This window comes from Collinsella aerofaciens, assembly GCF_040910265.1.
Lineage (GTDB): Bacteria > Actinomycetota > Coriobacteriia > Coriobacteriales > Coriobacteriaceae > Collinsella > Collinsella aerofaciens_BK.
This window is the reverse complement of sequence record NZ_JBDGAW010000024.1, coordinates 1-40850: the sequence shown is the minus strand read 5'-3', so window position 1 is coordinate 40850 and position 40850 is coordinate 1. Positions and strand designations below refer to the sequence as shown.

34 protein-coding genes are annotated in these 40850 nt (G+C 61.1%); 11 read left to right on the top strand and 23 right to left on the bottom strand.

The genetic code is table 11. From position 1 onward, the window contains the following. Positions 1-536: 536 nt before the first annotated feature. From AB5Z14_RS08995 to AB5Z14_RS08985, 3 genes are all read left to right on the top strand, one after another. Positions 537-902, top strand: a complete 366-nt coding sequence (locus AB5Z14_RS08995) for an ArsR/SmtB family transcription factor (protein WP_117563986.1) — start codon at positions 537-539, stop codon at positions 900-902. 63 nt (positions 903-965) lie between these two features. Next, on the top strand, positions 966-1184 hold the full coding sequence (locus AB5Z14_RS08990; RefSeq protein ID WP_089572082.1) for a cation transporter: 219 nt from the start codon (positions 966-968) through the stop codon (positions 1182-1184). Between the two features lie 99 nt (positions 1185-1283). Beyond that, positions 1284-3236 (top strand): heavy metal translocating P-type ATPase, encoded by a 1953-nt coding sequence (locus AB5Z14_RS08985; protein WP_368131127.1) that lies wholly within the window; start codon positions 1284-1286, stop codon positions 3234-3236. A gap of 223 nt (positions 3237-3459) precedes the next feature. On the opposite strand, the gene AB5Z14_RS08980 is transcribed toward AB5Z14_RS08985, so the two are convergent. From AB5Z14_RS08980 to AB5Z14_RS08940, 9 genes are all read right to left on the bottom strand, one after another. Continuing rightward, entirely contained in the window at positions 3460-3837 is a 378-nt protein-coding gene (locus tag AB5Z14_RS08980; RefSeq protein ID WP_368131126.1) for a metal-dependent transcriptional regulator, read from the bottom strand. 211 nt (positions 3838-4048) lie between these two features. Next, on the bottom strand, positions 4049-4819 hold the full coding sequence (locus AB5Z14_RS08975; RefSeq protein WP_368131125.1) for a Cof-type HAD-IIB family hydrolase: 771 nt from the start codon (positions 4817-4819) through the stop codon (positions 4049-4051). Positions 4820-4825: 6 nt separating this feature from the next. Further along, on the bottom strand, positions 4826-6685 hold the full coding sequence (locus AB5Z14_RS08970; RefSeq protein ID WP_368131124.1) for an ABC-F family ATP-binding cassette domain-containing protein: 1860 nt from the start codon (positions 6683-6685) through the stop codon (positions 4826-4828). Positions 6686-6848: 163 nt separating this feature from the next. Further along, positions 6849-7721, bottom strand: coding sequence for a phosphate ABC transporter ATP-binding protein PstB (gene pstB, locus AB5Z14_RS08965; protein WP_368131123.1), 873 nt, complete (start codon positions 7719-7721; stop codon positions 6849-6851). After that, positions 7718-8644, bottom strand: a complete 927-nt coding sequence (gene pstA / locus AB5Z14_RS08960) for a phosphate ABC transporter permease PstA (RefSeq protein WP_368131122.1) — start codon at positions 8642-8644, stop codon at positions 7718-7720. The genes pstB and pstA overlap by 4 nt, the downstream gene beginning before the upstream one ends. Beyond that, positions 8637-9545: a phosphate ABC transporter permease subunit PstC gene (pstC, locus tag AB5Z14_RS08955; protein WP_368131121.1), complete on the bottom strand. Its 909-nt coding sequence runs from the start codon at positions 9543-9545 to the stop codon at positions 8637-8639. Before pstC ends, pstA begins: the two co-directional genes overlap by 8 nt. A gap of 25 nt (positions 9546-9570) precedes the next feature. Continuing rightward, positions 9571-10512, bottom strand: coding sequence for a phosphate ABC transporter substrate-binding protein (locus tag AB5Z14_RS08950; RefSeq protein ID WP_368131120.1), 942 nt, complete (start codon positions 10510-10512; stop codon positions 9571-9573). Positions 10513-10832: 320 nt separating this feature from the next. Next, positions 10833-12269: a M20 family metallopeptidase gene (locus AB5Z14_RS08945; RefSeq protein ID WP_368131119.1), complete on the bottom strand. Its 1437-nt coding sequence runs from the start codon at positions 12267-12269 to the stop codon at positions 10833-10835. Positions 12270-12323: 54 nt separating this feature from the next. Then, a complete protein-coding gene (locus tag AB5Z14_RS08940; protein ID WP_089572099.1) occupies positions 12324-12986 on the bottom strand; it encodes an HAD hydrolase-like protein in 663 nt (220 codons plus the stop codon). 156 nt (positions 12987-13142) lie between these two features. Here AB5Z14_RS08940 and AB5Z14_RS08935 point away from each other — a divergent pair, with 156 nt between their 5' ends. Further along, positions 13143-14003 carry a DegV family protein gene (locus tag AB5Z14_RS08935; protein ID WP_368131118.1) on the top strand — a complete coding sequence of 287 codons (861 nt, stop codon included), beginning with the start codon at positions 13143-13145 and terminating at the stop codon, positions 14001-14003. Between the two features lie 168 nt (positions 14004-14171). On the opposite strand, the gene AB5Z14_RS08930 is transcribed toward AB5Z14_RS08935, so the two are convergent. From AB5Z14_RS08930 to AB5Z14_RS08920, 3 genes are all read right to left on the bottom strand, one after another. Beyond that, complete coding sequence (locus tag AB5Z14_RS08930) at positions 14172-14930, bottom strand: TIGR00730 family Rossman fold protein (RefSeq protein ID WP_368131117.1); 759 nt, start codon at positions 14928-14930, stop codon at positions 14172-14174. 235 nt (positions 14931-15165) lie between these two features. Beyond that, positions 15166-16305: a tRNA guanosine(34) transglycosylase Tgt gene (gene tgt, locus AB5Z14_RS08925; protein ID WP_253055813.1), complete on the bottom strand. Its 1140-nt coding sequence runs from the start codon at positions 16303-16305 to the stop codon at positions 15166-15168. A gap of 436 nt (positions 16306-16741) precedes the next feature. Continuing rightward, complete coding sequence (locus AB5Z14_RS08920; protein WP_006235414.1) at positions 16742-17542, bottom strand: SDR family NAD(P)-dependent oxidoreductase; 801 nt, start codon at positions 17540-17542, stop codon at positions 16742-16744. Positions 17543-17836: 294 nt separating this feature from the next. Between AB5Z14_RS08920 and AB5Z14_RS08915 the strand changes: the two genes are divergently transcribed. Then, positions 17837-19600, top strand: a complete 1764-nt coding sequence (locus AB5Z14_RS08915) for a coiled-coil domain-containing protein (RefSeq protein ID WP_368131116.1) — start codon at positions 17837-17839, stop codon at positions 19598-19600. A 332-nt stretch (positions 19601-19932) separates the two neighbouring features. On the opposite strand, the gene queA is transcribed toward AB5Z14_RS08915, so the two are convergent. From queA to AB5Z14_RS08900, 3 genes are all read right to left on the bottom strand, one after another. Continuing rightward, positions 19933-21144 carry a tRNA preQ1(34) S-adenosylmethionine ribosyltransferase-isomerase QueA gene (gene queA, locus AB5Z14_RS08910; protein ID WP_368131128.1) on the bottom strand — a complete coding sequence of 404 codons (1212 nt, stop codon included), beginning with the start codon at positions 21142-21144 and terminating at the stop codon, positions 19933-19935. Between the two features lie 70 nt (positions 21145-21214). Then, positions 21215-21790: an epoxyqueuosine reductase QueH gene (locus tag AB5Z14_RS08905; RefSeq protein WP_099431933.1), complete on the bottom strand. Its 576-nt coding sequence runs from the start codon at positions 21788-21790 to the stop codon at positions 21215-21217. A 10-nt stretch (positions 21791-21800) separates the two neighbouring features. Then, complete coding sequence (locus tag AB5Z14_RS08900; protein ID WP_368131115.1) at positions 21801-22367, bottom strand: DUF3267 domain-containing protein; 567 nt, start codon at positions 22365-22367, stop codon at positions 21801-21803. A 132-nt stretch (positions 22368-22499) separates the two neighbouring features. Between AB5Z14_RS08900 and AB5Z14_RS08895 the strand changes: the two genes are divergently transcribed. Then, positions 22500-24650 (top strand): methionine--tRNA ligase, encoded by a 2151-nt coding sequence (locus AB5Z14_RS08895; RefSeq protein WP_368131114.1) that lies wholly within the window; start codon positions 22500-22502, stop codon positions 24648-24650. 36 nt (positions 24651-24686) lie between these two features. Next, positions 24687-25790: an RsmB/NOP family class I SAM-dependent RNA methyltransferase gene (locus AB5Z14_RS08890; RefSeq protein ID WP_368131113.1), complete on the top strand. Its 1104-nt coding sequence runs from the start codon at positions 24687-24689 to the stop codon at positions 25788-25790. A 24-nt stretch (positions 25791-25814) separates the two neighbouring features. Here the strand turns inward: AB5Z14_RS08890 and AB5Z14_RS08885 are convergent, their stop codons facing one another. After that, positions 25815-25985: a hypothetical protein gene (locus tag AB5Z14_RS08885; protein WP_157757989.1), complete on the bottom strand. Its 171-nt coding sequence runs from the start codon at positions 25983-25985 to the stop codon at positions 25815-25817. A 191-nt stretch (positions 25986-26176) separates the two neighbouring features. On the opposite strand from AB5Z14_RS08885, the gene AB5Z14_RS08880 reads away from it, so the two are divergent. Beyond that, entirely contained in the window at positions 26177-27268 is a 1092-nt protein-coding gene (locus AB5Z14_RS08880) for a beta/alpha barrel domain-containing protein (protein ID WP_368131112.1), read from the top strand. A gap of 81 nt (positions 27269-27349) precedes the next feature. On the opposite strand, the gene AB5Z14_RS08875 is transcribed toward AB5Z14_RS08880, so the two are convergent. Next, the gene (locus tag AB5Z14_RS08875; RefSeq protein ID WP_368131111.1) at positions 27350-28240 is read right to left on the bottom strand and encodes a DegV family protein; all 891 of its coding nucleotides are present in this window, start codon (positions 28238-28240) and stop codon (positions 27350-27352) included. 320 nt (positions 28241-28560) lie between these two features. On the opposite strand from AB5Z14_RS08875, the gene AB5Z14_RS08870 reads away from it, so the two are divergent. From AB5Z14_RS08870 to AB5Z14_RS08860, 3 genes are all read left to right on the top strand, one after another. Beyond that, entirely contained in the window at positions 28561-30477 is a 1917-nt protein-coding gene (locus AB5Z14_RS08870) for a fructose-1,6-bisphosphatase (protein ID WP_368131110.1), read from the top strand. Between the two features lie 78 nt (positions 30478-30555). Further along, positions 30556-30951, top strand: a complete 396-nt coding sequence (locus AB5Z14_RS08865; RefSeq protein ID WP_006235398.1) for a GtrA family protein — start codon at positions 30556-30558, stop codon at positions 30949-30951. A gap of 218 nt (positions 30952-31169) precedes the next feature. Then, positions 31170-31577, top strand: coding sequence for a GtrA family protein (locus AB5Z14_RS08860; RefSeq protein WP_022095123.1), 408 nt, complete (start codon positions 31170-31172; stop codon positions 31575-31577). A gap of 159 nt (positions 31578-31736) precedes the next feature. Here AB5Z14_RS08860 and AB5Z14_RS08855 read toward each other — a convergent pair whose 3' ends face one another. The 6 genes from AB5Z14_RS08855 to AB5Z14_RS08830 all read right to left on the bottom strand — a co-directional run. After that, the gene (locus tag AB5Z14_RS08855; RefSeq protein ID WP_368131109.1) at positions 31737-32627 is read right to left on the bottom strand and encodes a DUF4430 domain-containing protein; all 891 of its coding nucleotides are present in this window, start codon (positions 32625-32627) and stop codon (positions 31737-31739) included. A gap of 9 nt (positions 32628-32636) precedes the next feature. Beyond that, positions 32637-36455, bottom strand: coding sequence for a DUF4430 domain-containing protein (locus AB5Z14_RS08850; RefSeq protein ID WP_368131108.1), 3819 nt, complete (start codon positions 36453-36455; stop codon positions 32637-32639). Positions 36456-36883: 428 nt separating this feature from the next. Then, complete coding sequence (locus AB5Z14_RS08845; protein WP_368131107.1) at positions 36884-38647, bottom strand: ABC1 kinase family protein; 1764 nt, start codon at positions 38645-38647, stop codon at positions 36884-36886. Between the two features lie 8 nt (positions 38648-38655). Beyond that, entirely contained in the window at positions 38656-39072 is a 417-nt protein-coding gene (locus AB5Z14_RS08840; RefSeq protein ID WP_117583986.1) for a hypothetical protein, read from the bottom strand. A 99-nt stretch (positions 39073-39171) separates the two neighbouring features. After that, complete coding sequence (locus tag AB5Z14_RS08835) at positions 39172-40695, bottom strand: C69 family dipeptidase (protein ID WP_368131106.1); 1524 nt, start codon at positions 40693-40695, stop codon at positions 39172-39174. Next, the coding region (locus AB5Z14_RS08830; RefSeq protein ID WP_368131105.1) for a hypothetical protein at positions 40667-40850 on the bottom strand (184 nt) is incomplete at its 5' end. The genes AB5Z14_RS08835 and AB5Z14_RS08830, both read right to left, overlap by 29 nt.

Here is a 40850-nt window from a genome sequence, read left to right as displayed (position 1 = left end):
GCGGTGTCCCCTCCCTTTCAAGAAAGGGAAGAGGCGGGGCATGCCCCGCCTCTTACACCACATCTCTGCGCGCTACCAGCCTCGCGCCCGAGGGCAGAATCTTCGGGGCCGGAAGCTAGATCGGCTAACAAGGTGGGTACCCTAGCGATGTGCAAAATTGCGAGTATTCAGCAGGGTCGGCCCTCCAGCACCCACAGTCAATCCAAATGAGAAACAAAAACGCTATCGAACGGGAACGTTAGGCAACATTTGAGGAAGACCTTGACTGTTTACCGCCTTGGATAACTCTTGAGCGGCTTTATTTGGCCTGGAATAGATTAACGGACCCCCTATAGTTGCAGAATACTCCAATTTTTGCACGGCGCGGGGGCACCCACCCTGGTATCGGCTATCAAAACCGCTCAGTCCGGAATCTCGTCCACTATTCCCCATCATTTTGTGCGACGAATTACCTGAACGTCATTGACATATGAACATGCGCTCATATAATCGGAAGTAAGTTATATGAGCGCATGTTCATATGAAAGGATATTGCAATGAGCATCCGCGTTGACGAAACGAAACCCGACATCGAGGCCACCGAGCCGATCGTCCCCACCACCTGCTCGCCCGAGGACCTTCCCGACGAGGAGCTGTTGTACGACCTGGCCGACCTGTTCAAAGTCTTCAGCGACACCACACGCATCAAGATTCTCTACGCCCTCATGGGTCGCGAGCTCTGCGTGGCTGACATCGCCGAAGCGACCGCGACCTCGCAGTCTGCGGTGTCGCACCAGCTGCGCACGCTTAAGCAGTCGCACCTGGTCAAGTTCCGCCGCGACGGCCGCAACATTCTCTACTCGCTTGCCGACGATCACGTCTACACCATGCTCAACCAGGGCATGAGCCATATCTGCGAATAGCAATCAACCACGGTATCAGCGCGGCCGGCACCCAGACCGCTAACACAGGGAAAGGAACCCACCATGAAAAAGCAGTTTAAGCTCGACGAGATCGATTGCGCCAACTGCGCGCGTGAACTTCAGGACGAGCTGGCTAAGCTCGAGGGCGTCAAGTCCGTTTCGGTCAACTTTATGACCCAAAAGCTGACGCTCGAGGCCGACGACGCCAAGTTCGACGAGGTCCTGGACCGCGTCGTTGAGTTCACCGCCGACGCCGAGCCGGACTGCGAGATCATTCTCTAACCCGCGCATACGTTGACCTGCGAGGCCGTGCTTGCCGCGGCCTTTGCTCGCGAAATTATATGAGCGAGTGTTCATACACTCAAATGAGAGGTTTGAATCATGACAGCCGCCGATCCCAAAAAGAAAAAGAAGAAGCGCAAGAAGAAAGAGTCCCTTGAGCATAAGCGCAACCGCATCCTGGTAGCACTGGGCATTTTTGCCGTGGTGTACGCCCTCGATGAGCTCGGCACCCTCACCGCCGCATTCGGCACCCCGGGCGACATCTACGCCAGCTTTGTGCTGTTCCTCGTGCCGTTTTTGATTGCCGGCTACGACGTACTGCAAAAGGCATTCAATAACATCCGCCGCGGCAAGGCCTTCGACGAGAGCTTCCTCATGGCAGTCGCGACCATCGGCGCGTTTGCCATGGTGCTCTTCCCCGATACCGACCCGCACATGGCCGAAGGCGCCGCCGTCATGCTGTTCTACCAGGTCGGCGAGCTGTTCCAAGCATACGCCGTGGGCAAGAGCCGCAAGTCGATCAGTGCCATGATGGACATCGCGCCCGACTACGCTAACGTCGAGCAGCCCGACGGCACGCTCGAACAGGTCTTTCCCGATGACATCGCCGTGGGCACCGTGATCGTGGTCAAGCCCGGCGAGCGCGTGCCTATCGACGGCGTCATCGTCGAGGGCGAAACCCAGCTCGACACCGCCGCACTCACGGGCGAGTCAGTTCCCCGCCCCGCCAAGTCCGGCGACGATATCATCAGCGGCTGCATCAACATGACGGGCCTCATCCACGTGCGCACCACCAAGCCCTTTGGCGAGTCCACCGTTGCGCGCGTCCTGGAACTCGTGGAGAATGCCAGCGAAAAGAAGGCGCGCACCGAGAACTTCATCACGCGCTTTGCCCGCGTCTACACGCCCGCCGTCACCGGCGCGGCCGCGGTGCTCGCACTTGGCGGCGGCCTGATCACCGGTGCCTGGTCCGACTGGATTCTGCGCGGTCTGACCTTCCTGGTCGTCAGCTGCCCGTGCGCCCTCGTGATTAGCGTGCCGTTGAGTTTCTTTGGCGGCATCGGCGGCGCGTCCAAGCTGGGCGTTCTCATCAAGGGCTCCAACTACCTCGAGACGCTCGCCGACGTGGATACCGTCGTCTTCGACAAAACCGGCACGCTCACCAACGGTACGTTCTCGGTCGTCGCGGTGCACCCCGAGGCAGGCTATACCGAGCAGTCGCTACTCGAGGTCGCAGCCCTCGCCGAGTCGTTCTCCGACCATCCCATCGCGCAGTCGGTGCGCACCGCCTTCCAGGGCGAGCTCGATCCCAAGCGCGTAAGCGACTCCGCCAACGACGCGGGCCATGGCGTGACGGCGACTATCGACAGCAAGCATGTCGTCGTCGGCAACGCCAAGATGCTTGCTGCGGCCGGTATCGACGCTCCCAATTGCGAGGTCGTCGGTACGATCCTCCACGTGCTAGTCAATAGCACCTATGCCGGCCACATCGTGATTGCAGACACCGTTAAGGCCGATGCGGAGCAAACGATTCGCGACCTGCATGCCGCCGGTATCAACCGCACCGTCATGCTCACGGGCGACCGCGAGGAGGTTGCAGCGTCTGTGGCCAAGCAACTCGGTCTCGACGAGTTCCACGCGCAGCTCCTGCCGGGCGACAAGGTCGAGCGCGTTGAGGCGCTGCTCGCGGCCGAAAGCGGCAAGGGCAAGCTCGCCTTTGTCGGCGACGGTATCAACGACGCGCCTGTGCTTACGCGCGCTGATGTGGGCATTGCCATGGGCGCCATGGGCTCCGACGCCGCGATCGAGGCCGCCGACGTGGTGCTGATGGACGACAAGCCGTCCAACATCTCCCGCGCTATTCGCGTGGCGCGCAAGACCATGTCGATTGTTTGGCAGAACATCATCTTTGCGCTGGGCATTAAGCTGCTGATCCTTGTGCTGGCAGCGCTGGGCATCGCCAATATGTGGCTTGCCGTGTTCGGCGACGTGGGCGTGGCGATCATCGCTATCCTGAACGCCATGCGCGCGATGGGTGTAAAGAACCTGTAGCGCCTGTGGTCCCTCCGGCCGGGACCGGGCTTGGTTTTGAAAACGTCCTCGACCATTGAAACGCCCCCGTTCTGCTCCTTCGGAGCTACGAACGGGGGCGCTTCTGGTCTGCGGAATGTTTTCAAAACCAAGCCCGGTCCCGGCCTGCGGTAACGTTGCTGGCGGTTCTTGGGCATCGCTTGCTGGCGGGGCTCCTTGTCTGAGTTGGACTTGGTTGGCGGGGTTACTGATCCCGGTCGCCGTCCCGCCCCAGCATCGATTTCAGCTTCTCGAAGCTCTCCTCGCTCAGGCAGTGCTCCATGTGGCAGCCCTCTTGCGACGCGACCTCGGGCGTTACGCCTGCATCCTCTAGCAGCCCCACGAAAAAGCAGTGGCGCTCCCACATTTGACGGGCAACCTCAAGACCGCGTTCCGTCAGATGCACGTCGCGTTTGCCCATCTCCACGTAGCCGGTGCTCTCCAAGGCTGCCATGGCTTTAGAGACGCTTGCTTTGGTTACGCCCAAGTATTCGGCGACGTCGATTGAGCGCACCGTGCCTTGGCGCTGCGACAGAACGTAGATCGATTCGAGATAGTCTTCTCCGGATTCACGTAGGGCCATGGGCCGCCTTTCGCGATGGCTTCTAGTTAGCCTTTGGATACTTTTATTTGATTTACTTTACCGCAAAAGTTGCCCATGTCTTACTACGTTGTTTAAAAAGTTAACCGTGTTTCACAAAACGCACGAGACGAAAACAAAACGGGGACACGCCCCGCAAGGAGTGTCCCCAGCTGCCGGCAGATAAGGAACGTCCCCAAGTGCCGGGTCGCAGCTACACGAGGCCAAAGTGCTTCGCGGCGTTGTAGATGCCGTCATCGTCCACGGCGGTCGTCACGTAGGTCGCCGCGGCCTTCACGGTATCCTGCGCGTTGCCCATGGCCACGCTCGTGCCCACGGCGGAAAACATCGACAGGTCGTTCTCGCCATCGCCAAAGGCGATCGCCTCGCTCGCGTCGACACCCAGGCGCTCCAGCGTCGCCGCGACACCCAGGTCCTTGCCGCCGTTGGCCGGAATAATGTCGCAGAACAGGTCACACCAGCGCGTAGTGAGCGAATGCGACACGGCATCGGTCACGATATGCTCGTCGGCCGGATCCACAAAGGCGCAGAACTGGTAAACCGGCGCATCGAAGGCGTGTTCAAACGGCTCCTCGTGGTAGACGATTCCCGCGTTGCTGCCTGCCGTCACCACGCGCTCGGACAGGCGGTTCACAAACGAGTTCTCGCCCTGCATACACAGCGAGTCATAGCGCCCCTGCGCCACCTGGTCCACAATCACCGCAACGTCGTCCGGGTCAATCGGGCAGCTACGGTAAACGCCCTTGGCATCAAAACAGTGCTGGCCCGAAAGCGTAATGTACGCATCCCAACCCAAGTTGAACAGCCAATCGGGCATCTGGTAGGTCGGGCGACCCGTGGCGATCACGCACACAATCCCCTGCTCATGAAAGCTGTCGAGCACCTGCTGTGCCGACGCCGGAATCCGGTGGGTCTTAAAGCTCAGCAGCGTGCCGTCGATATCGAAAAACGCGGCCTTGATCATCCTCGCCTACTCCTCGCCCTCGAGCTTCTCGCTCGCCTCGAGCCACGCCATCTCCAACTCGTCCATGGCGGCGTGGGCCTCGTCGATCTTTGCCTGCTGCTCGCCCAGCGCCGTGTAGTTGGTGGGGTCGACCTGAGCCATCGCGGCCTCGGCCTCCTCCACGCGGGCGCGCTGCGTCTCCATTTTGCGCTCGAGCGAGCTCACCTCGCGGCGAAGCTTCTGGCGTTCGGCGTTGGAAAGGCCATTGGGCTGGCCGCTCGACTTGGGCTTTTCGGCCGCAGCCGCCGCGGCACCGGTATCAAACGTGCCGGTCTTGGCGCTCGGCGCACCCACGGGCTCGCCCTCGGCGGTAGCGTTGCACAGGCGCAGGTACTGGTCCACACCGCCGGGCATATGCGTCAGATGGCCATCGAGCAGTGCCCACTGCTGGTCGGTCACGCGCTCCATAAGGAAACGGTCGTGCGTCACCAGGATTAGCGTGCCGGGCCAGCCGTCGAGCAGGTCCTCGACAATCGCGAGCATGTCGGTATCCAGGTCGTTGCCGGGCTCGTCCAGGATGAGCACGTTGGGTTCGTCCAGGATCGTCAGCAACAGCGACAGGCGGCGGCGCTGGCCGCCCGAAAGATCGCCGATGCGGCTCCAGAGCTGCTGCGTCGTAAAGCCCAGACGCTCGCAAAGCTTCTCGGGCGAAGTCTCCTTGCCGTCGATGACGTAGTACTTCTTATAGTTGCTGAGCACCTCGCGAATCGTGTCGCCCATGTAGGGCTCGAGTTCCTCGAGCTGCTGCGACAGCACGCCAAAGCGCACCGTCTGGCCGATCTTTACACGACCGCGTAAGGGCGCAATCTTGCCCTGAATCACGTCGAGCAGTGTGGACTTGCCGGCGCCGTTCTCGCCCAAAAGACCATAGCGGTCGCCCGCACCAATAAGCCAGGTCACATCGGTGAGCACCTGTTTGGACGCGCCATCGGCATCCGCATAGCCGGCGTCCACGTCGACTACATCGATAACCTGCTTGCCCAGGCGGCTCACGGCCAGGCGCTTGAGCTCCAGCTCGTCGCGTACGGGCGGCACGTCGGCGATCAGCTCGCGAGCAGCCTCAACGCGAAACTTGGGCTTGGTGGAACGCGCCTGGGCGCCGCGGCTCAGCCACGCGAGCTCCTTGCGCGCCATATTGCGACGGCGCTCCTCGGTAACGGCGGCCATGCGGTCGCGCTCCACGCGCTGCAGGATATATGCCGAGTAGCCGCCCTCGAAGGGATCGACCTGGCCGTCGTGAACCTCCCACATGCTGGTGCAGACCTCGTCCAAGAACCAGCGATCGTGTGTGACCACGAGCATCGCGCCCTGACCGCGCTGCCAGCGGGCCTTTAAGTGACGCGCAAGCCAGTTGATGGTGCGCATGTCCAGGTGGTTGGTGGGCTCATCGAGCATGAGCACGTCATAGTCGCCGATCAGCAGGCGCGCGAGGTCCACGCGGCGGCGCTGACCGCCCGAGAGCTCGCCTACCATGCCCTCCCAGGGCACATCGCTAATGAGGCCGGCCAGGATCTGGCGCGTACGCGGGCTCGAGGCCCACTCGTACTCGGGCGTGTCGCCCACGACGGCATGATGCACGGTATCGGTGTCGACAAGCTGGTCCTTTTGGCCGAGCAATCCGATCGTCGTGCCGCGGCGGTGCGTCACGCGGCCGTCGTCGGGCTCCAACGTGCCGGCGAGCACGCTCAGCAGCGTCGACTTACCGTCGCCGTTTTTACCGACAATACCAATACGGTCGCCCTCGCCCACGCCGAGCGTCACGCTATCGAAAATATGCTTGGTGGGAAACTCTAGGCTGACGGAATCGCATCCCAAAAGAATCGCCATATGCCCTGCTCCTTCGTAGAAATTCAACGTTGTCCATGATAGCAGCGAAAAGGCAGGCCGCACACGACACAAAAAGGCGGGCCATCTCCCGCAAGAGATGACCCGCCTCTCCAATCAGTCCCGTGGCGACCGTGGCCGCCGCGGGCCTCAAGCATGTCCCGGACTAGGAGAACATGCCGGTGAGGTAATCATTCAGCCGCTGATCCTTGGGCCGTTGGAAAATCTCGTCGGTCTCGTCGTACTCGACCATATCGCCCATGTAGAAGAACGCCGTGCGGTTGGACACGCGCGACGCCTGCTCCATGTTGTGCGTCACGATGACGATAGCGCGCTCGGCCACAATCGACGACATAAGGTCCTCGATCGCCAGCGTCGAGATGGGGTCGAGCGCCGAGCAGGGCTCGTCGAACAAAATCACGTCGGGGTTGAGCGCCAGCGTGCGCGCGATGCACAGGCGCTGCTGCTGACCGCCCGAAAGCGCATAGGCGCTCTTGTCGAGCTTGTCCTTAACCTCATCCCACAGTGCCGCGCCGCGCAGGCTCTCCTCGACCATGCGGTCGAGCTCGTCGCGGTCGGTGATGCCGTGGCGCTTGGGCGCAAACGTGATGTTGTCGCGAATGGACTTGCGGAACGGGTTGGGCTGCTGGAACACCATGCCAATGGAACGACGCAGCTCGTACGTGTTCTCGGTCTTGGTGTTCACGTTGCGCCCGCGGTAGTTGATCTCGCCCTCTACGCGGCAGCCGCGAATCTCGCGGTTCATCAGGTTGAGGCTGCGCAAGAAGGTCGACTTGCCGCAGCCCGAAGGCCCGATGAGTGCCGTGATCTCGCCCTTGTGGAAATCGAGCGACGTGTCATGCAGCGCATGGTGGTCGCCATAGTACACGTTGACGTCCTTGGTGGAGAGCACGACCTCGTCGCTCACGGCCTTGCCGCTTATGCGAGCATGCTTCTCGCTCTCCCCCACGCTCGACAGAAAGCCCTGGGTCTCGGACGTGGCCGCCTCGGTTGCTGGCGTTGCATTCATCTCGCTCATTCGGCCGTCATCCTCCTTGCCAGTTGCTTGCCCACGATACGGGCGATTGCGTTAAACAGCAGCACGCAGATCATCAGCAGTGCCGCGGTGCCCCAAACGATCTGCTGCGCCTCGGGGCTGCCCTCGCCGTAAATCTTGTAGATGTGCACGGCGAGCGACTCGCCGGGACGGAACACATTCCAGGCGCAAGTGGGGCTCGACAGGTTAAAACTCAAGAAGTTGAGGCGAACCGGCGAGCTCATGCCCGAGGTAAAGAGCAGCGCTGCGGCCTCGCCAAACACGCGGCCGGCCGAAAGCACGATGCCGGTCACGATGGCGGGCATGGCCTCGGGAATCAGGATGTGCAGCGTGGCCTCCCAGCGGGTGAGGCCCATGGCCAGGCACGCATCGCGCTGCGCCTGCGGCACGTCCTCGAGCGCCTGCTGAATCACGCGCACCAGGATCGGGATGTTGAACATGGTGAGCGCGACGGCGCCGGAGATGATGGAGTACTTCCACCCCAGCTGCACCGAGAACACCAGAAAGCCGAACATGCCGACGACGATGGATGGCAGCGAGGACAGCGTCTCGATGGCCGTGGAGGCGATGTCGCGGACGGGGCCGTTCGGCGCGTACTCGACCAGGAAGACCGCGCCGCCCAGGCTGATGGGCACCGAGATGATCAGGGTGATCAGCAGCAGGTAGAACGAGTCGAACAGCTGGTAGAGCACGCCGCCCTGGGTGCCGTTGGCGCGCGACGGCTCCGTGAGGAAGCCCGGCTTAAACAGCGTCGAGATACCCTCGAACAGGATGTAGGCCACCATGGAAACGACGATGAGCATGACGATGGCGACGATTGCCGTCAACACGCCCGTGGCGATGCGGTCCTGTTTTTGGACACGCCCGAGTCTCGCCTCGTCGATATGGATGCGCGTGCTAGCCACGAGCCTTCGCCCCCTTGCGGCCAATGAGATGGATGATCAGGATGAAGATGAGGCTCATGCCCATCAGCAGCAGACCGAGTGCCCACAGAACGTCGTCCTGGGCCGTGCCCTCGGCATAGACCGCCATGGACGTGGTGAGCGTGGTCGTGATGGTCGAAGCCGGCGACAACAGCGACGTCGGCATGGCCTCGATACCGCCGATAACCATGCGCACGGCGAGCGTCTCGCCAAAGGCGCGGGTCATGCCAAGAATGACCGCGGTCATGAGCGACGGCATGGCGGACTTGAGCACCACGTGCCAGATAGTCTGCCAGCGGGTGTAGCCCAGCGCGAGTGAGCCCTGGCGGTAGCTGTCGGGTACGGCGCGCAGGCCATCGACCGAAAGCGTGGTCATGGTCGGCAGGATCATAACGGCCAGCACGATGGCGCCGGGCAGGATGCCCAGGCCCGTGCTCACGTGGAAGACGCTCTTCATAAGGCCGACGACCACGTGAAAGCCGATCAGGCCAAAGACGACCGAGGGGATGCCGGTCAAAAGCTCAATGAGCGGCTGAAAGACCTTGGAGCCAAATTTGGGCTGGATCTCGACCGCGAAGATGGCAGAGCCGATGGCGATCGGCAGCGCGATGAGCGTGGAGAGCACCATGACCGCAAACGAGGTGACGATCAGGGGCAGGGCGCCGGTATAGGGCAGGCCGTTTTCGGCCGTGTTGGCCAGGTCCCACTTAGTACCGGTGAAAAACTCGACGACCGAGACGCCGTCCTTAACGAAAGCCGAGAGGCCCTTTTGAGCGACCATGAAGATGAGCGCGGCAACAACAAGCGTCACGAGCGCTACGCACGCGCCCGTGACGCCCAGGCCCACGTTCTCAAGGTCGCGCTTTGGCAGCTGTTTTGCCATTGCAAACCTTTCCGGGGGCGATTACTTATTTAGCGGAAACCTTGCCGCTGGCGTCCTTGACGACCTTCATGGCAGAGACGGGGATGAAGCCCTGCTCTTCGACGAGCTTGCCCTGGACGTCGTCGGAAAGCATAAAGTCCAGGAAGGCCTTGGTGGCCTCGTCGGCATCCTTGGAGCAGTACATGTGCTCGGTCGCCCAAATCTTGAAGGAGTCATCGGTGACGTTCTTGCTCTTGGGCTCCACACCCTCGACCTTGACGGCGTTGAACTTGGAGTCATCGAAGTGCGAGAAGTCAAGGTAGGAGATGGCATTGTCAGTGCTGGCGATCTGAGTCTGGACGTCGCCGGACTTGTCGAGCTCGGCGTCGCCCTTAAAGTCGACGGCCTCGTCGCCAAAGACGGCGGCCTCGAAGGTGGCGCGGGTGCCGGAGCCGGCCTTGCGGTTGAGGACGACGATGGTGGCGTCGTCGCCGCCGACCTCCTTCCAGTTGGTGATCTGGCCGGAGAAGATGCCCTTGAGCTGCTCGAGGGACAGGTCGTCGACCTTGACGTTCTTGGAGACGACGGGACCCATGCCCACAACGGCGACCTCGTGGTCGACGAGGTTCTTGACCTGGTCGGCCTCGAGCTTGGTCTCGGCAAAGACGTCAGAGTTACCGATGGTGACGGTGCCGGCGGCGACAGCGGTCAGGCCCTTGCCCGAACCGTTACCCGAGCCGGAGATGGAGACGTCGGGGTTGGCGTCCATGAACTTCTCGGCAGCAGCCTCGACGAGAGCCTGGAACGAAGAGGCGCCGTCGTAGGTCACCTCGCCGGAGACGGACTCGGCAGCAGCGGCGGCGCTACCCTTGTCGGCGGCATCGGAAGCGTTGGAGCCACCGCAGCCAACGAGACCGAGACCGACAATGCTGGCAAGACCACCAGCGAGGCCGAGGAACTGACGACGAGAATAAGCCTGATCGAGCATGATCTTCCTTTCATACATGCGACTCGCGGGCACCCTGCCCGCTTTGCTGTTTGGAAAGATACGACCTCGATCAGGCGGCAGCCGCGCCAGCTGCGGTTTCTTACGGGCATCTGATAGACCCTTACTGCAAGCACGGCTCAGCCTTTACAAACGAATAACAATCCCCACCCCAAGCATGGCACACCTTTTACACCGATAAAAAGAAGTTGCGGTGAAATAGTTCCTGTTTGGCCGCTAGGCACCCCCTTCTAGGAACTATTCCACCGTAACTTATAGAAGCCTGGTCGGAAACCTATGCAGTTTGGTAAAACGCCGTAACCCTAAAGCTCCAACTCGTTGAGCTTTAAGATTGCCACGATATAGATCTTGAGCGCCTGCTTGAGCTGGACTTCGTTGGCACACTCGTTGGGGCCGTGCATCTGGCCGCCCCACGCGGGCAGCTCAAGGCCGGTCTCCTCGGGGCCAAACGACACGGCGCGGGCAAAGTTGCGCGCGTACGTGCCGCCGCCCATGGCGAAGGGCTCGGCATGCTTGTCCGTAAACTCGTTATAGGTATCGATGAGCGCCTTCACGGCCGGATCGTCGGCCGAAACCGAGAACGGCACCTTGGCGCGACCCACGCGATACGTCACGCCAAAGCGGCCCACGAGCGGCTCGAGCTGCTCGCACATGGTATCGGCACTCGTGCTATCGGGAAAACGCACGTCGATGACCTGCTCAATGTGGACATCTGCCACGCGGATGACGCCGGGGTTGCACGTGAGCGGGCCAAACGCCGCACTCGTCGCATCAATCCCCAGGCCGCGGCCATAGGCGTCCGCATGCACAAAAGCCAAAAACTTGACAAACTCGTGCTCCGCAGGCGTCAACAGGCGCTCGTCACGGGCGCCAAACGCATCCTCGGCCTCGCGCAGATACGCCACGATGAGGCCGACGGCATTGATCGCTCCCTCGGGCATCGAGGCATGACCGCCAATGCCGTGGGCGAAAATCTGGGCATGTCCGTTGTCGAGTGCTGTGATCTCCAGGCGGTCGGCGTTCTCGACCGGTGCCGGCAGCTCATCGGCGTCAATCGCAAGCTCGCAGATAGACTGCGACGGAATGGCATTGCTCGCCTCGGCGCCGCTCCACGACACGATGCGCCCGCCGTCGATCTTGGAGCTCACAAATGTCGCCCCAAACTGGCCCTTCTCGGCATTGCAGACCGGAAACTCGGCATCGGGCGTAAACAGAAAGTCGGGGTCTGCGTGGTTCTCCAGATAATGGCGAACGTCGGACATGCCCACTTCCTCATCGCAGCCCAGCAGCGCGCGGAAAGTATAGCGCGGGGTAATGCCGTGCTTGAGCAGATAGGCGCCGGCGTAGAGCGACAGCACCGCCGGACCCTTGTCGTCGATAACGCCGCGGCCGAGCAGCCAGCCCTCGCGACGCTCCATCGCAAACGGGTCGGTGTTCCAGCCCGGGCCGGCGGGCACCACGTCCACGTGGCAGATGGTCGCGAGCTGCTTGTCGCCGCGGCCAGGAATATCGGCAATGCCCACATAGCCCTCGTCGTCGCTCGTCTGATAGCCGAGCTTCTGCGCGATGCCGAGCGCACAGTCGAGCGCGTCACGGACCGGGCGGCCAAACGGCGCGCCGGGCTCTGCATCGGCAGAAACTGCCACGGACGGATAGCTCACCAGCTGCTCGATATCGGCGACGACATCTTCCCAGACCTCGTCGACATACTCGGCGACGCTCTGCTCCACCTGATTCATGGACGACCTCCTTACCAATGAGCGGCAAGCGTACCCGCCCCTCACATTTAGTTCCTAGATAGAGAAAAGTTTAGCAAGCTCGGCCACCGAGTGCACCACTGCATCGGCACCCGCCGCCTCATGCTCACCCGGCGCCGCCGCGCCCGAATAGATGCCGATGCACGGCACGCCCATCGCGTGCGCGCCCTCGACGTCGTTAAAGCGATCGCCGATCATCACGGCATCGTCCGCCGTCGCGCCGAGCGCCGCCAGGGCATCGCGAACCGAATCGGCCTTGGTCTCGCGCCCCTGCGGAGGATTCATGCCAACCACGGCTTCGAACTGAGAAAGACCAAGCTCATGCACCATGTCGATGCATTTGGCCTCCATGCGTGACGTCGCCACGGCCATACGCTTGCCCCGGGCGGCCAACTCATCCAGCAGCTCGGGAATCCCATCGAACACGGGGTACTCCTCCGGTCCCAGCTCATCAAAAAAGGCGCGGTACTCGTCGGCCACCACAAGCGACTCCTCGCGGGAAAAGCCGTAAAAGTCGTGAAAGCTCTTCCACAGGGGCGGCCCGATCATGCGGCGCAGATCACCCATCTGCGTCTCCGAAAACCCGCGCGCAGCCAGCGTCTTGCGCGTCGAGGTCATCACTGCCCGACCCGTATCGGCCACCGTACCGTCAAAATCGAACAGCACAACCGGCCGCTCGCAAAGTTGCAATGCCGCCATCGGCACCCTTCTTCCCCAGTTGATGATTTCCACACCACCGCTTCAAACTGTTGACTATTCAACAATCGAACCTAGCAATGTAGAGCAACTCCACTATACTTGTCGCACTTTGCTTTCAGAAGGCGGCGCTGCCGCGCCCCAACGAAAGGTGCAATTATGTCTTTTGCCATCATAACCGACTCCACGTCGGACATCTCCCCCGCCCGTGCCCAAGAGCTCGGCATTTACGTGATTCCGCTGCATGTGATTATCGAGGGCGAGGACCTGCTCGACCAGGTGCAGATTACCGCCGAGGAATACGTCGCCCGCATGGCTGGCTCCGAGCAGCTGCCGCACACCTCGCAGCCGAGCGCCGGCGAGTTCAAGGCGCTGTTTGACCGCGTACGCGCCGATGGCCACGACAGCGCGATCTTTATCTCGCTGTGCAGCGAGTGGTCCGCCTGCTATTCCAACGCATGCCTGGTCGCCGAGACCCACGAGCTCGACGTGCGCTGCATCGATTCGCGCACCGGCTCGGGCGCCGAGGGCCTGCTGGTGGAGTACGCGCTTGCCATGCGCGAGGACGGCCGCAGCTTGGACGAGACCGAGGCGCAGATCCGCGCGACGCTGCCCGACGCCCACCTGCTGCTGATTCCCCGCACGCTCGAGAACCTGGTCAAAAACGGCCGCGCCCCCAAGCTCGCCGGCCAGCTGACGCAGATGCTCAACATTCGCCTGGCCGTTTCGCCGGAGTGGAAATCGGGCGAGATCAAGGCAATCAAAAAGGGCCGCGGCGCCAAGCGCATCGTCGCCAACACCATGGCAGATTGCCTCGCGTTTTTGGACGAGCACCCGGGCTCAAGCGTGCGCGTGCTCACGACCGGCGCCGCCGAGGAGCAAGAGCTCGTCAACCAAGCGCTAGCAGGCCAGGACTACGTGGACGCCGGCACTGGCCCCATCGGCTGCACCATCGCCACCCACGTAGGCGTGGACGCCATCGCCATCAGCTACTGCCCCCGCTACCAGCCAACTCGCTAGGGACGCCCACACCGGTTGCGGTGAAATAGGGGGCGTTTTTGGCTTATTAGCCGTCAATCAATCCCTATTCCACCGCAACTTAGAAGCAGTTCATTTGGGACGGGGCTAAAAAGACTGGCATGTAACGTTACGCACCGGTCTTTTTAGCCCCGTCCCATTTTAGCTACTCTACATCAGTCCGCTCAGGGCAATGTCAACGGCCTCGTTGAGGTCGTCGGTAATGTGCACCAGATCCGGATCGAGCGGGCTGATCATACCGGCGCTCATCACCGGGCCATTGAGCCAGTCGAACAGGCCCTGCCAGTACTCGCTGCCCACCAGCACGAGCGGCATACGCTTGACCTTGTGCGTCTGCACCAGCGTGAGAACCTCGAACATCTCGTCGAGCGTACCAAAGCCGCCGGGAAATACGATGGCACCCGAGCTGTACTTAACGAACATGGTCTTGCGCACAAAAAAGTAGCGGAAGTCCATGCCGAGGTTCACGTATTTATTGAGCCCCCGCTCGTGCGGAAGCTCGATACCCAGGCCGACCGACTTGCCGTTGGCGCTCGCCGCTCCCCTGTTGGCTGCCTCCATGACGCCGGGACCGCCGCCGGTGATAACCGCCACGCCGCGCTGGGCGATTTTGCGCCCGACGGTACGCGCCGCCTTGTAGAGCGGATCGGTCTTGGGCGTGCGGGCACTGCCGAAGATGGTCACCGCGGGCCCGAGCTCGGCAAGCGCGCCAAAGCCATCGACGAATTCTGCCTGAATACGAAGGACGCGCCACGGATCGGCATGCAACCAGTCGGTTGAATCCTCGGGCGCCAGCAGGTTGGCGTAGGTGTTGTCCTTAGGAATCATGGGGCCGCGCATGACCACGGGGCCGCGGCGGTACGTCTCGTCGTAGGCAGGCTCGCCCTCGACGTTCTCATTCTTAATCATGGGTACTCCTATCGAGAAAAAGAAAAACGGGCGGGGTCGACGCCATGCGTCAAACACCCGCCCGAACATCAACTATTCGGTATGGTACCCACGATGCATCAAGTGCTTGCAAGGCATCGGTCAGCGGTCGTGCAACCGATGCCAGCGAAGGCGATGCCCGGCGCCGGCTGCGCGCGGTCGATTGGCACGCGATCTCGACACCGCGCGAGCGCCCCCGTAAGCGCACCCACAGCTCTTAGTAATCCACCGCCGCAGGGCTGTTCATCCAGTCGCTCACGAACGCGCCGTAGCGGCCCTCGATAATGGCCTGGCGGGCCCGCTGCATAAGGTTGAGCAGGTAGTAGATGTTGTGCATCGAAAGCAGAATGCCGCCGAGCATCTCCTTCTGCGTGACCATGTGACGGATGAGCGCACGGCTGTAACCGCCCGTGCACACCGGGCAGGTGCAGGTGGGATCGATGGGACCGTCGTCGTGCGCAAAGCGAGCGTTGCGGAAGTTAAGGCGACCCTCGCTGGAGAATGCCGTGCCCATACGGCCGGTGCGCGTCGGCAGCACGCAGTCAAACATGTCGATGCCCACGCCAACGCCGCGCACGAGCGTGGTCGGGTTGCCGACACCCATCAGATAGCGCGGCTTATGCTTGGGCATGTACTCGCTCACGAGCGGCGCCAGGGTCTCGAACATGGTCTCGTGATCCTCGCCCACCGAATAGCCACCGATACCATAGCCCGGGAAGTCGCCGCACTCCTCCAGATGGCGCAGCGAACGCAGGCGCAGATCCAGGTGCATGCCGCCCTGAACGATGCCAAAGAGCGCCTGGTCATCGCGGGTATGCGCCTTATAGCAGCGCTCGGCCCACATGCTCGACAGCTCAACGGCGCGCTCAACGTAGGCGCGCGTGGCGGGATAGCCCGGGCACTGGTCGAGCTGCATGCAGATATCGGAGCCGAGTTTCATGGCGATTTCCATGTTGTCCTCGGGCGTCCAAAACACGTGGCGGCCGTCGTAATCGTTGACGATAAAGCGCACGCCCTCATCGGTGAGCTTGACGGCATCGTTGTGGCTGAAGACCTGGAAACCGCCCGAGTCGGTGAGGATGGGGCCGTGCCAGTTCATGAACTTGTGCAGGCCGCCCAGCTCGGCGATGGTATCCTCGCCGGGACGCATGGACAGATGATAGGTATTGGCGAGCACGATCTGGGCGCCGAGCTTCTTGACAGTCTCGGTAGGAATGCCCTTGACGTTTGCCTTGGTGCCCACGGGCATAAAGATCGGCGTCTCGATGTCGCCGTGCGGGGTGCGCAGTACGCCGGCGCGCGCGTGCGTCGTCGGATCCTCGGCAATCAGGTCGAATTTAAAAAGGTTCTGGTCCATAAACTGGAACTCCTTGGTTGCGGTTCATACGCAAACCATTATACGGGCAACCCGCAAGAAGCACCGACTCGACAGAAACTGGTGCGAGGAGGATACGGCAGGGACACGGCAAATGAGCGTGGATTTTTGGACGCTTACCGGATGAGCGTGGATAATCTCCCACTTTTGCCCAAAGCACAGCCCAAAAACGGGAGATTATCCACTTTCATTCTGCGGGCACTCATTTAAGTACGTCCCCGATGAGTGGAGCTATTTACCAGCCACGGCAACGCCGATATTTTGGCAACGTCAGCGAGCGGGTCGCATTTGAGACAAGGTGCCGTGAAATGAAAGGGCGCTGACCTTCTGGTCGCGCCCTTGAAATTGAACGGCAGATTGTCCAAATGCGGCCCGCACAGCGTCGGCCGGTCCGCCGTTCGGTAGAACGGCGGAACCCCTAAGGACGCTGGCCCATGCCACCCTCGAGGGTGACGGTCTCGCCGTTCATATACTTAAAGTCGGGACCGCAGAGCTGAACGACAACGCGGCCGATTTCCTTCTCGACGTCGCCGTAGTGACCCGCCGGCGGCATGTGGACGTTGGCCTTGAACGCCTCGGGATAGGCATCCTGGAAGTTCTCGAGCGCGGCGGTCCAAGCAAGCGGGCAAACGATATTGACGTTGATGCCGTCCTTGCCCCACTCGTTGGCAGCGACGCGGGTCAGACCGCGGATGCCCTCCTTGGCAGCGGCGTAGCTGCACTGGCCATAGTTGCCAAACAGGCCGGCGCCCGAAGCAAAGTTGACCACGGAGCCCTTGGTCTCCTTCAGGTGCGGGTAGGCCTTCTGCATGTACAGGTAGGTGGCATACAGACCGGAGTAAATGGCGAGGTTGAACTGGTCCATGGTGTGATCGGCGATCGTCACGCCCGAAGCGCTGGCCTGAGCATTGTTGACGACGGCGTCGATGCGGCCGAACTCCTCAATGGCCTTGTCGATGACGTTCTGGACGACGGCCTCGTTGTCCTGACCAGCCGAGACATCGGCCTGAACAGGCAGAACCTTGACGCCGTACTCGGCCTCGAGGGATTCCTTGGCAGCCTCGAGCTTGGCAACGTTGCGGCCGGTAATGACGAGGTTTGCGCCCTCCTTGGCAAAAGCGATATCGATACCGTAGCCGATGGAGCCAGCGGAGCCGTCCTTGAGCGTGGCCTTGCCGCCGCCGGTGACGATCACGGTCTTACCAGTGAAAAGTCCCATATAAAGTCCTTTCAAATCGCGACGGGCCTGCCCGTCGACTGCGCGCATCCAACTTCACGCGCCAAAAGCTGAAATGCAACTTTAGCGGGTTCAAGTGAAAAATAAAGCCCATGGCAGGCGAACGGCGCAACGTCTTTCGGCGAAGGGAATGTCAAGTACAAACTGGATAAAGTGGCCGAGTTTTTGCTATCGACGCGAGCCATCGAACACGTTTTGAAACTTTGCTGCAGCGCGCGGGATGTCGGCGCGAGACTTTATCATAGGGTGACAAACAACGATGAGGAGCACATGCCTATGACAGACGAGCTGGACCCCCAGACTCAACAGCATATTGATGATTCCGCAGACGTCACTGCAGATGCCGACGCTGTGACCTGCGATGATATTGACCTCGACGGCCCATTCTTGGACGAAAGCGCTACGGCGGAAACCCCTGGCGCCGAAGATGCAGACGAGCAAAACGACGATGCGCCCGCTCAGGACGACCGCCCCGTACAGGATGCTGCTCCGCAAGCTGCGGGCCCTATCGAGGTTTCTTCGGAAGAAGAGCTCGACGCCGTCATGGACTCCATGATGGATGCCGTCAAAGCGATGAAAGACGCCGTGGCCGACGCTGACGTTGACGCCGAGGAAGAGGAGGCCGCCGAGGCAGCCTCGACCTTCGTACCCGGCGAGACTCCGGTTGCCGACCAGGGCAGCACCATGCCCTCGTTTCTGCAGCTCGAGCATCCCACGATTGGCACCGATGCGGTCGACCCGCACGCAGCAGGCTTTTCTGTGATCGAAGGCGGTACCGGCAATATCGCCGTGCCGCAGACTGCCGATGCGGACGCTGCCGACACCGCTCGCCCGACCGCCCCGCACTCCTCCGCCGCGAGCCGCGATCTGGGGACCGCTGTCTCGAACACTGCGAACGCCGTGGGCACCTTTATCGCCCAGGGTGCCTCGGCCATGCGCGAGATGAACGCCGCGAAAAAGGCACTTGCCGATGCCCGCGCCCACCTGGCCGAACTTGAGCAGCGCATTGCCGATCAGGCCGAGGAACTCGAGACGCGCCAGGATATCGCAGGCCGCTACGACCAGATCGTCGCCGACCAGCGCCAGGCGATTGCCACAGCCCAAAAGACTGCAGCGGCCGCCGAGATTGATCGTGATGCCCACGCCTCCAAAGCGACAGAGCTCAAGGGTCAGCTCGAACAAATGAAGACAGAGGATGACGCGACTGAGCTCCGTCTGAAGGCCGCGCTCGACGCCGTGGAGGCCCGCGAGGCGAGCTCGCGCGAGACCGGCAACCGCCTCGTTCGACGTCTTGAGGATTCCAAGCGCATCCGCGACAAGGTGAAGGCAGAGCGAGACGCCGGCATTGCCGCCGCACAACAAACCGTCGACGCCACGCGCGCCCAGCTCGAGACGCTGCGTCATGAGTATGCCGAGCTGCAACGCAATCCCTCGGCAAATCCCGCCAACTATACGGTGCGCACCAGCGAGCTCTCGATGCAGATTTCCGACACGGCAGATGCCCTGCGTAAAGCCGAAGAAGATGTCCCGCGCATCACCGCCGACCTTGAGCACTCGCTTGCCGCAGCCGAGCAGGCCGTCGAGCAGGCTCAAGCCCCTATCGCCGACGCAAAACGCGCGCACCAAGCCGTGACGACCGAAGCCGATGCCGCGCGCGACGAGCTGCAGACGGCGAAGACCGCCGCCGCGACTCGTCAGCGCGAACTGCGCGAGAAGATCGCCGCGGAGGACAAGGCACGCCGCGAGCAGGAGCAGACCATCGCCAACGCCCAAGCAGATGCCGCACATGCACAGTCGATCATCGAACAGGCGACCGAGGTGCACGACCACCCAGAAATCACTGAGTCGCTTGCAGGATCCTTGGCCCGAGACAAAGCCGAACACGCCGAGACCGAGCAAGAAGTCGACCAGCTCGAGGCCGCCGAAGACGACGTACGAGAGCGCACCCGCGACTCACGCATCAAATTCACCGGCGCCATCGTCTGCATCGTCGCCGCAATCCTGGCGATCATCCTAGTCTGGCTGTTCGCAAGCAAGTAGTCATTGGGGACGTTCTTAAACGACTAGTCAAACAAGAACGTCCCCAAAGACTAGTCCAATGACGAGAGTGGATAATCTCCCACTTTGAGCCCCCAAGCAGGCCAAAAACGGGAGATTATCCACTCTCATTCTGCAGGCACTCATTTAAGTACGTCCCCAATGAGTACCTGCCGATGCTTTGGCGAAGTCAGCGAAAACGCCCCTAAGCGAGCAAGGTGACGTGAAAGAGGAGGGCATTGACCTTCTGGTCATGCCCGACGATTGAACGTCAGATTGCCGCTTAGGGGCGTTTGCAGCGTCGGCCGGTTACGGCGTTTGGAAAACGCCGTAACCTACTGAATGAGCATCGCGTCGCCAAAGCTGAAGAAGCGGTAGCGCTCCTCGATGGCAGCAGCATAGGCATCCATGATCTGGTTGCGGGTAGCAAGCGCGCTCACGAGCATCATGAGCGTGGAGCGCGGCACGTGGAAGTTCGTGATCAGCGCGTCGACCACGTGATAGGTCGAGCCGGGCATGAGGTAGAGCTGCGTCGTCGCGTTCTCGCGCACCACGATGTCACCGCGGCCGAGCGTATCGGCCCCATCCTCGCGGCCCTCAAAATAGCGCGCCGTCACGGCCGGATCGGACACCGGCGCATCGGCGTCATACGCGCTTTCGAGCGAGCGCACCGCCGTGGTACCGACAGCGATCACACGATGGCCCTCGGCCTTCGCCTTATGCACGGCGTCGACAACCTCCTGCGACACGTGATAGCGCTCGGTGTGCATCACATGCTGCGTGGGATCGTCCTCCTCCACCAAACGGAAGGTATCGATGCCCACCTCGAGCTCGACGGCGGCAAACTTCGCGCCCTTGGCCTCGATAGCAGCCATAAGCTCGGGAGTAAAGTGCAGACCCGCCGTGGGAGCGGCAGCCGAGTGCTCCTCCTTCATGGCGTAGACGGTCTGGTACTTCTCGGGGTCGCCCTCGTAATCGGTAATGTAGGGCGGCAGCGGCACGTGACCGGCGGCGTGAATGGCCTCGTCGAGCGTGCGCGGCTCGCCGGCGGCATTGCAACCGGCCGGCTCAAAGCGCACCAGACGGCCACCGCGGCTATCAGTGACAAAGTCGATGACCTCGGCCGTCAGCACCACGGGAGCCCCCTGGGGCGCATGGGCGCCACCGGCGCGATACTCAATCTGAGCACCAGGCTTCAGGCGCTTACCCGGCTTGACCAGGCACTCCCAAACATGACCCAGCGGGTCAACATCCTCGCGGCGCTTGAGCAGCAGCGTCTCGACCACGCCACCCGAGCCCGACTTGCGACCGATCAGGCGGGCCGGCATCACACGCGTCTTGTTGATGACGAGTACGTCGCCCGGCTCGATATAGTCGATGATGTCGCGGAAGATGCGGTGCTCAACGGTGCCGCCATGCTCCAGCGGCGTTCCCGCCTGGGAGCCCTTGCGATCCACCACCAGCAGGCGGCAGGAGTCGCGCGGCTCGGCGGGAGCCTGGGCGATCAGTTCCTCGGGAAGGTTGTAGTCAAAATCATCGGTACGCATAGACACGTCGGATTCTCCTTATATAGCTAAAGTCCGCCCTACATCCTAGCAGGCTGACGTCCCAAATGAACTACTTTTTGGCAGCCTTGCGCTCGTCGCGAATGCGAGCGCGGTCCATGGCCGCCTCGACGGCAGAAAAGCGGCAACCGCAGTAGTTCTGTCGATACATGCCCAGTTCGCGCGAACGGCGCGTAGCCTCGGGATAATACGGGCGAAAATCGCGGATCACCGGGGTGAGCCCACGTGCCGCCGCCAGGCGCTCGAGTACGTCATTGCAGGTGTCGAACAGCTGGTACGGCGAGACGGCGAGCGTCGTACCCACATATTCAAACCTGCGCTCCTGGGCAACGCGGCATGCCTCGGCCAAGCGCAAGGCATAGCACACGCGACAGCGACGGGGACGATCGGCACCCAACGGGGCCACGCCGGTCTCCCAGCGTTCGCGGTCCTCCCCGGCCTCGATGAGCTCGATGTCGCCGTCGGCACACCACCGGCGCAGCTCGTCCAAACGGCGCCGCCATTCATCGCGCGGTTGAATATTGGGGTTGGTCCAGCAGATTGTGGGTTCAAACCCTTCCTCGCGCAGCAGGCGGACCGGCTCAAGCGAGCACGGCGCACAGCAGGCGTGCAACAACAACGGCTTCATCGACATCTCCTCACCCAAAAAAGCGCACGCCAAAGGACGTGTCCTCGCAGGCGACGATACGGCGATCGCGCAGAATGGTTCGCACGTAGTACCAGTCGCCCACGCACCCCGACAAATGCAAGCCGGCCGCTAGGTAGCACAGCAGCGGATAGCCCGAAAACGCAAACCCCAGGGCAAACGCTGCCGTCAAAAAGACCGTGGGCGCCAGGCAAATGGTCATGTAACGCCGATGCGAATACACAACGCCCTCGGCGCAGGCATAAATCATCGCAGTCTCGCGATTCGCCCCAAAGGTCACACGCACGCCCGCAGGCGCCAGCAGCTTAAAAAACACCGCATGCACCAGCTCGTGTACGGCAAACGACGCCGCACAAACAACAGCCACGCCGACTATCCAGCCCACGACCGCCGTCCAGCCGCCTGCCTCAGCCGCATCCAAGTCCGCAGGCCTGCCCAGCAGCATAAGCACCGGCACCAGGCACACGGCAAACACGCCGACTACGACCATCCCCCACACAAAGCAGGCGTGCAGAAAATCCTCGTCCTCAAACGCATGTATGTTGGAAATCTCATTCATAACATCTTAGGATAGCGCCCCTGCCACGCACCCGCCCGCATGTGCGATAATGTCGAACGATATGCACGAATTGACCACCGCGCAGCCGAGCCCCGCGCCCGGCTGCGCCCTCACCATATGCGAAGGAGTCCCATGGCATCCAAATACTCCATGAACGACCGTCCCAGCTGGCCGCGCCGCGCCATCGTTACCGCCGGCGAGCCCTACGGCAACAAGGGCCTGCACTTTGGCCACGTCGGCGGCGTCTTTGTCCCGGCCGACTTCTTCGCCCGCTTCCTGCGCGACCGCCTGGGCCGCGAAAACGTCATCTTCACCTCGGGCACCGACTGCTACGGTTCGCCCATCATGGAGAGCTACCGCAAGCTCAAGGAGAACGAGGGCTACGACAAGTCCATCGGCGAGTATGTCGAGTCCAATCACTCCCGCCAGGCCGCGACCCTCAACAACTACAACATCAGCTGCGACATCTACGGCGGCTCGGGCCTTGAGCCGGCTGCGCAGATTCACAACGAGGTAACCGCCGAGATTATCAAGCGCCTGCACGAGCAGGGCACCATCTCCAAGCGCTCCACGCTGCAGTTCTACGATGCCAAGGCCGGCACGTTCCTCAACGGCCGTCAGGTCATCGGCCGCTGCCCCATCCAGGGCTGCAAGTCCGAGAAGGCTTATGCCGACGAGTGCGATCTGGGCCACCAGTTTGAGCCCGAGGAGCTCATCGCGCCCAAGAGCCAGCTCACCGGCGAGGTGCCCGAGTTGCGTCCGGTCGACAACCTCTACTTCGACCTGCCGGCCTACCTCGACTTCATGAAAACCTACACCGCCAAGCTCGCCCAGAACCCGCAGGTTCGCTCCGTGGTCTCCAAGACTATGGAGGAGTGGCTGCTGCCGGCCCAGCTCTACATCCAGAACAAGTTCCGCGAGGCCTTCGATGCCGTCGAGGATCAGCTGCCCGAGCACACCGTGCTGGAGCCCGAGGGCAACAAGAGCAGCTTTACCGTCACCTTCCCCAGCTGGAAGGAGCGCGACGATGCCCACGCAGTGCTCGCCAACGGTGGCGTGCGCTTCCGCAGCGGCAAGGCGCTCGTGCCCTTCCGCATCACCGGCAACATCGACTGGGGCGTTCCGGTGCCCGAGGTCGATGGCGCCTCCGACGTCACCTGCTGGTGCTGGCCCGAGAGCCTGTGGGCGCCCATCAGCTATACGCGCACCGTGCTCGCGCGCGATGCCAAGGCCGCCGGCGTGACCGAGGGCGTCGCCGCCCAGGATGCCGCCCTCATGGGCGAGCCCGCCGCCGACTCCACGCAGGTGCCCGCACCCACCTACCAGCACAGCTCGCTCGACTGGCGCGACTGGTGGTGCTCTGACGACGCACAGATCTACCAGTTCATCGGTCAGGACAACATCTATTTCTACTGTATCGCGCAGACCGCCATGTGGGAGGCCCTGGGCTGGGACCTCACGCAGAGCACCGTCAGCGCCTGCTACCACCTGCTCTACATGGGCAAAAAGGCCAGCTCGTCCTCGCAGACGCCTCCCCCGCCGGCAGACGACCTGCTCAACCACTACACCTGCGAGCAGATGCGCGCGCACTGGCTGTCGCTCGGCCTGTCCGAGAAGCCGGTAAGCTTTAGCCCCAAGGCATACGACACGCGGGTGACCGGCAAGGACAAGGACGGCAACGAGGTGCGCGCCTGCGACGACAAGCGCGTCATCGATCCGGCCCTTAAGGAGAGCGCCCTTTTGACCGGCGTGTTCAACCGCCTGGCCCGCAGCTGCTTCTACGGCGTCGCCGTCAAGGAGGGCGACGAGAGCCCCTACCGCAACGGCTGCATCCCCGCCGGCGCAGCTTCTGACACCGTGGTCGAGGCCGCCGAGCAGGCTGCCCTTGCCTTTGAGCAGGCCATGTACAAGTTCGAGACGCACCGCGCGCTCGCCGTGTGCGACGACTACCTGCGTGCCGCCAACAAGCGCTGGAGCGATGCCTCCAAGGCCGCTAACAAGCTCGAGGGCGAGCCGGCCAATGCCGCAATGACGCAGGCCCTCGTCGACGCCTTTACCGAGCTGCGCGTGGCGACCGTGCTCATGCACGGCATCGTCCCCGCCGGCTGCGAGCTCATCTGCGAGTACTTCGACGTCGATCCGGTCGCCTTCTTTAGCTGGGATAACATCTTCGCCTCCACGGATGAGTTTGTGGAGAGCTTGGGCGAGAAGCCCGGCGAGCACCGCGTAAAGCCGCTGCCCCCGCGCTTCGACTTCTTCAGCAAGCACGAGAGCCAGTACTAAACACTCGACATGTAATGGAATGGGAAGGAAAGACGGATGTCCAAGCCACGTCGTCGTAAGCAGAAAAAGCAGGTTAAGCCCGAGCTCAACCTCAGGCAGTTTGCCGCTACCGAGCTTTCCGACCAGCTTGCCGCCCAACACTCCGCCGCCGACCTGCCGCGCTTTATGGTCGACACGGTCGCCGGCGCCTATGCGCCCGCCGATGCCGAGCTCATGATCGAGGGTTTCGGCGCCGCGGCCACACGCCCGGTCACGCTGCGCGCCAACACGCTCAAGGCAACCGCCGAGGACATCGCTGCGGCGCTCGATGCCGCCGGCATCGCCCACAACCCCGTCACCTGGTACCCAGACGCCTTCATCCTGCCCGAGGCCCAGGTTTCCGATCTGTGGGATCTCGACATCTACCGCGACGGCAAGATCTACCTGCAGAGCCTGTCGTCCATGATGCCGCCGCTGGTCCTGGGCACTCAGGCAGGCGAGGACATCCTGGACATGTGCGCAGCCCCTGGCGGCAAGACGACGCAGATCGCCGCCCTCACGCAGGGGCAGGCGCACCTTACCGCCTGCGAGATGAGCATTCCCCGCGCCGAGAAACTCGAAGCCAACCTCCACCGCCAAGGTGCCAAAAACGTGCCCGTCATGCGCACCGACGCACGCGAGCTCGACGAGTTCTTCCGCTTTGACCGCATCCTGCTCGACGCTCCCTGCACCGGCACGGGCACCGTCATCAGCGGCAACGAGAAAAGCCTGCGCGGCCTGACCGAGCAGCTGCTCGTCAAATGCGCCCGCTCGCAGCGTGCGCTTCTGGACCGCGCCATGGGAGCCCTAAAACCGGGCGGCACGCTCGTCTATTCGACTTGTTCGATCTTGCCGCAGGAAAACGAGGACGCCCTGCAAGAGGCCCTCGACAAGCATATGGACTGCGAGCTCATCCCCCTCGACGGCACGCCAAGCGAAAGTGAGGCACGCCGCGCCCAGGAAGCTGGCGAGGAGCCGCGCATCGAGTCCAACGCCCTGACCGAGGCCATTGCCACGGGTCAGGTATCGGCCATCGCCAACGGCCTGCCCGGCACGCTCACCATTCCGCCCAGCCGCGAATTTGAGGGCTTCTACATTGCCCTGATCCGAAAACGCAGCTAGCGCACGGATCCAAAACTCAACAAGCTATCTCCGTGCGCGTTTGCCCTGCTGGTCGCGATGCTGTTTAAGCATCGCGCGCTCCTTGCGTTCGGCCCTTTTGCCCTTAATGGCCGTGACCACAAAGTAGATGACCGCGGCGGCAACGATTGCGCCCACACACAGGCCAATCGAGCCAAACATTGCTGTCAATTCCATACCGCGTCACCTCTCTTTTAAACGGGACATTCAAGATAGCACCTCAATACCCGCCACCACAGCTCCTTCACGTTCGCCGGCCCTTCGGTCTAACGGATGGCGCGGCGGGGAAAAATCAACTCGTCAAACGATTTAGCATTCGCAATTCCGGCTGCATCGCGCCGGCCGTCATCACATAGAATCGAGCTTCCATGGATACCCTCAACGATCTAAATGAGCGCGTCGACGCCTTCGTCGGCACCAGCTCCTTCGACACGCCTGCCGCGGCAAACGACCAAGCCCCCATCGATGTGCCCGCCGAGGTTCACGAGGACATCGTCGCCTCGGTCGATTTCTCCGAGGTCGAGCTCGCAGACGAGTTCACCGAACCCCAGGTAGCCGTGACCCCCAACGGACTGCTTCCCATGGAGCCGCTGCCCATCGACGGGCGCCTGCGCAAGGCGGCCCTTCGCATGCCTGACGAGATTGAGGAGGCCAGCGGCTTCACGCTCTTCGGCCGTCGTATCAAATCGCTCATCTACACCACCGACGTCGCGGTCATCCGCAACTCCAACGCCGATGCCGTCTTTGCCGTTTACCCCTTCACGCCGCAGCCCGCCATTACGCAGGCGCTGCTGACCGTCGCCGAGTGCCCGGTCTTCGTAGGCGTGGGCGGTGGCACCACCACCGGCAAGCGCTCCGTTCAGATGGCAGCCGTCTCCGAGATGCAGGGCGCGGCGGGCTGTGTGGTCAACTCCCCCGCCACCGCCGAGATGGTCGAGCACATCACCAACATCGCCGACATCCCCGTCATCGCTACGGTCGTTCGCTGCGACGACGATGCCCACGCCAAGGTGCGCGCTGGAGCCAAGATTCTCAACATCGCCGCCGGCAAGAACACGCCCCAGGTCCTACGCGAGCTGCGCAAGCACTATCCCAACCTGCCGCTCATCGCGCCGGGCGGCAAGACGCCCGAGAGCATCCGTGAAACCATCGCCGCCGGCGCCAACGCCATCATCTGGACGCCGCCTTCGGCCCAGCAGCTACAGACCGACATGATGCAGCGTTATCGCAAGATGAAGGAAGACGCCACACCTGTCATCTCGCACGACGATGTCCCCATTATCGACCAGGTCGCCGCCGCCGAGGTCAGCCAGGTCGAGAACATGAATCCCGACGTGCCGATTCCCGACGAAGTCATCGAGCGCGTCGCTTCGATCCACGAGCGCGTCGAGGAGCATCGCGCCAACCGCGGCCTCAAGCCGTCACTGCACGGCTTCTTCTTCCGCGGAAAGAAACGCTAACCCCAACAGCAAGGCCCGCCCCACAAACGTGAGGCGGGCCGTTTTCGTTTGAGCAATCATGCAGCGATGTGATGGGGCAAACTAATCCACGCGCTTGTCGCCCATAAAGAAGAGCGCCACCGTACCAGGTCCGGTATGCGAGCCAATCAGAGTACCGATGTTATTGATCTCAATCTTGCCTTTAAGCTGCGGAACCTGTTTCTCGATCAGCGCCGCAACTGCCTCGGCATCCTCGCGGCACGCCGAGTGCGACATGACGCACTTACCCGAATAATCCGCACCGTCCTGCACGTGTGCCATCATGGTCTTAGCCATCTCGGAAATCGCGCGCTTCTTAGTGCGAATCTTCTCACGTGGCGACAGCCCACCTTCACAATCGACCGTCATAAGCGGGCAAATCTTAAGCGCCGTGCCGATGATCGCGCTCGCAGCCGAAATGCGACCGCCGCGCAGGTAGCTCGACAGATCGGTCGAGAAGAACCAGTGGTGCAGGTTGAGCTTGTGCTCCTCGATCCAGGCAGCCGTCTCGTCGAGTGAAGCCCCGCTATCGCGCACGTCGGCGGCACATTCCGCCAGCAGGCCAAAGCCCGAAGACGCCGCCAGCGAATCGATGACGCGCACCTTGCCGCCCTGGGGATAGCGATCCGCGAGCATCTGCGCCGCAACGCAAGCCGAGCCATACGTACCCGAAATACCCGACGACAACGTCAGGTGCAGCACGTCTTTACCCTCGGCAACAAGCGGCTCCCAAAACTCCTCGTACTCACCCACGCTCACCTGAGACGTCTTGGGCATGGCGCCTGCGGCAATCTGGGCAAAAAACTCGTCCGGCGTAATCGACTGATACAGATCGTCCGTATAGACAACATCGTCGATCTCGTAATGAAAACACACGACAGGGATATTGCGCGATTCAAAGAACTCCCGAGTTCGATCGGCGGCGGATTCACAGGTCAGGACAAAATCACTCATATGAGGCTCCTTACTCATTGCTGCGCAAATTATCGCACAGTGAGCCTACATACGGTACATATGTCCACTATTTACCAAATCGAACCAAAAATAGCGAACATCTTTACCACCATCGTTTCCACCGACCCCACGCATAAATATCTGAGAAAACACCCTCTATCGTCTCCACTCAACCGCCATATCTACCTCCACTAAATCGATTTACCAAACCGTTCGGCTAACAATTCGGCCGCCCTTCCCCAATCGAAACAAAAGCGGCGCATACTGATAAACGTTTGACGCTGTTTATCAGTTTTACCAGCCCTATCGGAAGGTGTTTCATGGTCGCATTCGATCGCAATCCGCAAGACTTCAAGTATCTGCGCCTGCTGTCGAGACAGTTTCCCACCGAGCAATCCGCGTTTACCGAGATCATCAACCTCTCGGCCATCCTCAACCTGCCCAAAGGCACTGAGCATTTTATGAGCGACGTGCATGGCGAGTACGAAGCCTTTATGCACATCCTCAACAACTGCTCGGGCGTCGTGCGCGAACATGTCGACGAGATCTTTGGCGACACGCTCTCCTTTGACGAGAAGGGCGAGCTGTGCACGCTCATCTACTACCCGCGCGAGAAGATCGAGCTAGTCCGCAGCCGGCGCGAGGACTCGCCCACCTGGTACAAGACGATGCTTGACCAGCTCATCATGGTCGCCCGCTCGCTTTCGAGCCGCTATACGCGCTCCAAGGTGCGTAAGGCCATCCCACGCGATTACGCCTACATCATCGACGAGCTGCTGCACACGCATCCGGACGAGAACAACTATCGCGTGCGCTATCACGAGCGCATCGTGGAGTCCATCCTGGAAACCGCCAGCGCCGACGACTTTATCGAGTCGCTTGCCTCGCTCATCAAGCGCCTGGCCGTCGACCACCTGCACCTGGTGGGCGACATCTTCGACCGCGGCGGCGGCGCGGCCAAGATTATGGACCGCCTGCTCACCTACCATTCACTCGACATCCAGTGGGGCAACCACGACCTGCTGTGGATGGGCGCTGCGGCCGGTGAGCCCGCCTGCATCGCCACGGTGCTGCGCAACAACCTACGCTACGACAATTACGAGATCCTCGAGAACGACTACGGTATCTCGCTGCGTGAGCTTGTCGCCTTTGCCGATGCCACCTACACCGCCGGTGAGTCCATCACCCCGCTGATCAAGGCCATCAACGTGCTGCTCTTTAAGCTCGAGGGCCAGATTATCCAGCGCCATCCCGAGTTCGACATGACCGACCGCCTGTTACTCGACAAGATCGATCACGACACCGGCACGGTCACGCTCGCCGACGGCAGCGTGTGGCCGCTCACGACCAACGACTTCCCCACCGTCGACCCGGCGGACCCCTATACGCTCACGTCTCAGGAGCAGCACATCATCGACAAGCTCGTGTCCGAGTTTGTCACCGCCGATCATCTACATCGCCATATCGATTTCCTCTATTCCCACGGCTCGATGTACAAGGTCGCCAACGGCAACCTGCTGTTCCATGGCTGCGTGCCACTCAACGAAGACGGCACCTTTAGCAGCATGAACTGCCTGGGCACCTGGCACGCTGGCCGCGATTATCTCGATTTTTGCGACCACATCGCCCGCCGCGCCTGGCGCATGGGCGACCGCGACGCCCTCGACTGGATGTGGTACCTGTGGATCGGCTTTAACTCACCCGCCAGCGGACGCCTGGTGCGTACCTTTGAGCGCGCCTATATCGCCGATAAGAGCACCTGGGTCGAGCCGATGGACCCGTACTTTACGCTTACCAAGTCGCCCTCGGTCTGCGACGACATCATGCGCGAGTTTGGCGTCGCGCCCATGGCATGCTCACCGACCGGTCACATCATCAACGGCCACACGCCCGTTAAAACCACCAAGGGCGAGCAGCCCATCCGCGCCGAGGGCAAGCTGCTGGTCATCGATGGCGGCTTCTGCCGCGCTTACCATCCCAAGACGGGTATCGCCGGCTATACGCTCATCTCGAGCTCGCGCGGCTGCCGTCTCAAGTCGCACCGGGCCTTTACGACGGTTGCCGAGGCACTCACACGCAACGTGGACATCGAGAGCGAGACCAACCGTTTTGACCAAGCAGACCGTCGCCGCATGGTGAGCGACACCGATACCGGCGCCAAGATTCGCAGCCAGATCCAGGACCTGCGCCAGCTGCTCGATGCATATAGAAACGGTGCTATCGAACAGCGCGCCTAGCCCCACCCGCGGGGATTGGCTAAACTTGCTGAGTTTGTCATCCCCACGGCGTCCCGGCGCCACCCTAAGGCAGGTACCATGCAAAAGCTCCTTGCGCAGATCATGAAGTTTGGCGTCGTCGGCGTCATTGCCACGGTCATCGACTTTGGCATCATGAATCTGCTCCACTACGGTCTGGGCCTTAACATCCTAATCGCCAACACCAGCGGCTTTATCATCTCACTCATCTTTAACTACCTCGCCAGCATGAAGTACGTGTTTGCGCACAAGGAGGGCATGAGCCGCCGCCGCGAGTTCATTATCTTTGTCGTGCTGTCCGTGATCGGCCTGGCACTCAACGACGGTATCGTGTTGACGCTCAACGCCGGCCTGGGACTCGAGGCCAATATCGCCAAGATCTGCGCCACCGCGCTTGTCATGGTCTACAACTTTGTGACCCGAAAGATCTTCCTGGAAGGCGACGAGACCAAGTAACTCGCAACCTTACAGCTTTACGATGCCCACGGATGACGCGCGTCGAGCGCTGTGTTGTTCGTGGGCTTTGCTCGTTTACGGGCAAATTTTCAACGTTTGCGGATTAGCTCTTGAAAATTTGGCGAGTTCGTATAGTTCTTGGCAAAGACCTTACGTTTCCCTTGCAAAAGCTCTAAAGTATCCTCTGCTCGATTCATCAACGCATTGGATGTGATTACGTGCGCAAGGCACTGGCACAACCTCATACCAAGCAGTTCCTCAAGTTCGCTGTCGTGGGTCTTATCTCCTTTGGCATCGACTGGGGTATGCTCATTGCGCTCGTCGAGCTGTTTCACCTCGACTTTTTGATGAGCACCACGGTTTCGTTCATCACGTCCGTCGTGGTCAACTACTGGCTCAGCATGAAGTACGTGTTCGACCATCGCGAGGGAATGAGCCGCAAGCGCGAGTTCACGATCTTCACCATCCTGTCGGTGATCGGTCTGGGCCTCAACGATCTGTATATGTTTGTGGGCGTCACGTTTTTGAGCATCGGCTACCAAGCCATGAAGGCCATCGCCACGTTCCTCGTCACCTGGTACAACTACTTCAGCCGCCGCTTCTTCCTCGAGGGCGCACGGTCGTAGTCGATTCGCTATTTGCTTGAATGTATAACCGGTTGGAATTCCCATTCCAACCGGTTTTTTGTTTGCCAAGAGACCCGGCGACCCAGTCCCATTCGCATGAAAAACGGGCGGCCCGGATGTTTGTCCGAACCGCCCGTCCGGCGCGCTATGTCGAGGCCTCTAGCCTGTAACGTAATACCAGACCACGTTGTCGCCGTTGGAGAGAACGTAGTTGCTGCAGGCCGTCATAGGCGTTGTGCCGTTGACGGAGTACATCCAGCCGCTCGTGCCGCCGTACTGTTTCTCGGCCAAACCACCAATCGCAGAAACATACGTGCCGTACGATGAGCCGTGTGCGTTGACAGAAAGACCCAGCGCGCACAGGGCATCGTAGACGGTAGCGCCTTCGTTAAAGGTAAAGGTGCCACCGGAAGACACAGGATTGCCCACAGCGCTCGATGTGACCGAAACAGTCACTGTTACGTAGCTGGACTCCTGCGAGCCGCTCTGGCCGCCCGAGGAGGCGTTTCCACCATTAGAGGATGAAACTCCATCAGACGACTGGCCACCGCCCGAAGAAGCACCGCCAGACACATTGGGAGTATCGCCAGCTCCCGTATTCTGGGCAGCGGATTTATCTCCAGACTTCTTGCTGTCCTGGTCCTCGGACTTCTTGTTATCCGAGTTCTTGTCCGATTCCTTGTTTGAAGACCCGGAATCGTCCTTGGACTTGGACTCATCTTTTTCGTCATTCGATGACTTGGAATCCTTGGAACTGGCCTCGCCCGAAGTCGTAGTCGAGCCAGACACCTTGGTGTCCTTGGTGACGACGCTCTCCCCCGTCACGGTCTGAACGATCCAGTCGATGGACCAGGCACCGCTTGCGGAAGGATGGACGAAACCCAGCGAGACGACGATCAGAATGGTGCACGCGGCAGTCAGAACGCCGAGGAGCGCCTTGCGGCGAGGGGCGGACGCCGCCGAAGCGGCGTCCTTTTGCTTTGCATCGTCGAACTGAATGAACGAGGAATCTGGTTGCTTGGGGTCAGCGTCCTTGGATTTATTGGACACAGCCCTCACCTACCGACGTTTGGTGAACACGAACACGCCGACGATGGCGAGACCGATGACGCCGGCGGCAACGCCAACAATGGCGAGCGGGTTGGTGCCAGCCTCCTGCTCGGAAGCACTAGAGGACTTCTTAGCAGTGGTCGTGGATGCAGCACCCGTATCGGACTTGGAATCGGACTTCTTGTCGGACTTGCTGTCCTTCTTGTCAGACTTCTTGTCAGACTTCTTGTCAGACTTCTTGTCAGACTTCTTCTCGTCCTTCTTATCGGACTTATCGGTGTCCTTCTTGTCGGACTTGTTGTCCTTGGTCTCGGTCTTGGTCGACACCGTCGTCTTGGTCACCGGCTTCTGACCCGGGGCGATAGCGCCGCCGGCCTCCTGGCCCTTAGAGCCGGAGCCGGAACCCGTGCCAGTGCCGGCACCAGCACCAGAACCGTTGCCAGCGCCACCGTTGCCACCATTAGCGCCAGAACCGCCATTGCCGCCAGGGTTAACGGCATTCTTGGTCCACTTGGCATACAGCGTCAGATCGGCCGTCACCGGTGTACTGAAATCATACGCCTGCGTGCAAGCCTCATCGGTGAACCAACCGCCGAAAGTGTAGCCATCGCGCGTCGGATCGGCCGGCTTGACCAGCTTGCCATCGGCCGTAGCAACAAACTTAGTGTCGCAAGCAGACCCGCCGTTGGAATTAAAGGCAACCGTCCAAGACTCAACGGCCCCAAGCTTGAACAGCGTGCCCGAATCATTGATGTAGTACAGGTTGCCAGATGCATCGGCAATGACCGGAGAGTCACAGTACTGGTAATGGCCAGCCGCATCATAAATCTGCGTCGCCTCTGCATCGCCGAGCGTATAGCGATACACGCCACCACCAGCAGAGTAGTTGACGTAATCCTTGCTATCCGCGCTGTTAACGGTGAAGTACACATAGGTCTTGCCGCCCTGAACACTCACCAGCGGAGTAGCAGCAATACCGTTGAGGCCAGCCGGCAGCGCCTTGCCGTCGGCAGCAGCGACCATCGTGGTCTTGCCCGTCTTCAGGTTATAGAGAACCAGAGCAGAGCCCGTAGCCGTCTGTCCGCCGACAATCAGATTGTCACCAGACACCGCAGGGGCGCTCAGATTATTCGCAAGGCCCAGATCAACCGTCTTCTGTTCACTCAGCACGCCCTTCGCCGAAAGCGAAATCACGTGGAGCTTTCCGTCGTGCGTCATCTGATAGAAGGTCGAACCATTGGACGGATCGGCAATGCAATCGGCATTTGCGACAGCGTCGAGCTTCATGGTCGAAACGACATCGCCCGTCGTCTTATCAATGCACTTAAGCGTGCCCGCGCTCGTAGGAACAATGGTGTACTTATCCGTCAGCGCAGCGCCAGTCCAATAATAGCCCTCGGAAGCGTCAATGTTCTGCCAAGAGACTTCGCCCGTGGCAATCTTGATACGCTTCAGGGAGCCGTTGCCGTAGGTCGCGTTGTAGTTCTCGTCATACGAAATATCGACCGTACCAACATAGACGTACTCGCCGTCCGAAACCACGGTACAGGAGCTCTGCGTCAAGTCCGTCAAACCAGGCGTCAGCCACTTGCAGATCAGCTTGTCCGCAGTAATCGCCTGGACCGCACCGCCGTTGAGCGGAACGATGATAAGGCCGTTGGTATAGATCGGACGAGAGGTGTAGCTCACCTTGGAGGCAAGCGGCGCAGAGGCAACCTTTTTGCCCGTGGACGAATCGATCTTAATGAGCTCGTTCTCGGTCGCGATGTACACAAAACCGTTAACAATGACAGGCTCGCTGCAGTTGGCATACTGCTGGCCAGACTCGGCCTTCCAATCGAAGGCCCACTTAAGACCGGCGGCCTGCGCAGGCGTCTTGGCATCCGTTACGGTCGAACCGTTGCCACTGTTGCCGTAGCCGGCCCACTCGGCATCCCAATCAGGAGTCGTCGCACTCGGGTCCACGACAATCTTGTCGGGATCGGGCATGGCCGAATCGTCGGTGGTATAGGCAAACGTAACCTTATCGCCGCTCTTGAGCGTAATCTGATTGGCGCAGAGTAAGGAGGGCTCTCCATTGATATACAGATGCCAATATTTCTTGGTCGCACCATCCCAGCCATACGGCTTGTGATCGAACGGCGAAGTAATGGAATTCAGGAACCAATATGCACCGCTCTGGGAGGCGTTGTACGTAACGCCCTTCGCCTTCAGAACCGTCTCAATAAGGTCCTGGGCCGTAGAGCCTTCGGGCAGGGAAACATTGCTTGCCGAGCCCCAGCGAGTATTGTTGCCGTTGACATCGGGACCGATAACATCGACGGACCCAAGAACCTGACCGGGGAGGGCATCGGCGTCAGCACCATACATAAAGGTGACGGCGTCGCCCTCTTGGAGTTCGTAGTTGCCGGCCCCGACCTGGGCGAACTTGCCATTTACATAGAACTGCCAATAACTTTTGGTCGCAGGATCATACCCATAGGTCTTACCGTCAAGCGGCGAGGTAATGCCGCTGAGGTACCAACCCCAAGACTCTTCTTTAGCATCGAGGGTAAGACCAGTCTGCTCCAGCAAATCCTTAGCAGTGGAACCAGCCTTGAGACTCGTCTGGCCCGTCGAGGCCCAAACCTGCTGCTTGCCGTCCTTGTCCTTACCGAGGACCTGAACGGAAGCATGGACGGAATCAGAGGGCAACTGGTCGCCCCAGCCACCGTAGAACCACGTAACGGTATCGCCAGCATGAATGGTGACATTGTCCGCCGTGTAGTCGCTCGACTTGCCGTTGATGAACAGCTGCCAACAGGTCGAATAATCGAACGGCGTACCCAGCTCAACGCCGTTGTACTTAAGGCTCAGAATGAAGGAGCCCGCAGCAACGGCGTCGATGCCATTCGCCTCGAGCGCGACCTTCGTAAGGTCAAGTGCGCTCGAGCCGGACGTCACCACATACTGCGCGTTATCGACCCAAGTCTGAGTCTTGCCCTGGGCATCGCGACCAATGACGGTCACATTCGCAGCAAGTTGGTCCTTAACGACAGGGGACGAGCTACCAGCCGTATAGGCAAACTCAATCTTCTGCCCCTGGGTGAGCTTGACGCTGCTCGCGCCAACCGAGGAAGACGCACCATCAACAAAGAGCTGCCAGAAGGCACCGGTTGTCGCGTCGTAGGCAAGCGTGCGGCTATCTGTCGAGGACGTGATGCTCTTGAGGTAGAACCCATATGCTGTGCTTGCATCGTAGTCTGCCTTGAAGCCCGTCTTCTCCTGCAGCTTAATGAAGGCATCCGCAGCCGTCGCGCCCTCGTCGAGCTTGAGCTGCGTAGGTGCCACCCAGGTCTGAGCCTTGCCGTCGGCATCGGTGCCGATAATCGAGAACGAGACCTCGACTTGCTTCTTGGCGACATCGCCGGTTTCTGTCGGGCTCTCCGTCTGGACGGCAGCCGCGGCGGCGGATCCTGCGTGGCCATCGGATACCGTCGAAGACTGCTCGCTCGCGGCAGGGTTCTCCCCCGTCGCCGAACCTTCGTCGCCAGCTGCCGCCCCTGTTGTGGCGGCACTAGCTGCGGGCGCGCTCCCAGAATCCGAAGCCTCGGCCTTGCCCTGGTCGGCAGCACCGCCCGCGGCCCCCGTGCCCTCACTCGGCGTCGTAGCCTGAGCCACAGCCTCGGCAATGCCCTCGGCGCCCTCGGCCCACAGCTGAGCCGGCGTGGTGCCAAAGGCCATCGCGAAGGCCAGGAATGCCACCAGGCCGCGCTTGGCTACACCGCGTGCAATCGCGCCACGGCGATGCAACGAGGCGCGCTCGCGCTCGTCCTCAAACATATCCATTTGTCCCCCATTGTCTGTACTTGGAGCGTTGCCTTGAGGCTGCCCCACGTCATCGCGCATGTTGCGCTCGAGTTCCCCCATCGGGGTCCCCCTTCCCTCCAGAGCCCTATGCACACCGGCGGCATACGCCGCAGCCGCATACAAGATGGGAGGCGATCCGACTTAACCTTAACGACTCGGGCACGTCGTCCGATCTGCGACGCGAACATCCCGAGCCAAGAGGAATTACGGTTACTGGTACAGCCGGGGACTTGCACCCCAATTCTCCCAAACGCGCAGGAAAACCGCGCGTTCGTGCGTCTCCGCACCACCATCTATGCCATCGATTATTACCGTCAGTATGGTATCACGCAAAAGGGCCTCGCACGCAGGCGAAGCCCAAGGTAAAAGCTATTATTTGCGATAGGAAAATACGGTGACCGCAGCCCCTAGTGCTTGCCGCCGTGACTGTTGAGCCAGATATTTCGGCCCAGCATAAGCGCCAGCACCAACGCGCTCACGTAGCCCAAAAAGCCAATGACCGGAATGCCAAACACAACCGGCTCGATGCGCGCGTAGTACACCACCGACGAACCGATAAACAGACCGGCGATCACAATTGCCATCGACATGCGGTCGATAATTCCACCCAGCTGTCGCAGCGCCTTATCGCTGCTCATGATCTGCGTGTTCACCTTAAGCTGGCCGCGCGTGAGCATGCGCGAAGCCAGGCCCAGATACTCGGCCGCCTCGAGCGAGCCCTTCGCCGCGCGATAGCTGCTCGCGGCAAGATCGCGTCCCATGTCGCGCACGCGCGCATAGGTGCTCTTCTCGTTTTTGATGTGCGTCTGGATGATCTGGATCATGTTGACGTTGGGCATATACTCAGTCAGCAGGCCCTCGAGCGTCACCATGCCGCGGGCGAACATCGTCACCACGCTCGGCAGCTCAACGTCGTTTTTGCGCGCCAGGTTTAACAGCGAGGTCAAAAACTCGCCGATATCCAGATCCTTCAGGTCAAGGCCCGCAAAGTCTGCGACGATAAAGTCCAAATCGGACAAAAAGGCCGAATGATCGAGCTCAGCCGAGTCGCCGCGCGTCACGGCAAAGCGCATGAGCGAATCCTTGAGCTTGGGCACGTCACCCTCGGCCACGGCGAAAATCATGTCCTTGACGATACCGCGATCGTGACTCGACATGCGTCCGACCATGCCCAAGTCGATAAAGTAAACGATGCCGTCCTTGAGAATAATGTTTCCCGCATGCGGGTCGGCATGGAAAAAGCCGTCATCGAGCACCTGCGTCGAGTAATCCTCGACGATCGCGGCACCGATCTTTTCCAAGTCATAGCCCTCGGCCACCAAGCGTTCAGGATCGGCGATCGAAATGCCGTCGACGTAATCCATGACCACCACGTGCTCGGTGCATAGGTCCAGATAGGATTTAGGGCACGTCACGCCATGAACGCTCTTATGGAACTCGTAGAAGTCGTTGAGGTTTTTGGCCTCGGCCAAAAAGTTGGTCTCCTCGCGAAACGAGGTCCACAACTCCTCGACTACGCCGTGCAGGTCAACGAATTGATCGGTGTTGACGAACTTGGAAACGATACGCACCACCGAGCGGATGATATCGATGTCCTGCGCCATAACCTGCTGCGCACCGGGGCGCTGCACCTTGACGGCCACGTCCTCGCCCGTCACCAGACGAGCGCGGTGCACCTGCGCGAGCGATGCGCTACCAAGCGGATTGGGGTCGATCGCATCGAACATCTCCCCCAGGCGCAGGCCGTATTCTTCTTCCAGACAACTGAGTACGACCTCGTACGGTACGGGCTCCACGTCGGAGCGCAGACGACGCAGCTCGTCGCAAAAGCGTTGCGGCAGAATCTCGGACCGGTTGGCCAGAATCTGCCCCATCTTGACGAACATGGGGCCGAGTTCCTCGAGCAGGCGGCGCAAACGAACCGGCGTGAGGTTATCCCACACGCGGTACTTTTTGACCAGGCGAACAATCTGTCCGATGCGCTCGCGGCGACCCGCCGGCGTGAGCTGGTATTCCTCGTCCGGCGCCATCGCGTCGGGCTCCTCGGGGACCATATCGACAGCGCGCGGCTTCTTGCGAGCGCCCGAGACGACGGCATCGACCTCATCGACAACCGCCGCCTCGTCACCCAAGGGATCTAGATTGTTGTAATCGGTGGTGGAATCTGCCATCTGCGCTGCTACTCGGCCTCTTCGGTATCCTTCGCATCGTCGGGCTCAACGGACTCGACGGGCACCGAGGTCACGTTGTCCTCGACCGAATCGACGATGTCGCGCACATGGGCCAGGAAAGCCGTGCGCTCGGGGGCGGTCATAACGCGGACGCGGGCAAGGATGAGCTCGTCGAGCACGCGCTGGGCCGCGGTCTCGCCCTGCATGCCCAAGCGCTCGGTCAGATCGGAGATGGTACCGCCGGCCTGCTCGAACATGTCGGACACACTGCGGGCGATATCGGGGGTGGCGGTGTCCTTGCGGACCTGCTCGCCCTTGGTGTTAAGGTCGTCGAGGACCTTCTTGCCGCCTTCGACAGCAACGGCGGCAGCGCCAAAGCCCACGTTAATGGCGCCGTTAACAAGCTGATCGAGTTTCATAACCATGGTTGTCTCCAATCACAAACAACTGCATTGGCGTTCTTGTACCCAAGATTGAGCGAAAGCGACAAAGCGTTTTAGCGCTATTCGATTGACGGGAAATCCCTACCTCACGTTGTCGTTCATCGCGAAAGAGTTCTTCATGGCGCAGCTCGTGGTGTAGAGCACCTTGCCCAGTAGAGCATCGGTCTCCACGCGAACACGCTCGGCAAAGGCCTCATTGGCGCGTGCAAGCTCGGCAGGCACTTCGGCCTCGGGCAGAACGGCTACGGCAGCGTCGATGTCATGGATCTGCTTGTGGCCCATGCCACCGACCTTCTCCTGATAATCCTCGACTGCGCGGCCGCACTCATGGAAGCGGACGTCGGCCAGCGCGCCGATCAGGCGGTTGGCCCAGTAGAAGTTTTCGGACGTCACGCGAGCCTGCGTGTCGGCAAAGTACTCGGGCATGGTCTCGACGTTGGCGTACAGCGGAACCAGCGCGTTAAACGAGTTGGAGCCAAAGGCCATCCACTGCACGGCGCGGTAGGCCGGATGCGCATAGGGGCGCAGCTGCAGCACAGCGAGCTGGCTGTTGCGGTTGATGCCGATGGGGCGATAGGCGCCACGCGTGGCGGGCGTGCCCTTGCTGCCGTAGCAGTCGTACTCCGTGCCCTGGTAGTGGCTCGAGAGTACGTACTTGATGTCCTCGATGGTCACCTTGCGCTCGGGCACGCGGCTCCAGGGAATATCGTCGCTCTCGGGCGTGTAGTCGGCCTCGGGACCGTCCCACACATCGCTGGGGTTAAGGCAGCGCTGCATATACCAGGCGCGCGGCGTGTTGTAAACGTGGTCGCTGTCGCTGTGCGAGCCAAAGGCCTCGCGCGGGTTAAAGACCGCGGCCGGACCGTCGCCCTCAACGCCCAGCGTCAAGTCCAGATGCCACTCGGCCATCCAAGCGCGCAGGTCGGCGGAGCACATGTGATCGGCCTGGGCGCCCTCGGCGTCATCCAGGTCAAAGCTGTCGATACCCAGCTGGTTGGGCATGGTCACATAGGCGTCATCGGGCACGCGCTTGGCGATCCAGTGGTGACCGCCGATGGTCTCGAGCCACCAGATCTCGTCCACGTCGCTAAAGGCGATGCCGTTGTTCTCGTAGGTGCCATAGCGCTCGAGCAGGTCACCCAGAATGCGTACGCCGTCGCGGGCGGATTTGGCATATGGCAGCACCAGGGTCACCATGTCCTCCTCGCCCAGACCGCCGGGCTGCGCCGGAACATAGCCGTCCTCGTCCTCGTTGCCCTTGGCGGGCACGTAGTCGACGAGCGGGTCGGCGCCGCGAACGCGCTCGTTGGTGGTGAGCGTCTCGGTTGCGGACATGCCCACATTGAGCTCGTTGAAACCGGCCTCGGCCCAGATGCCGTGGCCCGGGACAACATCGGGGACGCTCGTGTAGCGCATGGGGTTATCGGGCAACTCAACGGTCAGGTGACTCAGGACGCTCGTGTAGACGCGCGGCTGCTCGTCGGGATGCACCACGCGCATACGCTTGGGCTCAAACACCCCGTTGGACGAGTCCTCGTTGCGGGCAACCAACGTCGACCCGTCGTAGCTCGCGTTCTTACCAACCAAAATCGTTGTGCACGGCATGCGCATCCTCCTTGAGCGAAGAAATCAAACGATAACAGTGTATCGCTTCGGCGCAGAAAGGGCGAAACCGCGGCGCTGGCAGGTCGCGCGCGCAGACGTGGTGTAAGAGCGTCCTGAGGTCCGTCGCTGCAAGTCCCGATGTTACTCCTTCTTGA

Bases quoted from the DNA above. Each gene is read 5' to 3' on its own strand.
- AB5Z14_RS08890 (WP_368131113.1), top strand. From the start codon at position 24,687: ATGTCCAAGCCACGTCGTCGTAAGCAGAAAAAGCAGGTTAAGCCCGAG.
- AB5Z14_RS08945 (WP_368131119.1), bottom strand. From the start codon at position 12,269: ATGAATCAGGTGGAGCAGAGCGTCGCCGAGTATGTCGACGAGGTCTGG.
- AB5Z14_RS08850 (WP_368131108.1), bottom strand. From the start codon at position 36,455: ATGGATATGTTTGAGGACGAGCGCGAGCGCGCCTCGTTGCATCGCCGT.
- AB5Z14_RS08970 (WP_368131124.1), bottom strand. From the start codon at position 6,685: ATGGCGATTCTTTTGGGATGCGATTCCGTCAGCCTAGAGTTTCCCACC.
- AB5Z14_RS08895 (WP_368131114.1), top strand. From the start codon at position 22,500: ATGGCATCCAAATACTCCATGAACGACCGTCCCAGCTGGCCGCGCCGC.
- AB5Z14_RS08980 (WP_368131126.1), bottom strand. From the start codon at position 3,837: ATGGCCCTACGTGAATCCGGAGAAGACTATCTCGAATCGATCTACGTT.
- AB5Z14_RS08985 (WP_368131127.1), top strand. From the start codon at position 1,284: ATGACAGCCGCCGATCCCAAAAAGAAAAAGAAGAAGCGCAAGAAGAAA.
- AB5Z14_RS08940 (WP_089572099.1), bottom strand. From the start codon at position 12,986: ATGGCGGCATTGCAACTTTGCGAGCGGCCGGTTGTGCTGTTCGATTTT.
- AB5Z14_RS08950 (WP_368131120.1), bottom strand. From the start codon at position 10,512: ATGCTCGATCAGGCTTATTCTCGTCGTCAGTTCCTCGGCCTCGCTGGT.
- AB5Z14_RS08885 (WP_157757989.1), bottom strand. From the start codon at position 25,985: ATGGAATTGACAGCAATGTTTGGCTCGATTGGCCTGTGTGTGGGCGCA.
- AB5Z14_RS08935 (WP_368131118.1), top strand. From the start codon at position 13,143: ATGTCTTTTGCCATCATAACCGACTCCACGTCGGACATCTCCCCCGCC.
- AB5Z14_RS08920 (WP_006235414.1), bottom strand. From the start codon at position 17,542: ATGGGACTTTTCACTGGTAAGACCGTGATCGTCACCGGCGGCGGCAAG.
- AB5Z14_RS08880 (WP_368131112.1), top strand. From the start codon at position 26,177: ATGGATACCCTCAACGATCTAAATGAGCGCGTCGACGCCTTCGTCGGC.
- AB5Z14_RS08835 (WP_368131106.1), bottom strand. From the start codon at position 40,695: ATGCCGTGCACAACGATTTTGGTTGGTAAGAACGCGAGCTACGACGGG.
- AB5Z14_RS08975 (WP_368131125.1), bottom strand. From the start codon at position 4,819: ATGATCAAGGCCGCGTTTTTCGATATCGACGGCACGCTGCTGAGCTTT.
- tgt (WP_253055813.1), bottom strand. From the start codon at position 16,305: ATGGACCAGAACCTTTTTAAATTCGACCTGATTGCCGAGGATCCGACG.
- AB5Z14_RS08900 (WP_368131115.1), bottom strand. From the start codon at position 22,367: ATGAATGAGATTTCCAACATACATGCGTTTGAGGACGAGGATTTTCTG.
- AB5Z14_RS08990 (WP_089572082.1), top strand. From the start codon at position 966: ATGAAAAAGCAGTTTAAGCTCGACGAGATCGATTGCGCCAACTGCGCG.
- AB5Z14_RS08995 (WP_117563986.1), top strand. From the start codon at position 537: ATGAGCATCCGCGTTGACGAAACGAAACCCGACATCGAGGCCACCGAG.
- AB5Z14_RS08870 (WP_368131110.1), top strand. From the start codon at position 28,561: ATGGTCGCATTCGATCGCAATCCGCAAGACTTCAAGTATCTGCGCCTG.
- AB5Z14_RS08875 (WP_368131111.1), bottom strand. From the start codon at position 28,240: ATGAGTGATTTTGTCCTGACCTGTGAATCCGCCGCCGATCGAACTCGG.
- AB5Z14_RS08930 (WP_368131117.1), bottom strand. From the start codon at position 14,930: ATGATTAAGAATGAGAACGTCGAGGGCGAGCCTGCCTACGACGAGACG.
- pstB (WP_368131123.1), bottom strand. From the start codon at position 7,721: ATGAGCGAGATGAATGCAACGCCAGCAACCGAGGCGGCCACGTCCGAG.
- queA (WP_368131128.1), bottom strand. From the start codon at position 21,144: ATGCGTACCGATGATTTTGACTACAACCTTCCCGAGGAACTGATCGCC.
- AB5Z14_RS08840 (WP_117583986.1), bottom strand. From the start codon at position 39,072: ATGGTTATGAAACTCGATCAGCTTGTTAACGGCGCCATTAACGTGGGC.
- AB5Z14_RS08905 (WP_099431933.1), bottom strand. From the start codon at position 21,790: ATGAAGCCGTTGTTGTTGCACGCCTGCTGTGCGCCGTGCTCGCTTGAG.
- AB5Z14_RS08865 (WP_006235398.1), top strand. From the start codon at position 30,556: ATGCAAAAGCTCCTTGCGCAGATCATGAAGTTTGGCGTCGTCGGCGTC.
- pstC (WP_368131121.1), bottom strand. From the start codon at position 9,545: ATGGCAAAACAGCTGCCAAAGCGCGACCTTGAGAACGTGGGCCTGGGC.
- AB5Z14_RS08915 (WP_368131116.1), top strand. From the start codon at position 17,837: ATGACAGACGAGCTGGACCCCCAGACTCAACAGCATATTGATGATTCC.
- AB5Z14_RS08845 (WP_368131107.1), bottom strand. From the start codon at position 38,647: ATGGCAGATTCCACCACCGATTACAACAATCTAGATCCCTTGGGTGAC.